Below are 55,404 nucleotides of genomic sequence, written 5' to 3'. Positions count from 1 at the left end.
CGGCTTCAACTACTTCTTTGAAGCCGTTGTCCCCGGCGGCATTGCCGACGAGGTCCGGGCCGTCTGGGACGATGCCGTTGCGGCCCCCGAGTGTGAGGGCCCGCCGGTATGGGTGCACGGTGACCTTCATCCCGCGAACGTCGTCGTCTCGGACGGAACGCTCTCGGGCATCGTCGACTTCGGTGCCATGTGCGCCGGCGACCCGGCCTGGGACCTCGCCGCCGCATGGGTGCTGCTACCCGCGGGCACGGCCTCACGGTTCTTCGACATGTACGCGCATGCGGACGAGGCGGCGATCCGGCGTGCCCGCGGGCTGGCCGCGATGAAGAGCCTCTTCCTGATGCTCATGGGGGAGAACGGAGATCGGGGTCTTCCCGGTGGCAAGCCGAACTGGGGACCTGCAGGCCGGGCGGCACTTGATCGTGTTCTGAAGGGCGTTTGATACGCGCTTCTTTGAACTTGTTCTCGATCTTGGTTGAGGGCCGTGCTGCAGTCCACCTTCGCGGGTTCATCGATCACCACGCGTAGTGGGGACGCCCAGGTCCACGGCCGTATGCTGCCCGTGGCCCCGATCGAGCTGGCGGAGCTTCTCCTCGGCGCCAGCCAGGCTGACCTGGAGACCTTCGACCTCGCCGAGCCAGCCTTCTGTCTCGGCTTCGGCGATTCGGGCGATCAAGTTGTCGCGGATCTCGGCAAGCCGCGCCCGTTGGGTCGGGTCAGGCCGAAGGGGCGAGCATCTGACGCAAGCGTGCTCGTGGATTCAGGCGGTGCCGTAGGCGCGGGCGCAGGTGCCGACGGAAGGTTTGCGGCGTTCGAAGTGGCCGAGGAAGTCCCCCCACTCGGTTTCGGTGGGGGTGCGGTACTCCTCGGCGGGGCGCAGGGTGCGGCGGCGGGTGATGAAGGCGCGGTGGGCTTCGATGGTCTCGGTGGGGTAGACCGCGTTGTAGCCCATGGCGGTGTTGATTTTGGTGTGGCCGATGACCTGGGCGATGTGGGGTGGCAGTCGGAGCGGATGGCGTCGGTGATGAACATGCGCCGGAAGTCGCCGGGCCCGATGGCGTCCGTGACGAGGGGCCGACCAACCCGGGCGCTGCGCCACCGCCGGTTCTCCCGCTTCCGCCCGAGGTCAAGGCCAAGCGCATGGCGGCCGCGGAAGCCCACCGCTGACGACGGGCGCGGCAGGCGGCTTCGAGTGCGCGGGGCACGACGAGGAACGTAGTCAGCAGACAGAGCCCTCGGGCTCCTCCTCGGGTGCGGGACGGATGAGCCGAGCGTACGGGGAGGGGCCGACAGGCCGGGTGTATCCGGCCGTTCCGCCGTTCTGTATCGAGTGGCTTGTTGTTGCTTGTGCCGTTGAGTAGGAGGTGAGTGCGTCCGTTCCGCCATCACAGCGTCGGCAGGTTCCGCAGTTGCCCAATCGCCTCTGGACTCTGGCTGTCCCACCGCAAGTAGATGTCGGTGCTGAGCGTTAGGTTCTGCTCGCAAGGGCTGTCATCGTGGCGGCCACCGTGCGGGGAGGGCGGCTTGATGAACCAGGGACCCACAGAGAACGGGCTGCGCTGGATAGCCGATGCCTACAACATCAGCTTCACGCTCACACTCAGCGAGGGCCTCTCGCCGTACGAGCTGCTGCGCCGCGTCGGAGCCGAGGAGCGCCACATTGTCCCGCTCACCCGCTCCGCAGCGCGCGAGCTGTTGCTGCGGGATGAGGAGGACCACATCAGTGACCTCGACTTCCTGGACTGGGAAGACGAAGCGACGGTTGCCCAGCTGGCAAGCGCCGGCTTTCTGCCCGCCCCGCCGGACACCATCGTCCGAGCGGGCTCGGTGGCGGGCTGGGCGTATGCGCTGGAGGAATCCCACTGCCACACGGGCACGTACATCGCGGCGCTGTCCGAGCGGGGACGGGCGTTCTGCGTGCATCGCAACGCGAAGGGCTTCAGCCGCGTCGACTATGGCTGCCGCGGTGATGCGGTGACGTCCTTCGAGCCTGGCCTGCCGCACCTTACGAACGGCGCCCCAGCCGAGGTGGCGCTCGGCTTCGCGCACAACGGTAACGAGCTGGGCGATGTCGCGTTCCTGGGGTTCCTGGAGGGCGAGCTCGGCGTCTACCTCCCCTGGGAGGAGACAGAGGCAGAGCTACCGGCAGCCGCTTTCGCCTGACGATGCCTCGGATGGCCAGGTCCTGTTTTCCGCTGGTGGGACACGACCACAGAAGTTCGTGGATTCAGACCACGACGAACTGCGCTTGTCCCTCTGTTGTCCGCTCCTGCCGGGTCAACATCCGAGCTGACCTGTTGCTTTCCAACCATCCGGCTCCCCACATGCAACAGAAAGGAGTGGAGACAGAATCTCGGGATCGGGCGCGGCTGCGGTCAACAGCCGTACGGAGCGGGGCGATTGCCGAGCGAACAACCGGGGTGCGCAGCTGCGACGAGGGCGGTCGGGGAGCAGCGCTCCGATCGAGACGGCGCCGGCCCTTGGCCGGTGATGGGACATGCCCCGGTCGGGGGCCTTGTCATGGCAGAGGGCCGGGTCCCTTTTGGGACCCTCGTCGGTCGGATGCGGGACCGAGGCCGCTGGCTCCGGTGCGGGGGACGTCCGGAAACCCCGTCGTCCGTGCTCGTCGCGAGCGTCTCTTCGGTGATCACATGCGTGCTGATGGTCTCGGTGGCCCAGGCCGCGCCCCAGCGGGTAGACCCGCCCTTCCCGCCCAGCGACTCTGCTCCACGTTCCTGACTCAAAACGGGTCTGGGCGGAATTTCGTGACCGTCACGTTCGTGTAGTCGACGTCCCGTGTTTGACGGTGGGAATGCCCTGGTCATGGGGGATCTGTCGGCGTTGAAGGACGTACTGTTCCCGAACGCCGTGGGGATGGTGCTGGACCGGTTGACCGAGGTGGACGGGGTCGTTGTGGCCGAAGCCCACAGCGCCGTACCGGAGTTGAGATGCCCGAGTTGCGCGACTTGCTCGCGTCGGGTGCACAGCCGTTACGGGCGACGGCTTGCCGAGTATCCCGCCGGCGGGCGCCGGGTGGTGGTGAAGCTGGAGGTCCGGCGGTTCTTCTGCAACGCACCCGCTTGCGGGCGACGCACGTTCGTGGAGCAGGTCGAGGGTCTGACCACGCGTTATGCCCGTGCCGGGTGGTTCGCGACCGCCGCGGCCACCTCCTGGCCGCCTGGATCCGCGAAGCCGAGACCAACGGGCCCGGTCCGGTACGGGGCTTCGCTGGATTCCTGCGCCAGGACTGGGATGCCGTCCTCGCCGGCATGACACTCGTCTACAGTTCCGGCGTCGTCGAAGGCCACGTCAACCGTTCAAGACGATCAAGCGGCAGATGTACGGCCGGGGATCATTCCGGCTCCTCCGCACCCGCGTCCTGCTGCGATCGTGACCGTTGTGGGCACGTCAGCCATGCTCCAGCCGAGCGATCAATTCTGAGAGGGCGTTTTGATCAGGCAGACGGTGGCAGAGTGGCGACACATCGAAGCCCCGGACAGTGCAGGCGACTTGAGAGGTCACCCGCTCCAACCGGAGCTTCGCTGCGTTCGGGACGGGACAGTCTACAGACGTCGCACCACCGTGACCTGCGCCTCCGCACCGTCATCAGGACTTTGAAACAGCACTACCGGGGCGCGTCGCTTCTTCGGCTGGCCGGACCAGCCGAAGGGCGGGTCAAGGGATGTACACCGAGGACATGCTCGACGTCTTGGAGCACTTCACGAACTGCCCCGTGCTCTCCCGGTAGACCGGCCACTTGATGTGGTCGCGAGTGTTGGGACCGTACTCGCCGTCGACCCTCGCACCCGAGGCGCTCTGCGCCCTCCTAAGGGCGGCTTCCGTCAGGTCGCCGAAATCCCCGTCGAGCGTGAGACCGGCGGAGTAGCACTTCTTCAACGCTCGCTGCAGAGCCGTGACGGCGGAATCGGTTCTGCTGCCGACATCACCGTTGGCCAGGTAGCAGGTGGAGGTCTGGGTGGACTCGTTCCAACCCCAGGGGAGCGGCGCCCTCAGGTCCCGGTTGTTGTCGACGAACATGCTGACGCTGTAGGTGCAGTGCCGGTAGGTGCCGTGCGCCGATGCCGCGGGGGCCGCCGCGAACGCCACGGCGAGTGTGCCGGTGAGCAGGGCGCCTGTGAGGGTGAGGCTGGCGAGACTGCGGCTTCTACGAGTGCTCATGTCCATCCTTTGTCAGTGAACCGACTGGGGGTGTGCGGTGAGTTGCACGGCCTTCGGGGCCGCGTGGGTCCACTCCGGGCCCGTTCCCCCCTGCAGGGAGGGAACGGGCCGCGGTGGGTTCGTGGAACGGCCGGTCCGTCAGACCGTGAGGCGGTTGGCCCAGGCCTTGAACGCGGCCTTGGACGGCACGCAAGTGTGGGCCTCGACGTCGTTGGCCCACAGCCACCTTAGGGTCGTCGTGGGCTTCGGACTTTGTCGTCCGTGCAGGGGACTTTGTCAGTCGTGCACCGCCTCAAGTTGACGCGCATCAGGCGAGGGTCACCCTGCGGGTGAGGTCATGCGCGACCGCCATGGCCGGTGTCAGCCCCGCACGACGGGCACAGTAGCCCGGCCCGGTCGCTGAGTGTGCCGGTCGTTTGCCCCACACGAAGCGGCCGCCGCGCACACCGAAGGACGCGCACGACGGCGGATGACACCGTCTCTGGTTCACGGTCGTGACCCTGTTGAGCTCACCTGCCGCTGGGGCCACGAGCATGCTGTCCTGCGGCACCGTCAGATCCATGGCTCGCAGCGAAGCCGCGGGGCGGTGGATTAGGACTCGAACTGTCCGCAGCGATCCAGTAGCGTCTCTACCAGGTGCTTCCCTGACCGGACGCGGTCCTCAACCTCAGCCGCCTGATGGTCGTTCAGCACGGTATGCGGCCCATCGACTGGGCCCCGGCAGCGCTGGACGGCCTCGGGCCGGACGCCGGCACCCGTGTACACGCCGCCGTCACCCTCTTCGGATATGTCCGAGTGAACGACACGCCATCCTTGCGGTGCCCCTCGGGCCACCGGTTGGCGGTGTAACGCCAGTCCTCCACCGTCCTGCGCTCGACGCCGATGTCATCCGCGAACATCTGCAATGACTCCGTCACGCTGAACAGGTCCTCGGTGCCATTCGGCATCGACCCGCCCACCGACCTCGTCGGCTCGACTCCAACGCCATGTCACCCAAAGCGAACTGCGCCCTCGCGACCTGCGCGATCAGTTCCTTCGCCCGGGTGACGAGCTGTTCGTAACGCTGCCGGGTGACGTTCCCGATCCGGTCGGCCACATCGGTCATGAAGACCACCGCCTCGCCCGGGTCCGGTCCGGCCGCCACGACGTGACCGGTCAAGGGGGCGCCCGCCCCAGTCACCATCCACCGTGACGCGTGCGCGGCACGCCGGGGCAGGGCGCGAGCCAGGGGCGCTCGAAGCGCTCGACAATCGCTCCCAACTACCCTGCAAAACCTGGGCCGTTCGAGGTGTCAGCGAGGCGTTCGGCTACGGCCTTTCCGTAACGCCGTTCCGCGACGCCCGCCGCTGACGGCATGCCCGCACCCGGCAACGGTCCGAGTAGTACACCGCCTCCGCCGCCCGCGGTAGCGGATCACCACACTCCCGGCAGTACCGCCGAACTGTCCCGCTAGCCCACGAACCAGATCATCCAGCCGTACCCACCTCACGGCCAGGGATCAAAAACACCTACTCAGATCCGCTTGGACCTTGAGTTCTCGCCGCCCTGGCGGAAGCGGAATCGCGCAGGCGACCCGTTCACGGTCGCGTGCCGGATCACGCCCGAGGCCCTGCTGACAGCCTCGACTGAGTGGACCGCCGACATCACCCCTTACCCACCATGGACCCCGGGGGAATAGAGCCGGCCTCCGTAACCATCACGAAATTCCGCCCAGACCCCTGAAAACGGCTCTGACCGCAGTTCCGTGAAAGCGCCGGTAAGATCGTTTGCTCATGGATGCGAGTGCAGGGCCCGAGATGACCGCAGTTCCGGCCGGGCAGGTCACACTGTCGGACCGGCGGACACAGCGGAGTTGGGCGGTCGAGCTGGACCCCTACCAGCTTGCGACGTACCCCACCACCCAGGTGCTGTACGCGCACGTAACCGGCGAGCGTCCAAGTACCGTCCGTGGACACCATCTGCCCGTCGAGGGCGTCTCCTGGTGGGATGCGGTCCAATTCTGCAACGCCCTGTCGCAGCGCAAGGGATTCACGCCCGCCTACCGGCAGATCGGCGGCGAAGACATCGAATGGGACGTATCGGCCGACGGGTACCGGCTGCCGACCGAAGCGGAGTGGGAGCACGCGTGCCGGGCCGGTACGGCGGGACCGCGTTATGGCTCCCTCGACGAGATCGCCTGGCATCGCGGCAACTCGGTAGAGACCATCCACGAGGTAGGAGGCAAGCACCCCAATCTCTGGGGCTTTCATGACATGCTCGGCAACGTGTGGGAGTGGTGCTGGGACATCTACGACGCCGAGGTATACGGCACCTACCGAGTTCTGCGAGGCGGCGGCTGGTTCGACGAGCACTGGAGCTGCCGGGCCTCCGTAAGGCGCCGCAGTCACCCCACGTTTCGGGTCGACGACGTCGGATTCCGCATCGCACGTTCCGTGGCTGGGTGAGGATGCGCGTCCGTAGGAGTTCGAACGAGGCCCGGCCATACATTGCTCTCTTGAGTGTTTTCACCCGGTTCACGTGGCCTTCGACCACCCCGGAACTCCACAGCAGGGTGAGTCCGGCGGTGACGGCGTCGAGGTCCTGGCGGAGGAAGCCGCCGAAGCCCTTCATGGGCTTCGGCGCGTCCTGCTCGGCCTGCCGGATCCACTCTAGCAACAGGTATCCGCGCTGGTGGCGGACCAGGTCGGCGAACGCCCGAGCGAGATCGCAGGCCCGGGTGATGTCCGGACAGGCGAGCCGGACTTGCAGGCGTCGCTCGTCCTGGCTTGAGGTAAGCGTCTCCCGGGGCCGCATGATCCAGGAGGTGACCTTGCCGGGGCTGGGGATGTCGGCCCGGACCGGTTCGGCGGTGCCCGCGCGGAGGGCGGCGAGGTGTTTGCGGACGACCTGGCGACTGCCGCGGTAGCCGCGGTCCTGGATCTCCAGGAACAGTCGGGTGCCGCTGACCTGGCCTTGTGCTTCGGTGAAGCGGGCGTTGAGGTATGCCTTGAACGGCTCCAGCGCTCGCGGGCGGAGGCCAGCAACTCGTCGAGGTCGGTGTCGCGGAAGCGGCGGACGGTCTTGCGGTCGAGGTTCAGCCGACGGGCGATGGCGCTGATCGTCCAGCGTTTCTCCAGCAGGCGGTGGATGTCCTCGTAGCGGTGGCGGGTGCGTTCGATGATCTGGGTGCGGGGCAGTTCCGCGGGCGGTAACAGCATCGGGGGCGGTTCCGGCATCTCGGTCACTGTCTCCTCCTCGGCGCGTTTGCGCAGGCAGTCGCGGTGCTGGTGGCAGGTCTTCTCCACCGCGGCGGACAGGTTCTGCAACAGGTGCCAGCGATCAGCGACTTCCAGGGCGTCCGGGGCGGCTTCCCTGACCGCCTTGGTGTAGGCGGTGGCCCGGTCCCGGCAAATGATCTCGGCACCGGGATGCCCGGTGAGCCAGGCCGCGAACTTCTCCGAGGTGCGGTCGGGCAGTACGTCCACAACCCGGCCGGCCTCGACATCGACCAGCACGGTCCCATAGGTGCAGCCCTTGCGGAAGGCGAACTCGTCGACCCCCAGCACCCGCGGGGCACGGTCCGGCACCGTCGGCGCCGTCAGCAACCTGAGCAGCCGGGTCCGGCCCGCGACCAGCCGCAGGCGGCGACACAACCGCGCCGCCGGACGGCCGCCCAGTTCCACCGCGATCGACCGCAGCCACCCCGTCAGCCCGGTGCTGGAGCGGCGGTGCCGCTCGGACAGACCCGGCACCTGCTCGACGAACGTCGTGCGGGAACAGTTCTTCCGGTCGCAGAAGTACCGGCGGACCCGCAGCCGGACTATGCCCCGGCGAGGTCCCAACGGCCTTTCATTCAGGCCTCGTTGATAAGTGCTGTGTATGCGCCTCGCCTGTTTCCGGCAGTCCGGGCACAGGCCCGGGAGAGCGGTGGACACAGCCTCCACCACGAGGACATCGGACGAGTCGCTGACGCTCTCCACTCGCACATCGATCCCGGGAAACAGCACAGCCTCGACCGTCTTGCTTGCCATGCCGGAACATACTCTGCCGAAACGATCCCTCGCTCACCTCCATGACCTGGGGATTCACGGAACTGCGGACAGAGCCCTGAAAACGGGCACCCCTGCTCGTTCTCCTCACTTGGTTGCGGGCACAACCAGGGGCAGCTCAGCCTGATGGCCGACGGGTACCGAGATCCGCGCGGCCTGCCCGAGGGCGACAGTCACTCGCCGACCAGCACCGCTCGTACGATCGCCGCGGCCGCTCTGCCCGCCGCGAGCACCGGAGCGGTGCTGCGCCCGGCACGGCCGAGCATGAAGGCACCCTCGAGCAATGCGATCACTGAGCTAGCCGTCTCACGCGCGGCCGGCTCTGGGATGCCGCCTGCCGCGTAGTAGGCAGCGAGGCCGTCGATCCAGCTGTCGAAGACCTCCGAAGTGGCAAGACGCAGCTGCTCGTTGGTGCTGGCCACCTCCAGCGCGACGGTGGCGATCGGGCAGGGGTCGGCGAAGTCGAGCTCACTCAGGGTGTCCGCTGCGGCGGTGAAGAAGTCGCCGGTGGCGACGGCTCTGTCCTCGTGCGGATCCAGGAGCTCGGCGACAAGACCGAGATAGACGGCTCCCGAAGTGCGAATGACCTCCTCACCCAGCTGCGCCTTGCCTCCTGGGAAGAAGTGATAGATCGACCCGAACGGCGCGCCGGCGGCCTCGGCGATCTGCTTCATACCCGTCCCGGTGTAGCCCTTGCGCCGGAAAAGCTCGGTGCCAGCGGTGACGATGCGCTGCTTGGTGTCTCGTGCGCTGGTGCCCTTGCTGTCGCTCACGGTGAGCCTCCGGGTGGCGGCCATTGTCGGTATCAGAGAGGACGCTATTCTCTCATTAGAACGATCTATCAAGAAATGTGCGACCGAGCCGGAGGCAATGCCATGCCCGAGATCGAGCTGAGCGCAGGGACGATCGACTACGAGGACACGGGCGGTGACGGCCCCGTCGTGGTCCTGGCCCACGGTCTCGGCTTCGACGAGTCGGTGTGGAGCGAGGTTGTCTCCGACCTCCGACCCGACTTCCGTGTGCTGGTCCCCGTACTGCCGATCGGCAGCCACCGGCGGCCGATGCGGCCGGACGCCGACCTGTCCGCGCACGGCATCGCGGCGCTTCTGGCCGAGTTCATGGACTGCCTGGACCTCCGTGATGTCACCCTCGTCCAGAACGACACCGGAACGGCTCAACTCCTCGTCGGCGTACGAGACGATCGCATCGCGCGGCTCGTCCTCACCTCCTGCGAGGCGCTTGACAACTACCCACCGGGCATTCAGGGCCGAACACTCCACCGCGCCAGCAGGATTCCCGGCGGTCTCTTCCTCCTCCTCCAGTCCTTCCGCTTCCCGGCCCTGTCTCGCATGCAGACGTCACTCGGTGGGATGGCGAAGAAGCGGCTCCCGAAGGAGCTGATCGCCCGCTGGTACGGCCCGCTGCTGAGCAGCCGCGACATCCGGCGTGACTTCGCCAAGTTCTGCCGCAGCGCGGACCCGGACTGCTACCTGAAGGCCGCCGCGAACCTGCCTTCCTTCACTCGCCCCGTACTGGTCGCCTGGGGCGCCGAGGACCGTATGATGCCGCCCGCCACGGGGCGCCGTCTCGCGGAGTTGCTGCCGAACGCCCGCTACGTGGAGATACCCGACGCCCGCACTCTCGTCCAGTTCGACAACCCGGTCGGCCTCACTGCGGAGCTCCGCCGCTTCGTCAAGGAACACCCGCTGCCCCGGGAGAGCTGAGCCGAAGCCACATGCCTTCCGGGGTGGGTACCTGAGGTGAGCAGGTCTGGGGAACAAGCCGAGCGCGGGTGGGGATTTTCAATTCAAAGAGCCCCAACACTGGTTTGAAGCGAGAACGCCATGACGGCTACACCAGCACCCTGCCGAACGAGCCCCCTGTGCCACTGGACCAGCGAGGGCGGTAGCGGGGCCCGGTTCACTGAGGCATCCAAGGGGCCAACGTCCTGCCGGCTTCCCTGGTTGCCTCGGTGGGTGCGTCCCTGGACCGCAACCCGACCCTGATGTGGATGAGCTCCCGGGTGCCTGCCGCAAGAACAGGTCGGCGTGGCCGCCGGCATCGTCAGACCACCTACCAGGTGGACTCCGCGCTGAAGGCGATCCGAAAGCCCGCGTGTCGGAGATCGGTCACCCGGCGATGGGCTTGGAAGCCGTCGACGCGACACAGCCGTCGCCGCGCACCACACTGCCAACTAGGGACGCGTCCCAGGAGATGCCATGAACACCGCAACGAAGATCACCACGCTCGCCGCTTCCTTCGCCGTCGTAGTCGGCGCCGCTTACGCCCTGGGCGCCGTCGTCGGGCCGGTCGCGGCTGAGGTCGACCCTGCGGGCCACCTCCCTCACAAGCCGTCCGAAGGACATGCGCACGGTCACCAGGCAGGCGCCCATGAAGGCCCTCCAACCGGTGGTCTGCAGACGTCCGACGGCGGCTACACCCTCGATCTGAAGACCCCGCGCCTGGATGTGGACCGACGCGCTGAGCTGCGCTTCGCCATCCGAGACAGCGACGGCCAGCCGCTCAATGAATACCGCACAGTGCACGACAAGGAGCTGCACCTCATCCTCGCCTCCCGTGACCTGTCCACCTACCTGCACTTGCACCCCACCCGCGCTGCGGACGGCACGTGGAGTACGCCGGTCACGCTGCCCGAGGCAGGCGACTACCGGGCCATTGCCGACTTCACCCCGGCTGCCGAGGGCAGCAAGAACTTCACCCTCGGCGCCGACCTTGCAGCCTCAGGCACACACCGGCCCAAGGCCCTGCCCGCACCGTCGCGGACCGCCGAAGTCGACGGCTACACCGTCACCCTCGACGGCCGGCTGCGCCCCGGCTCTGCCCAGGAGCTGACGCTGACGGTCTCCAAGCATGGCCGTGCCGTCACCGACCTTCAGCCCTATCGCGGCGCCTACGGCCACCTCGTGGCGCTGCGCTCCGGTGACCTGGCCTACCTGCACGTCCACCCCCACGGCGCGCCCGGCGACGGCACCACCAGGCCCGGCCCGGACATCTCCTTCACCGCGACCGCCCCCAGCGCCGGTGCATACCGACTCTTCCTGGACTTCCAACACAAGGGCACCGTGCGCACCGCGGCCTTCACCGTCCACGCTGCAGAGAGCGGCGAAGGACCGACTGAGGCCGCCGGCGAGACGGAAAGCGGCGATCACCAGCATTGACCCAGGGTCACCGTGATCATGTCACGTGGCGGCGGGCCGGAGTCGGCTGCTGGGGCTGTCGGAGGCGCCGCCGGAGCGGGCTCCGCGGGTGCTCGGGGTGGACGAGTTCACCTTCCGCAAGGGCTGCACCTATGGCACCGTGCTGGTTGATGTCGAGGCCTGCCGGGTCGTGGACGTGCTGCCCGACCGCACATCGGAGACGTTCGCGGCCTGGCTCAAGGTCCATCCCGGCGCGGAGATCACCTGCGACCGGGCCACCGCCTGCACCGAGGCGATCAAGGAAGCCGCACCCGATGCCCTGGAAGTCGCTGACGGGTGGCAACTGCTGCATCCGATGCAGGGCTTCGCGGGCTTCCTCCGCCAGGACCTCGACGCCGTCACCGCCGGCCTCACCCTCCCGTGGAGTTCAGGGGTTGTAGAGGGCCACGTGAAACGGGTGAAAACGCTCAAGCGGGCCATGTACCGCCGAGCCTCGTTCGAACTCCTCCGGACCCGGATCCTCATCCAGCCATGACCTTCACGAAACTGCGGCCATAACCGAAAATCGCACCGGTGCGCACGATGCGGCGCATCGTCCGTCGCGGTAGGCACCATTTTGCGTTTCAGGGGCACTCCCACGGGTGGGCGCTCAGCGCTTCGCAATCGGCCCCCGGCGTGTGTGGGCTGTGCCAGGTCGCCGGCATGGCACGTGCCGTGGCCTGGCGCCGCGTCAGGTGATCAGGTCGTCGGTGAGCAGTGCGCCGCTTGCATGGACGACGTCCAGATGGTGCACCTCGGGCTCGCCGTCCGGGCGGGAGTCGCCGAAGGCCGCGTCCACCGCGGGGTGGATCCGCTCATCGAACTCGCGGCCGCACTGTTCCTTGGATGCCCACGCGTCGATGTAGCGCAGCCCGCCGTCCGGGCGGCGTACGCACAGGTGGAGCAGCGAGCCGTCCAACGGCTCGGGCCCCAGCGCGTCGATGATCCGCTGGTAGAGCTCCTCGCCGATCGGAACGTCCTGGATGTAGGCGTAGACCATGGCAGCGTCCCGCATAATTTGACCCGAATACACTTCGGGCGAATATTGGTAACGTACGGTCCATGAGCGATCAGGTCAAGGGCGGCAAACGCGGCTACCACGCCCCACGCCGAGCCGAACAGGCCGCCGCCACCCGCCGCGCCGTGCTGGACGCCGCCCGCGAACTGTTCGTGCGGCAGGGCTATGCCGCGACCACGGTCGCCCAGATCGCCCGGCGGGCCGCCGTCGCGGTGGACACGGTCTACGCCGCTGTCGGACGCAAACCGGCCTTGCTGCGCGAGTTGGTGGAGACCTCACTGTCCGGCACCGACCACCCGGTCGCGGCCGCCCAACGCGACTACGTCCTGCGCATCCGGGCCGCGCGCACCGCTGCCGAAAAGATCGCGATCTATGCCGCGGCGGTCACAGAGCTCCAGCAGCGGCTCGCACCAGTGTTCCTGGCCCTTCGTGACGCCGCGGTGACCGATGCCGACTGTGCCACCCTGTGGCTGCAGATCGCCGAGCGCCGAGCGCGCAACATGCGCGAGTTCGCCGCAGACCTGCGCGCCACCGGGGAACTGCGCCTGGATCTGACCGACGACGAGGTCGCCGACACGGTGTGGAGCATGAACGCCGCGGAGTACTGGGTGCTGCTGGTCCACGAGCGAGGGTGGAGTCCCGAGCACTTCGGCGCCAGGCTCCGCGACGCCTGGATCCGGCTCTTCCTGCCGCCCGACCGCTGGCCCGGTCAAGCATCGGAGTCGCCCACCGAGCGGTAGCCAGCCTCCGAGGCGCCCGGTCTCGACTGCGCAGGAGCCCCAGCATCGCTGCGATCACGTGCTGGATCAGGTCAGACGAACACCGAACGAGTCGGGTTCGAGGTGTCGACGGCTCAACAGGGACAGGCATTCCATCTTCACGGAACTGCGGCCAGAGCCACTTTCAAAGAGCCCCAACAGGGAGACATCGCTTTTCCGTCCGCCATTGACAATCGATCACCGGGCGGCGAGAGACGGTGTGCTGCCGGCATCAGCGCGGTGCCGCCCTGGCTTCGGGGGAACGGCCGCGGGCGGGGGGCGGGGCTACCGCATGCGAACACAGCGACGGCCTGCCCCGGTGCCGACCTCACGCGACGGCAGTGTCAGTTCTTACGACCCACGCCGCAGAGCACCGCTACGTCGCTGGTCGGCCACGGGCTTGGTCCGGGCCGCCATTGGGAGGTGGGCACCACACCGGGCTCGACGAGGTCCAGCCCGCGGAAGTATGCGGTGATCTGCTCTGGGCTTCGGTTGGTATAGGGATGAGGGCTGCCGCTGCTCTCGTTGTACTGGCGGACAGCCTCGTTCCGTTTCTGGTCGGTAGTGGTGCCGTCGTTGACCACGAGATAGCTGCCGGAGGGCAGAGCGTTCAGCAGGTGCTTCAGGGCCGCCCGCGCCTCTTGGTAGTCAGGGACGTTGCCCAGAATCCCGAGCATCATCAACCCGATGGGGCGGCTGAAATCCAGGGTCCTGGCGGCTTCGGCCAGGATCAGGTCCGGGTTTTGTACGTCGGCATCGATGTAGTCGCAGGCGCCTTCGGGAGTGCTGGTCAGCAGCGCCTGGGCGTGCCTTAGTACCAGGGGGTCATTATCGACGTAGACGATCCGCGACTGAGGCGCCACCCGCTGGGCGATCTCGTGCGTGTTGTCGGCGGTCGGCAGGCCCGTGCCGATGTCGAGGAACTGCCGGATGCCCGCCTCGCCCGCCAGGTAGCGAACAGCACGCGCCAGAAATGCCCGGGTATGACGGGCGTCGTCGACGATGCCCGGGAACACCTCTTTCACCCTGTCTCCCGCCTCGCGGTCGACCTCGTAGTTGTCCTTGCCCCCTACCCAGTAATTCCAGATCCGCGCCGAGTGCGGCACCGAGGTATCAATCCTGGCCCGTAGCTGCCGTGCTGAGTCGTCGTCCCCCATGGAGAGCATCCTCCTGCTGCGCGTCCAGTGGCTCTCGCACAACCTAGTCGCAACGGCCCTTGCTTCTCAGCGAGTTCATGTCCCGCACAGCGACTGGCATCGGATCAACCACACCGGTCACCGGGGCAGGAACTGAAGCTCGCCTCCCTGATGATGGCCCAGTTGCCCGGCGTCGACCTCACCGCGCTGCACGACGACTACGCCGCAGCACTTCAGCAGCTGGTCGCGGCGAAGGAATCCGGAAGCCAACTCATGCGTCAGACGTCGCAGGCGGTCAGTGCACGCAGGACCGGCTGTCCGGTGCGGTCGGTGTGCCAGATCGCGGCGGTCAGCGCGAGAATCCGCTGTAGGAGGCGGACGGCCACGCCGCCGGGTGCCAGCAGCGCCTCGCACGCCGCAAGCGCGGCCGTGGCAGGGAAATGTGTCGCCCTCCAGTGCAGCGGACCGTACCGTCGCCCCCATGAAGCTGCTCTCAATCAATGTCGGCAAGCCCCAGCCCAATCCGTGGAAGGGCCTCAGCGCGACAGGCATCGACAAGCGGCCCCTCGACGGCCCGGTCACCGTCATCGCCCCCGGCCCCAAGGGCACCGGCGCGGTCGGTCTCGTCGGTGACCGTGTCTACGACGTGAAGCACCACGGCGGCTCCGACCAGGCCGTCTACGCCTATGCCCGCGAGGACCTCGACGGATGGGAGACCGAGTTGGGCAGGCCGCTTGCGAACGGCGTCTTCGGCGAGAACCTCACGACCGCCGGCCTCGACGTCAACGGCGCCCTGATCGGCGAGCGCTGGCGCATCGGGCCGGACGTCGTCCTGGAGGTGTCGTGCGCGCGGATCCCGTGCGCGACGTTCCAGGGCTGGCTGGAGCGTGACGGTTGGATCAGGCGGTTCACGCAGGCCGCACGGCCGGGCGCGTATCTTCGCGTGATCGAGCCGGGGGACATCCGGGCTGCCGATCCGGTCGAGATCGTGCACCGCCCTGACCACGACGTGACCGTCGCGCTCGTCTTCCGCGCGATGACACGTGAACCGGAGCTGCTGCCGCGGCTGCTGGTCGCCGACGCGCTGCCGGAGGAGGGCAAGGATCTGGCCCGCAGGCGCACGACCGCATAGGTGATCGAATTCAGTGGGATCGTCTGCGCGCATGAGACGACGGAGTCCACAGTTCGGCTGTGACGCCAGACTTGGGCTCCCTCGCCACCGCGCTGTAAGTGACGACTGATGACCCTGCTGAAGGAATCGCCGCATCTCGCTCCGTGGCGGCCTGCCGCGGGGATCGCGCCGCAGCTCACCGACGCCGGGCTGACCGCGCTCGCGATGATGCAGGCCATGCTGCGGGATCCAGGGCAGTGGGAGGCCGTCGCCCGCGCTGCGCACCGAGGGCTGCCCCCGAAGTGCGACGCACACGTTGGCGCTTCGCCGCTGCCTCGGACACCGCGGGGCCGCCGGCGGCCAGTCGTGTCGAGACCTTGGCGAGGTGCTCGACCCCGGCGGCGCGGGCCGCGTCGGTCTCGGGGTAGAACAGGTCGAGCATGTCGTCCGCGTCGGCGTCGGGCTGGCCATGAGGCCCTGCACCTTCTCGGACAACGGCGCGCCCCGCCCCTGTCCCAGCTCCTGGACTCCCTCCAGGCGTGGACCGAACGCGGCAAGGCCTCGCAGTCCTTCGACCAGAAGGACACTGCCGCGGGCGTCGAGCGGACCATCTGCGCCTACCCCGACACGGCCACCACGGCGGGCCCCGACGCGTCCTGTCAGACGCGGACCACGGTCCCCGCCGACCTCGTCGACACCTCCCTCACCGCCAAGGACCGCCGCTGATCCACGCGAACGGGGTCACGCCCATACCGGGCGTGACCCCGTCTCCGTGCTTTCTGCCGCCGTTCAGGACGCCGCAGTCGATCGGTCCTCAGCTCACCGGGGTTGCCCGCCCGACGCGAGGTCGAGGGCGATGTCCACGATCATGTCCTCCTGGCCGCCGACCAGGCCCCGGCGGCCGACCTCCAGCAGGAGTGCGCGGGCGTCGACGCCGTAGCGTTCGGCGGCGAGCTCCGCGTGGCGCAGGAAGGAGGAGTAGACGCCCGCGTAGCCGAGGGTGAGGGTCTCGCGGTCGACCTGGACGGGGCGGTCGCGCAGCGGTCGTACCAGATCGTCGGCGGCGTCCTGGAGGGCGAGCAGATCGCAACCGTGCTTCCACTCCTGCAGGTTGGCCACGGCGATGAAGGCCTCGATGGGGCAGTTGCCCGCGCCCGCACCCTGCCCGGCGAGTGACGCGTCGACGCGAGTAACGCCTTCCTCCACCGCGACGACGCTGTTGGCGACCGACAGTGACAGGTTCTCGTGCGCGTGCACGCCGATCTCGGTGGCCGGGTCGAGGACGTCGCGGTAGGCGCGGACGCGCTCGCGCATGCCGTCCATGGTGAGCCGGCCGCCGGAGTCGGTCACGTACACGCAGTGGGCGCCGTAGGACTCCATGAGCCCCGCCTGGGCGGCGAGTTCGGTGGCCGGGGTCATGTGGCTCATCATCAGGAAGCCGGAGACGTCCATGCCGAGGTCGCGGGCCTTGGCGATGTGCTGGGCGGCGATGTCGGCCTCGGTGCAGTGGGTGGCGATGCGGACCGAGCGGACGCCCAGGGCGTGGGCGCGTTCGAGTTCGGCGATGGTGCCGATACCGGGCAGGAGGAGGGTCGTGAGCACCGCGTTGTTGATGCTGCTCGCGGCGGCCTCGATCCACTCCCAGTCGGTGTGGCTGCCAGGGCCGTAGTTCAACGAACCGCCCGCCAGGCCGTCACCGTGCGCGACCTCGATCGCGTCGACGCCCGCCGCGTCCAGGGCGGCGGCGATGCGGCCCGCGTCGACGGGGTCGATGCGGTGCCGGATGGCGTGCATGCCGTCCCGCAGGGTGACGTCCTGGATGTACAGGCTGCGGCTCATCGGTGGGCCTCCACGGGAACGGCGCTGCGCCGGGCGATCGACTCGGCGACCCGCAGCGCGGCCGACGTCATGATGTCGAGGTTTCCGGCGTAGGCCGGCAGGTAGTGTGCGGCGCCCTCGACCTCGAGGAACACCGAGATCCGGGTGGTCACCGGACCGGCACCGTCGGGCACCAGGGTGTGCACCGGTTCGTCCTCGGCGACGGGGGCGAACTGCACCTCCTGCTTGAGGCGGTAGCCGGGCACGTACTGGGCCACCCGATCGGCCATCTCCTTGACGGACGCGCGCACGGCGTCCTGGTCGACGTCGCCGGTGAGGCAGAGCACGGTGTCCCGCATGATCAGCGGCGGCTCGGCGGGGTTGAGGATGATGATCGCCTTGCCGCGCGCGGCACCGCCGACGGTCTCGATGGCGTGCGAGGTGGTCTCGGTGAACTCGTCGATGTTGGCGCGGGTGCCGGGCCCGGCCGACTTGGACGCGATGGAGGCCACGATCTCCGCGTAGTGGACGTCGGCCACCGCGGAGACGGCGGCGACCATGGGGATGGTGGCCTGGCCGCCGCAGGTGACCATGTTGAGGTTGTCGGCGCCCGCATCGAGGTGCTCCTCCAGGTTGACCGGCGGCACGACGAACGGTCCGATGGCCGCGGGCGTGAGATCGATGAGCTTCTTGCCGTACGGCGCCAGCTTGTGGGCGTTGGCGATGTGGGCCTTGGCCGAGGTGGCGTCGAAGACGATCTCGATGTCATCGAAGTGCGGCATCGAGATCAGGCCGTCGACTCCCCCGTGGGTCGTGGGGACCCTGAGGCGGGCCGCGCGCGCGAGGCCGTCGGACTCCGGGTCGATGCCGACCATGGCACGGACCTCCAGGGTGTCCGACAGACGCAGGATCTTGATCATCAGGTCGGTGCCGATGTTGCCGGACCCGATGATGGCGACCTTGGTCTTCGTCATGCGTCTCTCTTTTCGGAGGGTGCGGCCTTCTCGGAGAAGGCGGCTGTTACCTCGCCGAGCGAGCTGATCTCGGCACGGATCCGGGTTCCGGGCGGAGTGGGGACCATGGGGCCGAGCGCGCCGGACAGGACGACTTGGCCCGCACGCAGCGGCTCGCCGAACTCCCGTGCCTTACAGGCCAGCCAGGCCAGTGCGTTCAGCGGGTCGCCGAGGCAGGCGGCGCCGGAGCCCTCGGAGACGAGCACGCCATCGGCGTACAGCCGCATGGAGGTTTCGCGGGGCTCGAACTCGTCGAGGGTGAGCCGGTGTTCGGCGAGGACGAACAGTCCGCTGGAGGCGTTGTCCGCGACCGTGTCGGTGAGGGTGATGTCCCAGTCGGCGATGCGGCTGTCGACGATCTCCAGCGCGGCGACCGCGTAGTCCACTGCCGCCCGTACCCGCGCCGGGGTCAGGTCGCCGTCGGCCAGGTCCTCCTTGAGCACGAAGGCGATCTCCGCCTCGGCCTTGGGCTGGAGCAGCCTCCCGGACGGCACCTCGGGCAGACCCGAGACGTCCATGTCGGCGAAGAGCACACCGAAGTCCGGCTGGTCGACGCCGAGTTGCTGCTGCACGGCGGGTGAGGTCAGGCCGATCTTGCGGCCGACGACGACCGCGCCGTCCGCGAGCCTGCGACGGTTGAGCTCCTGTTGTACGGCGTAGGCGGCGGCGATGTCGTGCTCGCCGAGGAGGTCCCGTACGGGCGGAACGGGCCGGCCCTCGTCCAGGGCGGTGGCGAGCCGTGCGGCGGCCCGGACCACGGCCTGTGCGTCAACTGGCGTGTGCGTCATGCCGGTCACCGCACCTCTGCCGTGGCCACGGCGAACCCGGCGATCCACGCGGGGATGGCCTCGTAGAAGCGGGAGGTCATCTCGTACGGCCCGGTGGCGGCGAGGGAGGCGAAGGCGGCGATCCAGGTGCGGACTTCGTGGGCGGAGCCGCCGGCCTCCTTGGCCGTCGCGTCCACGGTCCAGGAGTCGAACTCCGCCAACTCGCCTTGTTCCAGGTGGTCGAGGAGGCGGTTGTCCCAGGCGGGGTTGATCGGGATCATCGTGCTCGACCCGGCGGCGTAATCGCGACCCGCCTGGACGACCCGGTGCTCGCCCTTCGCGCGCTGCTCGGGCGTTGGCGGGTGGCCCTCGATGAGCGCGTCGGCGACTCGGGGCGGTGCCCCGTCCAGCACCGGTACGGGCGGATCGTGCGAGAGACCGCCGGAGGCGAGGAACAGCACCCGGCAGTCGAGGTCGGCGGCCGCCTGCCCGATCGCGGTCCCAAGGGCCCTGATGCGGCTCACCGGACCCAGCGGTGTGGCCACGCCATTGACGAAGACGGGCACGACCGCAACCTGGTCGATGCCGCCGAAGAGGACCTCGAGCGGCTGCGCGAAGCCGTGGTCGACGGTCATCCGGGCGGAGACGGTGAGGTCGATGCCACGGTCGAGCGCGCCCTGGGCCAGCGCCTTCGCGGCGGCGGTGTCGACCGACAGCGGTCCGGCGGCCGTACCGAAGTCACCCACCGCGTGGGCCTCGGTGGCCAGGCAGAACGGCGGCATCTCCTTGTAGAAGAAGCCGTTGTAGTGGTCGGGAGCGTAGAGCACGACGAGGTCGGGCGCGAAGGCACGGATGAAGGTCCGCGCCGTGTCAACGGCCTCGTCGACACGGGCCAGGACCTCCGGGTCGGGGTCGTTCTTGCCGATGAGGGGCGAGTGGGACAGCCCGACGGCTGCTGCGGGCATGGGCGTTCCTATCGGTGAGAGGGGGAATCCGACGGGTGGATGACGAGCTTTCCGGTCAGCCCGCCGTCGATCATGAGCTGGAATCCCTTGTGGATGTCCGTGAGGGGCAGGGTCCGGTCGATCACCGGGCGGACCCCGGTCGCGTCGAGCATGCGGAGCATCGCCACCAGCTCGGCGCGGGTGCAGCCGGTGGAGCCGAGGATGCGCTGCTGGAGGTAGAACACGCGGCCCAGGTCGGCGGGCGGGTTGGTGCCACTGGTGGCTCCGGCGATCACGACCGTGCCACCGGGCCGCAGGGACTTCAGCGAGTGCGACCAGGTCGCCTCACCGACCGTCTCGATGACGACGTCGACCTTCTCGGGCAGCCGCTCACCGGTGGGTACGGCGGCCCGGGCGCCCCAGGCGAGGGCCTCAGCCCGCTTGTCCTCGCTGCGGCTGGTGGCGTAGACGACGGCACCAGCGGCCACCGCAAGCTTGATCGCGGCGGAGGCGACACCACCGCCGGCGCCCTGCACCAGGACCCGGTCGCCCGCGGTGATCCGGGCCTGGGTGAACAGCATGCGGTAGGCCGTGGTCCAGGCGACCGGCAGACAGGCGGCCTCGTCGAACGACAGCCACGCGGGCTTGGGGACCAGGTTGCGGGTCGGGACCGTGACGTACTCCGCGAAGGCGCCGTCGTGCTGCTCGGAGAGCAGCGCCCGGTTCGGGTCCAGCGTCTCGTCGCCGCGGCCGGCGTCCGGGTCGCCGAGCACCGGGTGGACGATCACCTCGTTGCCGTCCTCGTCGTATCCGGCCGCATCGCAGCCGAGGACGATCGGGAGCCGCTCGGGCGGGTGGCCGACGCCCCGCAGGGTCCACAGGTCGTGCATGTTGAGCGAGGAGGCCACGACACGGACCCGGGACCAGCCGGGCTTCGGTGCGGGCTCCGGTACGTCGTCGCGCAACGCGAGCCCGGAGAGGGGGTCGGTGGCGCTCTGGGAGATGGCGATAGCGGCAAGCACGAGATCAAGGTGACGGGGGCATGGTGCTGGGCTCCAGCTTGTGTGCCGCTGTGCAGCACGGAAGCCGTCGTAGTCGTATCTGGGGCTGCGCCCCTTTCGGGGCGAACGCCGATGGCCGACGGCCAGGTCTCCTACCTGTGCCGTCGGCCATCGTGGAGGGAAGTGGGCTCAGTGAGGCATGTCGTCCAAGGCCGTGGGGAGATCGGCCAGCCAGGACGGTTCCGCTGTGAACAGGACGACGCTGCCGTTCGGCAGGTCCGCTTCCGCGACCCGGCGGAAGCCGCCCGCCTCGAAAGCAGCCTGGGTGGCGGTGTCGTCCTCGGCCGGTGCGGCGACCACACGGCGGCAGTGCGGGTCGGCGGCGAACAGCGCGGGGACGAGGTCGTTCAGCAGCCGACCGGCCATGTTCTGCGCGTCCTGGACCAGGACCAGCCCAATGGCGATGTCGTACGCGCCGTACGGGTAGCAGGCACGCAGCGGATGGCGCTGGACGCGGTACAGCCGCAGCTCAACCGGCGTGCCGCCGCCGCGCGGGGCAACGGCGTACGCGTGGACGCCGTGACCGGCGTCGACGAGTGCGCGCAGCGTCCAGCCGTCGCCGAGGGCGGGCGCGGGCGGCGGCTGCACGTCGAGGAACGCGATCGTCATGACGGGCTCACACCGCGTCGGCGTCCGGCTTGGCATCCGCCTCGACCAGTCGGCGCAGTTCGCCCTTGGCCAGCTTGCCGCTGGCGTTGCGGGGCAGCTGGTCGACGAGCAGGAGCCGGGTGGGGAGCTTGTATCGGGCGAGGTGCCGGCCGGCGAACTCCCGTACCTCTTCCAGCGTGAGCGAGGTTCCGGGCGCACAGGTGAGAACGGCCTGGACGGTCTCGCCCCATGTCGGGTCGGGGACGCCGATGACGGCCGCCTCCAGGACGCCGGGGCAGGCGGCGAGGACGCGCTCCACCTCGGCCGGGTAGATGTTCTCGCCACCGCTGATGATCATGTCCTTCAGCCGGTCGACGATGTAGTAGAAGCCTTCCTTGTCACGGTGGGCGATGTCGCCGGTGTGGAACCAGCCGGCGTCGTCGAAGGCGGCGCGGGTCGCCTCCGGGTTGTTCCAGTAGCCGGGGGTGACGTTGGGGCCGCGGACGCAGATCTCGCCGCGGGTGTCGGCCTCGGCGATCCTGGCGCCGGTGACGGGATCGGCGAGACAGATCTCGGTGTACGGCATGGGGGCGCCGGCCGAGCCCGCCTTCTCCAGCGTCAGCCCGGCGGGCAGGTATGTGGCGAAGGGGGCCGTCTCGGTGAGCCCCCAGGCCTGCTGGAGCAGGGTGCCCCGTTCGGCGTAGTCCTTGATCAGCTGCGGCGGGACGGGTGCGCCCGCGACCACCGCGGAGCGCAGGGCTCCCAGATCGGCCTCGGCGAAGCCGGGTGTGCGGGCGAGGGCGGCGTACATGGCGGGGACCGCGAAGAAGGCGGTCACCCGGTGCTGGACGAGGTCCTCCAGGCAAGTTGCGGGGTCGAAGCCGCGGCGCAGGACGACCGTGCCGCCGCGCAGCAGGGTGCGAAGGGTGAGGGCGTTGAGGCCGCCGATGTGGAAGAGGGGGGCGGCGGCCAAGTTCACGTCGTCGGAGCGGGTGTCCACCATGCTGTCGACGTTGACGGCGTTCCACCACAGGTTGCCGTGGGTGAGCATGACGCCCTTGGGGCGGCCGGTGGTGCCGGAGGTGTACATCAGGGCGCCGAGGTCGTCGTCGTGCAGCGGCACCGGCTCCCGTTCGGGCCGGCCGGGGCCGAGCAGCTCCGACAGCGGCGTCCACGCGGCGGCGGGTGCCTCGGCGGCCGGGCAGGCGGGGTCGGTGTCGACCAGGATGTGGCGGCGGGCGGGGATGTCGCCGAGGACCGACTCCACCAGTTCGCGGTGTCCCTCCTCGACGACCACGGTGTGGGCTCCGCTGTCGGTGAGGATGTGGCGTACCTCGTCGGCGGCGAGGCGGAAGTTGACGGGGACGAAGACGGCCCCGAGGTGGGCGGCGGCGAACAGCGTGTGGAAGAAGGTGGCGCTGTTGAAGCCGAGGTAGGCGATCCGGTCGCCGCGGCGCAGCCCCCGCTCGGCGAGCCCGGCGGCCAGTTCGATGGCGGTGCGGCTGAGCTGGGCGGCGGAGAACTCCTGGCCCTCGTAGGCGAGGGCGGTGGGCGTGGGGTACTTGGCTCTGCGGTGCAGCGCGGCTGCGGGGCTGATGTCGACGGCGGCCATACGGCGGCTCCTTCGATGGCTGTCGTACGAAAGCGGAGGGTGTCGTACTGGAGGCGGGGGTTTCTACAGGCTGGCGCCGCCGGCGGCGGTGCGGAAGCCGCGCACGGCGATGCCGCCGTCGGCGGGGATGACGGCTCCGGTGACGGTGCCGCTGTTGGTGCGGGAGGCGAGCAGGACGTACGGGCCGGTGAAATCCTCGGGCTCGACGCCGCAGTCGTGCAAGGGGATGAGCGGCGGCTGCTTGTCGCCGGACGCCTCGTTCTTGGCGAAGGAGGCCTCCAGCGTGCGGTCCTGCAGACCCAGGCTCTCGGGGCCTCGCAGCTTGGTGCGCATGCCGCCGACGGCGACGCCGTTGACGCGGACCTGCGGTGCCAGTTCGTAGGCGAACTGGCGGAGCAGGCCGAGGCAGGCGTGCTTGCTGGCGGTGTAGAGGGGACCGCCGCCGTCGGTGTGGAAGGAGGCGTTGGAGAGGGTCATGACGATGCTCCCGCGACTGCGGACCAGTTCCCGCCAGGCGGCCTCCACGGCCAGGACGTAGCCCTTGACGTTGATGCCGAAGATCTCGTCGAACGCCTCGGAGAGTTCCTTGCCGGACAGCCGGGTGACGCTGCGGTGATAGTCCCAGATTCCGGCATTCGGAACGAGGATGTCCAGCTTGCCGAAGCGCTCGACGGTGGCCTCGACGGCGCGGTGCAGGTCGTCCGGGGAGCGCACGTCACCGGCGACGGTCAGCACACCGTCCGGGAGGTCGCCCGGCTGCCCCGCGTCCCGGTCCAGTACGACGACCCGCGCCCCCTCGGCCAGATACCGCAGGGCGACAGCCCGCCCGATACCCGAGCCGCCGCCGGTGATCAGGGCGACCTCGCCCTCCAGCCAGCCGCCCATCACCGGGCACCGAGGAAGTCGGTGACCAGGCTCTCGAACTCGGCCTGCCGTTCCAACTGCACCCAGTGCCCGCAGCCGCCGAATACGTGCAGCTGGACGTCGCGGATCTGCTTGAGCATGAGCTGGGCGCCGTCGAGGGTGATCGTACGGTCGTCGCGGCCCCACAGCAGCAGGGTCGGCGCCTTGATCCTGTGGACGCGCTGCCAGAGCGGGTCCATGCCGTGCCGCTTGGCGAAGGCCGCGTTGTAGGCGTGGTAGAAGGCGATGTGGGACTCGTCGAGGGAGGCCTCGTAGCGGGCCTGGACGGTATCCTCCCAGCGCTTCGGTTCGGCGGTCATGACGCGGATGAAGTCCCGCATCTTCTTCACCGTCGGGCCTTCGCCGTTGTAGTAGCGGAACATCGCCTTCTGGCCCTCGGTCGGGGTCGGTCCGAACGGCAGCCAGCCGCCCCCCGGCGCCATCAGGACCAGCTTCTCGACGCGCTCGGGGGCTTCGAGTGCGGTGGCGATGGCGGCGGCGCCGCCGAGGCTGTTGCCCAGCAGGTGGAACCGGTCGATGCCAAGGGCGTCCAGGGTCTGTAGCAGCGCGTCGACCGTGATCTCGGTGATGCCGCGGGCGTCCAGGTCCGCCTCGGTGGGCCGGTAACTGCCGCCGAAGCCGGGCTGGTCGGGCAGCACGACCCGGAAGTGCGGGGTGAGGGCGGCCAGGTTCTGGTGGTAGTTGGCCACCGCGCTCGCGCCGGGACCGCCGCCGTGCAGCATCACCAGCAACGGTCCCGCACCGGCCTCGCTGACCGTGATGGTTCCGAGTGTCGTCCGCACGGTGTGCTCGACGAGCTTCGGCTCTTCAGTCTGTGCAGTGCTCACGTGGGTCTCCGGTCGGTCATCACAGGAAGGTGCTGATGTTCTTGGCGAGCAGGACGTTCTGGTCGAGCAGGATCGTGCGGCGGGCGATCAGCAGGCCGCCGTCCTCGGTGCGGCGCAGGACGTCGGTGCGACCGCCGGCGTAGATGTCGACCTCGCGCTCCAGCCGGTTCCGGTAGCAGAGGAACGCCGACTCGGCGACGAACTCGCCGTCCTCTTCGCCCGGCCGTACCGTCACGTTGGTGATCAGATGCCGGGTCCGTGAGGGCGGGTCCTCGGCCCACGCCATGCCCGAGTCGAAACGGCGGATCCGCCAGGCCAGACTCGCCTTGGTCTCGTCGAAGATCGCCACCTCGCCGGGCGAGCCGTCGGCCAGGGCCTGCTGGCGGCGCAGCCGGTTGGTGCGCACCGGTGCCCAGTAGTGCAGGTCGTCGGCGAACAGCTCCAGCCAGTCCGCGTAGCGGTGCTGGTCGAGGAGTTGCGCCTCGACTGCGTACAGTCGCTGCACCTCGAAGTGGAGCCGGATGTCGTCGTAGGAGACCGTCGAGGCCTCGTCGACCGCCGGCTCCGGGTGAATACTCATCGGTGGGTCCTCCAGCGGGCCGCGCTCGGTGCTGTCATTCCAGCGCGGAGAGGGTGGTTCGGGGAGCGCGTGTGCCGGTGTGTGGCACGGCGGTGTCAGCGCCTGAGCAGCGTCCGCAGGTCGGTGTTCTCGTCGGTCAGGTGCACGGGGTCGACCACGGTGCGGCGGTCGACGAGACGGCGAGCGGCCTTGATGTCCCGGGCGCGGTCGATGGCGGCTGCGGCCACCACCCGATCACCGCGCAGCCCGAAGACGGTGACGGCAGCGCTGTCAGGCGCGCCGCGCCGCACGGTCCGCTCGGCGTCAGCCATCGTGCCGACCGCTTCCAGGCGCGAACCGTGCCGGTCGGACCAGAACCACGGCGCGCCGGGCTCCGGAACAGGGCGGCCGAGGATGCCGCGGGCGGCGGCCTCGCCCCCCTGCTGGGCGGCCTCCCAGTGCTCGTGCCGTACGCGATGCCCGTCCCGACGGGCCACGTCACCGACGGCGAAGACGTTCGGATGGGAGGTGCGCTGACCGGCCTCGACCACGATGCCGTTGTCCACGGCGAGTCCGCCGGCCTCGGCCAGTTCGGTGGCCGGCCGGATGCCGATGCCGACCACCACCGTGTCGGCGGCCAGGGGTCCGGCGTATCCGTTGAGGTGCAGCAGGACACCGAGGTCGCCCTGGCGGCGCTCGACGCTCTCAACGCCGGCGGTGATCACTTCGATGCCCTCGGCGGAGTGCCTGAGGTGCAGGGCGCCCGCGATGTCGTCCCCGACCACCGCGGCCAGCGGTACCGGCACCGGGTCGACCAGGGTGACGCGGCAGCCCAGGGCGTGGGCGACGGCCGCGGTCTCGGCGCCGATCAGCCCGGCCCCGACCACGGCCAGCCGGGCGCCGGGCAGCAGGCGTTCCCGCAGCCGCTCGGCATCCTCCCAGGCACGCAGCAGGTGTACGGCCGGGTCGTCGCCGCCGGGCACGGGCAGCGCGCGGGGCGTGCCACCGGTGGCCAGCACGACCCGGTCGGCGCCCACGACCGACCCGTCGATCAGTTCCAGACCGCCCTCGTGCGGGCGGAGCGCCCGGACCCGGGTACCCTCGCGCAACTCGACGCGCTGCTCCTCGTACCACCGCTCCGGCCGCAGCAGGACGTCCTCGCGCCGGGCCTTGCCGAGCAGTACGTCCTTGCTGAGTGGCGGCCGGTCGTACGGCAGTCCGTGCTCGGCGGAGTACAGCGTGAGCTCCCCGTCGTATCCCTGGGCGCGCAGGGCGTCGCAGGTGGAGACGGCGGCCAGGCCCGCGCCGACGACGGCGATGCGGTGCGGGTGGGTCATGCGGTGGCCTCCTGGCCGGGGTGCAGCCAGATGCCGCCGTCGCGCACCTCGACCCGGTGGGTGCGTGCGGCGACGGTGGCGGGCATGCACTGAGGTTCGCCGGACTTCAGGCAGAAGCGGGCGCTGTGCAGCGGACACTCCACCTCGCCGTCCTCGATCCAGCCCTCGGACAGCGAGGCCTGGCCATGGGAGCAGGTGTCGTCGAGGGCGTAGTAGGCGCCGCCGTCGTGGATGACGGCGATGGCGCCGCCGTGGCCGGTGGTCTCGGCGGGCACCTTCAGCGCCTCGCCCTCCTCGATGTCGCCCACCTCGGCGACGCGCATACCGGTACCGGTGGTGCTCGTGCTCATCAGCTGTCCTTCTCGTGCCAGGCGGGCGTGTTCATCAGGTCGCGCCAGCGGGTGTAGAAGCCGCGGGCGGCGCCGTCGCTGTAGAGGCGGCCGGTGGTGCCGGGATGGATGCCGTCCTCGGTCTGAAGTCCCAGGCCCATCTGGTAGTTGAGGGTCATGGAGCCGGACACGAAACCGTGGGCCGTGGCCTGAACCTCGCTCCAGTTCTCGCCGTCGTCCTGCTCGAAGATGCCGGTCGGCCCGAACGTCCTCAGGTTGTAGATCCGTTGGGCGTCCTTGACCTCGTCCGGCATGGATTTGTCGACGAGTGTCCAGGCCCAGACCTCCATCTTGTCCGGCCCCTTCGGGTGCCAGACACGGATGGACCCGTTGACGGGGAGGTACGAGAAGTTGGGGAAGGCGGTGCCGTGACCAGTGGTCATCGGGCCTTCGACGCGGGCGTCACCGAGGCGTTCGCGCAGCGCGTCGTAGTCGTAGTGGCCGTGCACGACGCGGTCGTCGAAGCGGCTCTTCGGGTGGGTCGGGAAGCCGTGCCCGTGGCCGAGCGAGTCGGTGTACTGCCTTCCCGGCGTCTGCACGATCTCGGCCTTGGGGCCCTTGCCGGTGGGGGACATGACCATCAGCGCCGAGGCGTGCGAGATGTTGACGTGGTACCAGTCGGAGGCGAACTGCTCTGCGGCGAGCTTCCAGTTGCCCTCCAGCACCCACTTGTGAACCCCGCCGACCACCTCGGTGCCCTCCGGGTCCCGGTCGAGCATCGCGTCCAGATACCAGGCGAGGCCGCCGAGCGCCTGGCGCAGCGGCGAGGCCTCGGGATTCCAGGTCGCGAAGACAAGTCCCTTGTACGTGTCGAGCTGGGCGACCTCGATCAGACCCCACTGGTCCCGTTCGAAGTGGGCCGGATAGTCCTCGCCGTTGGGGACGTTGATCAGCTTGCCGGAGGTGTCGTACGCCCAGCCGTGATAGCTGCACGTGAACGCTTTCGTGGCGCCCGCGTCGGCGCGGCAGACCCGCATGCCCCGGTGGCGGCAGGCGTTGAGGAAGGCCCGCAGCTTCCGTTCGCGGCCCATCGTGACGATGACCGGGTCCTCGCCCATGTACGTGGTGAAGAAGTCGCCAGGCTTGCTGAACTGGCTCTCGTGCGCGAGGAACAGCCAGCTCGGCGCGAAGACGCGGCGCAGCTCCTGCCGGTAGAGGCCGGTGTCGCTGAAGATCGTCCGGTCGATGAGGCCCCGCTCCAGGTCGAAGTACGCGCCGACGTCGACGGACGGCTCGTGGACGCGAGCCAGACGGTCCGCCGGACGGACAGGGGTGGATGTCATCGCTGGGCCTCCCCGCACATAGGAATCTGCGGCGCTGAGGCGGTCGGGGCCGCGGTGCCATGTCGCTGCATGGGCACAGGAGACGTCGCCCGGCGATGCCCTGCCCAGCCATCGTGCCGAGATATGGAACAGCACCGACGCGTCGCCCCGTTTACAACCCCGAAATGGTCACCTACATTGGACATGCGTCCATTTTAATGTGCCGCCTGAACGTCATCGGAGCCCGCCATGCCAGTCCACTCCCCTCCTTCGCACCACAGCGAGCCCGCACCCGACTGCGAGCCGGACACCACGCCGGCACAGCAGACAGCCGTCGACAAGGCACTCACCCTTCTGAAGTCCCTCGCCGAGCTGGACGGCGAGATCGGGGTGAGCGAGCTGGCCCGCCGGACCCGCATGAGCAAGTCGACGACCTTCCGGCTGCTGGGCATCCTCCAGCGCAACGACCTTGTCGAGCGGGTCGGCAGCGACTACCGGCTGGGCGCGCAGCTCTTCGACATCGGCAGCCGGGCCTACGGCCCCCACACCCCACTGCTCCAGGAGCGGCTGCTGCCCCACCTGGCGGACCTGTACGAGCTGACCCACGAGACCGTGCACCTCGCCGTGCTCCACGGCACGCACATCGTCTACGTCAACAAGCTCAGCGGCCACCGGGCGGCCCGCTCGCCCTCCCGGATCGGCGCCCGCCTGCCCGCCTACTGCACGGGGGTCGGAAAGGCCCTCCTGGCGTTCGACCACGACGCCGCCGAGGCGGCCATCGAGGCGGGGCTTCCCGCCCGCACCGAGTACACCCTGAGCGACTCCGACCGCTTCCGGGCCGACCTGCGCCGCATCCGCCAGGACGGCATCGCCTACGACCGCCAGGAAGCCGCCCTCGGCCTCACCTGCGTGGCCGTACCGATCATGGGCCCCGCCGGTCGCCCCGTGGCAGCTCTGTCCATCGCCGGCGCGGACCGGCGCTTCGACCCCGCCCGCTTCGCCCCGGCCCTGCGCCGCGTCGCCTTCGAAGCGGGCCGGACGATCACCGCGGCGAAGGCGCGGCAGGCGGCACCGGCCGGGCTCGGTGATCTTCTGGGGGCCTGACTCACGCCGGGGCCGCTGCCCCAGCGGACTGTCCGTCCGTGACCACGCTCCCGGCCCGGGCCGTACACACCAAGCAGATGTGCCGACCGACGGCACACCATCCCGGCGCTCAGTGCCGACCGCCGCCATGGGTGCGCGCGACGGTCGTTCCGCCGGTACCGGGCTGCACCCGCGGCACACTCACCACGATGTGCACCAGGCTCTCGCCGTCCAGCGACTGGTACATATGCGGGCGGTCTCCCGGATAGCGGACGAAGTCGCCGGCCGACAGCTCCACCGGAGCGTCGGCGGGGCCCACGCGCACCCGGCCGCTGATGACGTACAGATGCTCCAGGGTGCCCACCGGGTGCGGCTCGGACGGCTTTCCCGCGCCCTCCGAGTCCCGGCTGATGCGCACCAGATAGTTCTCGATGACACCGGATCCGTAGACGTGGTCCAGCGAGCGGGACTCGTAGCCTGCGTGCGGCTGCCAGACGACGTCGTCGCCCCGCTGCACGGTCATCACCTGTTCGCGCTCCGCCACCAGCCTGGTGACGGGCACGCCGAGCGCGGTCGCGATGGAGAACAAGGTGTCCACCGTTGGGTTGCCCGCCCCTTGCTCCAGGTTCGACAGGGTCTGCTTCGCCAGCCCCGCCTGCCGGGCCAGTTCGGCCAGGGACAGACCCCGCTGCTCTCGGAGAAGGCGCACATTGCGCGCCACCACGGCATTTCCTTCGGACACGCCACCACTTTAAGCACACGTCAGGAACCGGCGACCCCCCGGTCATGGCAAGCACTCCGGCGAAGTGCACATATCGCAGCCGCATTCGGCGTGCCGGAGGACGGCACGACAGCGTGCGCGGCTTTCGGCCAGGCGTCACCTTTCTGCGCATCACGTCCCCGCTGTGGTGTGGATCACCGGCATCCCATGCCACAGTCCAACCGGAATCGAGCCGCTCATGTCCGAAGCCGTCAGCAGTCCGCCCATACTCCACGACACACGCCCGAACGACACGAGGACGGTGTCAAGGGTCGCCGTCGCGAGCCTCATCGGCACCACGGTCGAGTACTACGACTTCGCCGTGTACGGCACCGCGGCCGCGCTCGTCCTGGGCCCGGCCTTCTTCCCGTCCGGCAGCGCCACGGTCCAGACCCTCGCCGCCTTCCTCACCTTCGCGGCCGCGTTCCTGGCCCGCCCCGTGGGCGTGGTGCTGTTCGGCACCATCGGCGACCGGCTGGGCCGCAAGCGGGCACTGGTCATCTCGCTTCTCCTGATGGGCGTGGCGACGGTAGGCGTCGGGCTGCTGCCGACGTACGAGACCGCCGGCCTGCTCGCCCCCGTCCTGCTGGTGACGCTCCGTCTGTTGCAGGGCGTCAGCATGGGCGGCGAGTGGGGCGGCGCGGTGCTGCTGGCCGCCGAGCACGCGCCCCCTGGGCGCCGGGCGATGTTCGCGTCGATCCCGCAGGTCGGCCCCTTGCTGGGCTTCCTGCTGTCCAGCGCGGTGATTCTGCCGACCCTCTCCATCGCCGGGCGCGACGGCTTCGCGGCCGGGGCATGGCGCGTGCCCTTCCTGCTGAGCGCACTGCTGATCGTCATCGGTCTCTGGGTGCGCACGAGGGTCACCGAATCTCCGGTGTTCGCGGAGCGGGGACGCACCGCAGGCGCCGCTCCCCGATTCCCGCTCGCCACTCTGCTCAAGGAACACCCCGGCCGGCTGCTGCTCGGTATCGGCGCCGGAATCGGCGGCTCCTCGGTCTACTACCTGACGGTCGTCTACAGCATCTCGTACGGGCCGAAAGCCCTTGGCATCTCCCAGAGCACGATGCTGACCGCCGCGAGCGTGGGAGCCTTCGCTGCCGCCGCCACGACCATCCCCGCCGCCCGGCTGGCCGACCGGGTCGGCAGACGACCCGTGATCCTCGCAGGCGCGATCGGATGCGTGCTGTGGGCACTGCCCATGTTCGGGGCGCTGAACACCCGCAACGGGCTCGTCATCACAGGGGCGTTCACGGTCGGCCTGGTCCTGTTCACGCTGATGTTCGCGCCGATCGCGGCATTCCTGCCGGAGCTGTTCCCGGCCCGGCTGCGCTACACGGGCGCCTCCGCGACGTTCATCCTCGCCAACACGCTCGGCGGCGGCTTCGCCCCGCTGGTCGCCACCTGGCTGAACAGCCACTGGGCGTCGCCGCTGGCGCTGGGCGCCTACGCGGGCGGGCTGTGTCTCGTCAGTCTGGCGTGTGTCCTGGCTCTTCCGGAGACCCGGGACGGAGAGTTCGAGCTCTGACAGACATGGGCGGCCGCTCACCTGGGCGGCCACCGTCAGCGCCGCCCAGCGTTGCGTGCTCCCCCGGCAGGGCCGCGCAGCCGGGAAGGGTCAGCGATTGATCCACCGCTGCATGTGTTCGAGGAAGCGATCCCCGGGGACATCGACCCGGTCGGCCGCCTCGGTGATCTCGTTTCTTTCCGGTCCTCCGGGGTGATCTCGACGTCGACCGCGGCGCGGATGAGGGCGACACCGTCCTGGTGGTCGAACGCCGGGCCATAGCCGTCGCTGAGCCCTATGCAGCCCAGTCCGATCGCGGACACCTGCAGGCCGCCAGCACCCCCTCAGCAGCACCCCGCGGGGCGCTTGTCCCGGCCCGCGAAGAGGCCACTGTCGTACGGCTCGAACCGCGTCGGCTCCCGATACGGCGGCGCCGCGTCGTCCTCCGCGACCGCCGCCGACAGGCGGTGGTCGAGTAGCCGGACCACCGGGCCATCTCGCGGTATGCCAGACGTGAACCGCTGTGCAGGACCGGCAGATTGTTCAGTGGCCTGGCGGGGTTACTTACAAATCCCCGCCCGCCCAAGACTCTCTCCCAGCCGGTGACGCCCACGTCACCCTCCCCCCACCGCAAGCGGCCCCAGGCACTCCCCCTTGCCCGGGGCCGCTTCGCGCGCCGACGCGCGCCACGACGTGTGCGTCATGAGAGATGGCCTCCAGGCCGGGGGGCGGGTGGTTCCGTGCGGGATGCCGATCCACCCGGCTCGGCCCGTGGACTCCCACAGGCTGAGCCGGTTGGCGACGGTCGGGCCGTCCTCAGAGGCGTTGAGGGCCTCGCGCTCGCGGGCGGTGAGCGAGGGCCGAGGCTCACTCAGAGGCGGATGCACTCTTCTTCGGGCCGGCTGTTGCCCATGGGCCGAGGGCGAACCCATCACTGTTCCGTCGGATTTCCAGAGCGCCGGCACCACCGAAGTGTGCGGGGACGAGCAGTTCCCGTTCATCAGCCGCCCGCCCGAGAATCCGACGGCGACTGGCCGCCGCTTGTTCCGGGGCCAGGCAGGCGTTGCTGTTGCAGCAGGGATCGAGAATCTGCACCGGGCTGTGCAGACCGTGACCGTGCTGGAGCCCGGCGACGTGGTCACCACGGGCACCCCCGCCGGCGTCGTTCCGCCGTGCATGAGGGCGCGGTTGATCCGGCCGGTGAACTCCTGGCGTATCCGGCGGGCGGAGACGCCCTTGAGGCTGTTGACCAGCTTCGAGACAGCGACCTTGGTTGGATGGGGGATCAGGAGGTGGACGTGATCGCGTTCGCCGTTGAACTCCTTCAGCTCCGCTTCGAAGTCTTCGCACACCTTGCGCATGATCTCTTCGCAGCGCGTCAGCATTGCGTCGTTGAACACTCCGCGCCGGTATTTGGTCACAAAGACCAAATGAACGTGCATCGCCGAAACCACGTGCCTGCCCCGCCTGAACCCGTCTTTTCTCTCCATGAGACCAACTCCAGTACGGTCGCTCACATGCAGTTGCGCTACAACTACCGGGTGTACCCGGACGCCACCCAACGCCGTGCGCTGGCGAGTGCGTTCGGGTGCGCCCGCGTGGCCATCACCAAAGACAGCTGTGGCCGGTACTTCCTCACCTTCGTCGTCGACACCGAGCCGGGCAGCCTCCCCGACCTGGCCACCGACGCCGGTATCGACCTCGGTCTGTCCGCCTGCGCCGTCCTGTCCGACGGCAGCAAGATCGACAGCCCCCGCTTTCTGCGCCGGGCCGAGAAGAAACTCAAGCGCCTTCAGCGGGAGCTGTCCCGCAAGGCCAAGGGATCGAAGAACCGGGCCAGGCCCGCATCAAGGTCGCACGCCAGCACGCCCGGGGCTGCGTTGTGGTCGCGGTCGTGCACGGTGCCGCACTCGCCGCACGTCCACTCCCGGACGTGCAGAGGCTTGGGGCCGTCCCGAAAGCCGCAGGCCGAGCAGACCTGCGAGGACGGAAAGGCTCGGTCCGCCTTGGCAAAGGTGCGGCCGTGCAGAGCCGCCTTGTACTCCAGCATGCCGACGAACGCGGACCATCCCGCGTCGTGCACGGACTTGGCGAGAGGGGTGCGTCCGAGACCGGACACCGCGAGGTCTTCCACGTACACCGCTTGGTTGTCGCGAATGATCTGTGTGGATGGAAGTCCCGGCGCCGGTCCGCCCCGCAACGTCCTCTTCGAAGGAGCCGAATCGTCGCCGCCGGACGGGCGGAGACGCTGAACGCCTGTGGAGTGCCGCTAAGACGGGCACACCTGCCCGCACAGCGCGGTGAAGCAGGAAGCCCCCGGAAGGGTCAGACGCCCCAGGCCGGAATCCCTGAACTTTAGGCCAGGGAGCACGTCAAAAACAGACCTGCTGACGTCAGGACGCCCCGAAGACGTTCAACCGAACGAGTCTCCGTGCTGCGGCACCGGGAGCACGTGGCAGAGATTCCGCCATTTGCCGCCGGCCGAACCGCGGGCGCGACGGTGGCACGGTCACGACTCACGCGGCATCCGACAGCTCAGAGCATCCCTCACGACGAGCTCAACGCCCCGGTGAATCCGACACTTCAGCGACATGGCTTGTCGTCGGCGTTTCCGCCGGACTGCCCTTGGCGTAGCGTGGCCGCGTGTCAGAGCCGCCGCTGTCGCCCGCCGTGCCCCGCATTCCTCCGCAGCCCGCGGATGAATGGGCTGAATCCGTGCGGGGGACGTTGTCCGCCGACATCGGTTCACTGGGCCTCGGCGTGTCTTCGCTCGGTGAGGCACATGTGTTTACGACGCTTGCTCGTCATCCGGAGTTGTTCGCCGCCTGGCTTCCCTTCAGCAGCCAGTTGCTGCTTGCGGGCGACCTGCCCTTCGCTGAACGCGAGTTGGTGATCCTTCGAGTGGCGCGCAATTGCGAGTCGCCCTACGAGTGGGGCCAACACGTGAGGATCGCCGCGAAGGCCGGGCTGTCATCGGACGACATGGCGCGGGTCGCTGCGGGTCCCGACGCGCCGGGTTGGACGGAACGGCAGTCCTTGCTGCTGCGGGCCACGGACGAGTTGCACTCCGGCGCCCGGATCGGCCAGTCGACGTGGGAAGGGCTGGCCCAGCACCTGACGGAGCGCCAGTTGATCGAGCTGCCGATGCTGGTGGGCCACTACCATCTACTGGCCTTCACCTTGAACTCCCTGCAGGTGCTGCCGGAACCCGGACTGCCCCCCATGAGCTGACAGGATGTCTCGGGCAGCAGCCAGTGCGATGGCGCCGCCGGAGTCCGAGGTCGATCTGTACGCGGCGATCCGCCGTGATGCCCGGGTGGGGACGTCCTACCTGGCTTTGCTGCCCGAGCACGGTGTGGGATTCCGAACGGCAAGGCGGCGTTGGAGTCGGTGTGGCCGGAGAGGCGCGCTCTTGTAGACGGAAGTCATGCGCTCCTGGACGAAAGACGGATGCGCGACCGCTGGCCGTCTCTCTAACGTCGACCGGACCGATGACGACTCGGGCCGCAAAGGATGCCCATGCCCGTAACATCCGCTCCTGCCGCGCTGCCGAGGTTTCGGCACCGCTGGGCGGCCGTTGCCGGCCTGCTGGTCCCGTCCCCGATCAGCGCGGAGTACCTCATCGGCTACGGCGAAAGCACTGGTCGGCCGCTGGAGCTGCTGGCGGGCCTGCTCATCCTCACGGCGCTCTACGGAACCGTGCTCGGTGGTGTCGCCGCCCTTCCCCTCCTGGCCGCCCACCTACTGCATCGAAAGGAGCCGAGCGCATGCTGACCGTCCGCGGCATCTCCTACCTGGTCGGCGAGGCAGACACCGACGACGTGCGGCGGGACCTGGAGGTCATCGCCCAGGATCTGCACTGCACCACCGTGATGCTCATCGGGGACGGAAAGCGGTTGATAGATGCCGCCCGCACCGCACTCGAGACCGGTCTCGGCGTCTACATCCGGCCCAACGTTCCCGAGCTGCCTCAGCCGAAGCTGCTGGAACACCTGGACGCCGTCGCCGAGGCGGCCGAAGAACTTCGCCGGCAACACCCGGACCAGGTGACGCTCCTGGTCGGCAGCGAGTTCTCACACACCGTGCCCGGCATCGTCCCCGGACCTCGCTCGTTCCTGCGCTTGAAGCTCATCGTGCGTTTTCACCGCGTGCTGCGGCGCAGGATCGACAGGCGGCTCCACAGGCTGCTCACCACCGCCGTGACCACCGCACGGCGCCGCTTCGGCGGGCCGGTCACCTACTCCGCGGCCGGGTGGGAACACGTCGACTGGTCGCTGTTCGACCTGGTCGGCGTCAGCCTCTACCGCTCCGGCCGCAACCACTCCACCTACGCGGACCGCCTGCGCAGCCTGGTTCGCGACCACGACAGGCCCGTCGTCATCACCGAGTTCGGGTGCGGTGCCTTCACCGGAGCCGACCAGCGGGGAGCCGGTTCCTTCTGGATCGTCAACTGGTTCGCCGTACCCCCGCGCATCCGCGGCGAACACCCCCGCGACGAGGCCGTCCAGGCCCGCTACCTCGGAGAACTCATCGACCAGTACGACGCGGAGGGCGTGCACGGCTGTTTCGTGTTCACCTTCGCCATGCCCGACTTCCCGCATCACGACGATCCTCGTCTCGACCTCGACAAGGCCGGTTTCGGGGTCGTGGCGGTGACCGGCGACGGTGCGTGCAGACCCAAAACGGCGTTCCACGAGGTCGCGCGGCGCTACGGCGACATAGCCGTGGAGGAATGACCGAGTGACATGAGCGGCCAGGCATCCAACACCGAACCCCCGAATGAGGTTCTACTCGGTGGTGCCTTCGGCGGGGGCAACAGAAGGCGGCGGGCCCGGACCCGCGGACTTTCACCTGCCATCTGATTGCCCAAGGCAGCTTCTTCCGTGAACAGGCCATGCCGCACTCAGCAGTACGGGTGAACAGCCGACACTTTCGTTCGGTACTGGTGGTGAGTCCATTACGGTCTGCAAATGGATCCGGCGGCTGTAGGGGAGGTCCTGCGGGCGGGCGCCGGTTGAAAGGCGCACCTGGTGTTGGGGTTGGGGAAGTCACCGGACGTACTCAAGGCCCGTTCAGGCCGTTCGAGCGGGGCGGGGGTCTGGCGCGCGGTCGGCGTGGCATGTCTCGCCGCAACAGCGCTGACCGCCGCCGGTTGGTGGGCAGCCGAGAGTCTGGCGGCGCGGATGAAGGCATTCGGGCCATCCGTCGCCTGCTGGGTGTTGACGGCCTCCCTGATGCTCCGTGCTTGGGGGGCGAGAGGGCGTGTGCGGAAGCGTCTGCTGCTGTTCGCGGGTTCTGCCGCGGCCGGGGGCGTGTACCGGGCCGCGGTTACCGTGTTGTCGGCCCACCCTCCGACGTGGGCACTGGATGCGCGACCGTTGCTCGGTCCGGTGGTGGTCACCGGAGTGACGGTGGCGGTAGGCCTGGGAATGGCCGGTCTTGTGGTCGCGGCCGATTCCGGTGCAGGTCGGCACTTGTGGCTGCGGCGCGTGCTTGACGGGGTCGTCACGGCCGGCTCCGTGTTCATGACGGGATGGGTACTGCTGCGGGCGGTTGGTGTCGGTTGGCGGCTGGAGAAGGGGATGGTCGGCGCCCTTTGGGCCGCGGAAGTCGTGTTCCTCGGTTTTCTGTTCGCCCTGTGGTGTCGCGTGCGAGACGATCAGCGGGCCACTGTGGGAGTAGCGGTCGTCGGACTGGCCCTCACGCTGATCGGCGACACCGTGCGACTGTGGTCGGCCGGCCCGCATTCCGCCGAGGTGATGCCTTCTCAGCTGGCCGACGCCTGCGACACCGCGGGACTGCTGGTGATCACTGTCAGCCCTTGGGCGGACGGCGGGGTGAACGTCCTGGGCACTGGTCGGCCCGCCCTGCGGGTGGGGATAGAGGGTGCCGCGGCGTTCGTTCCCCTGACCGTCTGCACGGTAACGGCGCTGGGATATGTGTTGGCTCCTCTTGCCCGCGACCCGGTACCGCTGTTGGTCGGCGTAATGGTGCTGCTGGGTCTTTGGGCACGCCAGACATTCCTGCCGAGCGAGAACACCGGAAACGACGACTGAGAGCTCGTAACACGATCTTGCTGAGGTGTGCTGGTGGAGTGTGCCCAGTAGGGCGATTCCGCCGTTCGGGGTGGTGTGGAACGACGGAGAATCGCACGTCGTGTGGGCGCGCCGACGCCGGCCGTGGTCATCGCCCACATGAACCCCTGCTGGGCGCACCACACGCGCCGGGGCACAGGGCGGCGACGGTGACCACTGAGTCGATCAGCTTCCGCGGAAGGGATGGCCCTCGTCCAGGTCTTCGACGAGGCCCTGGTGTGTCGGCTGCCACCTGAGCAGCTCTTGTGTGCGGGTGCTGGACGCCTGCACGTCCAGGCCGAAGAGGAGGGCGAGCCTCCCGAAGTGCTCCTCGGCCGCGTCAGGGGCGACGGACACGGCCGGCAGGCCGATGCCCCGGCCGATCGCCTCGGCGATGGCCTGGGTGGGGACGCCCTCCTCCGCGACGCCGTACAGCACCGACCCTGCCGGGGCGCCTCCACCGCGAGCCGGAACAGGGGCGCGGCATCGAGCCGGTGGACGGCGGGCCAGTGGTTGGTGCCGTCGCTGATGTAGCCGGAGGCATTGTGTTTGCGGGCCAGGCCGACCAGGCTCGCGACGAAGCCGTGGTCGCCGTCACCGTGCGCCGTCGGCGGGAGTCGCACGCAGGAGGAGCGCACGCCTCGGTCCGCGAGCGCGAGGGCCGCCTGCGCCGCCGAGAGGGTGCGCCCGCCACCGGGCAGGGCGGCGTCCGGCATGTCGTCCTCCGTAGCGAGCTCGCCGGGCTGGAGTCCGGCCAGTCCGGAGACGATGACCAGGGGCTGGTCGGAGCCCGCCAGGACCTTCCCGAACGCCTCGATCGCGCGACGGTCCGCGTCCATCGCGGTCGCGAAGTCGCCGGAGAACCACTCCTGGTGACTGCGGTTGATGGTGTGTCGATGTCATTCCCCGACATTCGGGTCACCAGGGCACCTCCCCCGCGTCGTCGAAGAAGCTGCCGGTCGGGCCGTCGCCGGGCAGGGTCGCGAGTCGGATCGCGATCGCCGCGCCTTGTTCCGGAGAGCGGACGCCGCGAAAACCGTTGAGGTCGGTCGCGCAGAAGCCGGGGCAGGCGGCGTTGATCAGGATGTTCGTGTCGCGCAGCTCCTTGGCGTACTGGACGGTGACGGCGTTGAGGAACGTCTTCGACGGCGCGTAAGCGACGGCGATCGGGCCCGTTTCGGCGCCGGGAGTGGTCTGCAGGGTGAGTGAGCCGACGCTGCTGGACATGTTCACGATCCGTGGCGACGGCGAGCGGCGCAGCAACGGCAGCATCACGTTGGTGACGCGAATGACGCCGATCACGTTGGTCTCCACGGCCGCCCGGACCGTCTCGATGCCGACCGTCGTAGGCATCTGCGGCGCGCTGCCGGTTATCCCGGCGTTGTTGACGAGCACGTCGAGGCGCCCGGCGCGGTCCCCGATCAACCCGGCGGCATCGGCCACGCTCGCGTCGTCGGTCACGTCGAGCGGTACGCCGAACGCGTCGACGCCAGCCGCCCGCAGCTTTGCCACGGCGGTTGCGCGATGCTCCTGGTTCCGGGCGCCGACCCCGACACTCCAGCCGAGGGTGCCCAGACCGGCCGCGATTTCGTATCCGATGCCCTTGTTCGCGCCGGTCACCAGCGCGGTTGTCTGTTCGCTCATACGGCTGATCCTTTCCGGGCCGAGCGGGAGTCGGCCAACACCGATTGGGTAGGCAGCGATACCGCACAGGTATCGCTCCAGGTCGGGGCCGGTACCATGGCGTCGTGGAGACACGGGAGTTGCGGTACTTCGTCGCCGTCGCTGAGGAGCTGCACTTCGGGAGGGCCGCGCAGCGTCTCGGGATCGCGCAGCCCCCGCTGTCGCGGGCGATCCGCCAGCTCGAACGGCGCCTCGAGGCGGCGCTGCTGGAACGCACCAGCCGCGCGGTCACCCTGACCGAGGCCGGGTCGGTGCTCCTGCGGGAGGCCCGGGCGGCGCTGGATGCGGTCGAGGCCGCCGAGCGTCGCACCCGCCGCGCTGCCCTCGCCGCGACTGGCCACGTCGGCGTGGTCCTTGCCACGAAAGCCGGCGCGTCCAGCGAACTGCTGGCAAAACTGCTCGACGCTTACGCCGCCGAACCCGATGCGGTCACCGTTGATCTGCTCCTGTGCGGGATCGGCGAGCAGGAAGCAGCGCTGCGCGACGGCCGGGCCGACGTGGCTCTGCTGCACCTGCCGTTCGACACCACGGCCGGCTTCGACACCGAGGAACTCCGCACGGAGGGACAGGTGGTGGTTTTGCCGGCAGGGCATCCCCTCACCGGCCGGACCCATGTACGGATGGCCGAAGTCACCGAGGTGCCCGGCCTGCCGATGCCGCGCTGGCCCGGCCGCGACGGTACATACCCGGACGGCCCCGGTCCGCAAGCTCGCGACCATACGCAACTGCTCCAGCTGATCGCGCTCGGCCGCGCTTGCTGGATCGCGCCGGAGTCGTGCCGAGCCCAACTACGCGACGATCTCGCGGCCGTGCCGGTGCTGGACGCGCCGACGGTCACGACGGTGATCGCGTGGCCGCCCCACAGCCGGTCCCGAGCCGTCGCCGGGCTCGTCCGGGCCGCGACACGTCTCTGAAAGCTCGTAAAAGGATCATGAGCAGGGCTTCTTGAGGCGTCTCCAGCAGATGAGGCCGCAGGCGAGGGAGACGAGGGCGGCATGCAGGTCAAGGCGTCTTTCCCAGCGGACGGCCAGGCCCTTTGAAGTGGTGCAGCAGGGAGAAGGTCTGCTCGACGACGTAGCGGAGCTTGCCCAGTCCTTGATGTTCGGGGCGCCTTGCGCGAGATCACCGGCAGGATCCGGCGCTGGCGCAGTTCATGTCGGTTGGGGTTGCTGTCGTATCCCCTGTCGCCGAGCAACGCTTCGGGGCGCTTGCGCGGCCGCCCGGGTTTGCCGGCGGCGGGCGGGATGCTGTCGACCCAGGGGCAGCGTCTGCACGACGTCGTTGACATTGGCCGCGCTCGTGCGACGGCTGCCTCACCGGAACCGGCCTCACCTTGACGACATCACGCCAACAAAGTCAGTAGTGCCTGGGTGGGGCTTTTGGATGCATCAGGGGATGTCGTTTCGCGATGTTTTGGGAATTCAATGTGCCCATCTCGGCATGATCAATCGCGATGGCTTTTGATGTCACTCGCCGCTTCTCCCTTCAACTAAGGCAGGCAGAAAGACACCGTTGTCGGAGCTCAGCTGCACGTCTTACATACGTGCCCTTCCGCTGTGACTGCTATGACCGTGCACGGGCTCGGTGCCAGGCCGGTCGCGAAGCCGCAGGCTGATCAGCGCGGTGATCGTGAAGGCGGCGACCTGGTAGAGCATGGCGTGCCGGAACGCGGTGTCCGCATCGGCGGCGGGGGCATGGTAGGCGAGTCCGGCCGCGGTCACTCCGACGGATCCGCCGAGCTGCTGTGCTGTGGGCAGCAGTCCGGAGACCGAACCGGCGGCGGGGCCGTGCACCTCGGCCAGGACCAGCGTGAACACCGACGCGGTGAAGGCACCGAACGCGGCTCCGCCGACGGCCAGCACGGGCAGTGCCGCCTGGCGTCCCGCTGCCGAGCCGACGAGCGGGGCCAGCGCCAGGCACATCCCGGCCAGCACCAGGGACGCGACGGTGAGCACCATCGGCCCGTGCCGGCGGGTGAGAGCGGGCGCGGCTCTGCTGCCGACAACGGCGGCGGCGGCGAACGGTGCTGACGTCAGCGCGGCCGCCAGGGCCGAGTACCCGATGGCGGACTGAAGGTGGAGGAAGAGCAGGTAGGTGAAGGAGGGCACGCCCGTGTTGAACACGAACACCAGCAACGTGCCCCTGCGCGCCGACCGGTCATGCAGCACCGCGGGATGGATCAGCGGGTCAGGTCGGTGCGGGAGGCTCCGGACGAAGTGGCCGAGGGCGGCAACAGCCACGGCGAATCCGGCCCACGTCCACCGGGGCCAGCCTGCTTCCCGCCCCAGCGCCAGGGGCAGGACCAGCGCGCCGGCTCCCACGGTGACCAGCAACGCACCCAGCTTGTCGACGCGGAGTCCGTCCGCCCCGCGGGTGCGGGGCAACGCGGTCGCTCCGGCCAGCGAGGCGAGCGCCACCGGCACGGTGAGGAGCATCACCGGCCGCCAGCCGAGGCCGAAGAGATCGGCACTGAGTACGAGGCCGCCGATCAGGGGCCCGGCCAGTGACGCGACGGCCATGGTGGCGCCGTACAGGCCGAGGGCGCGCGGCTGGCGTGTCGCGGGGGTGGCGGCCTGGATGAGCGACAGGACCTGGGGGGCGACCAGGCCGCTGCCCGCGCCCTGCACCAGCCGGGCCGTGATCAGTGATGCGGCGTCGGGGGCACACGCGCCGGCCACCGAGCCCGCGGTGAAGACCACGGTGCCCGTCACGAACAGGCGGCGGTAGCCGTACCGGTCGCCGAGCCGTGCAGCGGGGATGAGCAGGCACGCGTACGTCAGGGTGTATCCGGCGAGGACCAGTTGCACGGCGCCCGGACCGGCGCCCAGGCCGGCCTGTATCGCCGGCGCAGCCACCTGGGCGACAGTGACGTTGAGCAGTTGGACGAAAGTGGCGCTGAGCACCACCGGCAGCACGAGGCGTCCGCCGCTCACGGCAGCAGCGCCGCGGCGAGCTCATGGGGCCGGGCGGCGAACGGGCTGTGGCTGCCCGGGAGGGTGCGCACGGTGAACGGGTTGCCGGGCATGGCCCGGTCGGCTTCCGCGATCATCAGATCCTGCACGGCTGTCGGCAGTGCCCGGTCGTCCGCGCAGCGCAGGAAGGCCCGCGGGATGCGCCCCCACCTGCCCGGGGTCACGATGACCGGGGTGGTGGGGATCGCCAGAGGTAGATCGGGGCTCAGTGCCGAGCGCCAGCGGTCGAAGCGGTCCAGGGGGGTGTCGTGGTAGTGAGTCTGCCGCAGTTCCTCGATGTAGGCGGGGTCCTGCGAGAGCGGGTTGATCCGCACGGCGCCCAGTTCCCCGGGGTCGCCGAGGTTCAGACTCTGGCCCCGTGCCGTGGCGTTCTCGGGCGAGCCGAGGTAGTCGAAGAACCGGGGCCGTCCGGCGGGTACGAAGGCCGAGAGGTAGACGATCTCGTCGACGAGTTCGGGTACGCGCTCGGCGGCCAGTGACGCGGGACCGCCGCCCGCGCTGTGCGCGACGAGCACGACACGACGGTGGCGGCGGGCCTGGCGCAGCGCGTCCAGCACGGCCCCGGCGCTGTCGTCCATCGTCACGGTGGCGAGCGCGGACTTCTCGGTCAGCAGGCCCGGCTGGCCCGGCTGGAGGTATCCGCTGGGCAGTGGCGCGTCGAAGCCGTGCCCCGGCAGGTCCGTTGCCATGCTCGCGGCACCGAGTGCGGCGAGTGCGCGCTGCGTCGCCGCCCACTGCCCGGAGCCGTGCCAGGCCCCGTGCACGAAGACGAAGACGGTGTCTGTGGAAGAAAAAGCAGTCATGACCGCATTCCACGCGACCCGGCCCCGATCATCCATCGAAAGATCTGACAAGCAGACCTACGATACCTATGAGATATGGAGGGGGAGGCTGGCATGGAGGCGCGGCACCTGCGATACGCACTGACCCTCGCCGAGCACGCACACTTCGGCCGGGCGGCCGGTGCGCTGGGCATCGCGCAGCCTCCGCTGTCCAAGCAGATCGCCGACCTCGAACGAGAAGTTGGCGCCCGCTTGTTCGACCGCACCCGCCAGGGGGTGTTCCCGACAGCTGCGGGCGCGGCCTTCCTCTCCCGGGCTCGCAGGGCGCTCGACGAGATCACGGCGGCCTCGGTCGACGCGGCCAGGGCAGCACGCGGCGAGACGGGACGGCTGCGCCTGGGGTTCATCGCCTCGGCTCTGCTCGAACCCCTGCCGGACGTCCTCGGCCGGTTCGGCCGCGAACGGCCCGACGTGCGGCTGGAACTGCATGAGATGGCGACCAACCGCAGCACGGCCGCGCTCGTCGCCGGCGAACTTGACGTGGCGATCGGCCTCGGCCGTCCACGAGGCGTCGGGGCCGAGCAGTTGGTATCGGTCCCGATCGGACACGACCACCTGGTCGCGGTCGTAAGCAGCACGCACCCGTACGCGGGGCAGTCGTCGGTGGACGTGGACCAGCTGCGGCGACAGCCGCTGATCGTGGCGCCGGGCGAGGACGAGCCTGCCGTCGTCACCGGCCTGCGGACCCTGCTGGGCAAGGACTCCCCGGCGCTCTCCGGCGCGACCGTCGCGAGGGACATCCACACCATCATCGGCCTCGCCGCCTGCGGGGTGGGCGTCGGTCTGGGGCCCTCCCGCATGCTGACGGCCCCACGACGGGGCACGTGGTTCTGCGAGGTGACCCCGCACGCACCTCTGCCCGATCTGGTCCTGTCCTTCCAAGACCGGGACCGCTCCCCGGCACTGAACGCCTTCCTCGACATCATCCGCAAGAACTGCCCCGAGGTCGGTGCCGCGCTCGACCACCGGCTCGGCCCACTCGGACCACAAGAAGAAGGCGACGGCGCCTCGACTCCCACCTGACTTTGCCTCGCCGGACGAGTGGGAGGAGTTCACCTCCGTTCCTGTGCTTCGGCACCGAGCTCCGCCGCGCTGTCGGCACGACTGAACCAGAACCCCATCGCACGTTCATGCCCAGGCGTCAGCTGCGGTTGGCGATCTCGGCGGCGTAGTTGTTGTCCTGGCCGCCGATGCGTCTCCAGGTGTCGGCGGTGTTTTGGTGAATGCCGAGCAGCCGGCTCACTATGACGGCGGGCAGCTCGGAGGCCAGCTCGACGAGGGCAGTGTTGCGGGCCATGCGCGGCCGAACACCGAGCGGGTGGAGACGGCGGACCAGCCGGCTGCGGCCGAGGTGCTGACTCGGAAAGCGGCCCGGAAGCAACCAGCGCTTCCCCGGCTGCGTCTGTGGCCATTGCCCGGGCGTGGACCGTTCGGATGTAGCCGTCCAGAGGCGGGGGCATCTGGGCCGGGACCTCTCCGAGCCGGAGCAGCACCGTGCTCGGGCTGACCTCCACGTGTTCGGCGGCGAAGGCAACGATCCGGGACAGGTCCTGGGCGAAGAGGAGAAGGACGGCGATCAGTGGCCTGAGCCGCACGAGCGGGCGACAGGGCTTGGAGCCACACGGGGCCTGGAGGAACAGGTGGCGCTACGGCTGGAGCGTCCATCCCCCTTCGGCAGTCGGTTCGTGGTTGCCCCTTGCGTGATCAGCGACGAGTGTCCATCATCAGGAATCCTGTTACTTTAAGTTTGTATCGATGGGACCAGTCATGTCATTCAGGCCCAGAATCCAGGCCAGAGGGGTCCAGCTGTTTCTCGGCCGAATGATGAGCCGCGTGCACAAGGATCTGCGCTTCACCGACATCCCGACGCACACGGAATCCATCCAGGTGGAAACCGGCGCCGGACCGGTGCCCTGCACCGTCTACCGCCCGTCGGCCGCCGCCGCAACCCCTGCCCCGGTGTACGTCAACTTCCACGGCGGCGGGTTCGTGATCGCCCGCCCCCAGCAGGACGACCACATCTGCCGCTACATAGCCGCCACGGCCGGCTGCGTGGTGATCAACGTGGACTACGCCGTCGCCCCGCAGCGGCCATACCCCGTACCCGTCACCCAGGCATACGACGTCACCGCCTGGGCGGCCGAGAACGGCCCCGCCAACAACTGGGACGGCTCGCGACTCGCCGTGGGCGGACACAGCGCCGGGGCCAACCTGACCGCCGCAGTCTGCCGCACCGCTCGGGACCGCGGCACCATCACGCCCCGCCTCCAGATCATCGACTCCGCGCCACTCGACCAGCTCGCCGACCCGGCCACCAAGCAGTCACCCATCGCCAAGCCCCTGCTCACCCCTCAGCTCATGCGGGTCTTCACCGCCGCCTACGTCCCGGATCCCGCCGACCTCCCCCATCCGCTGGTGTCGCCCGGACTGGCCGACGACCTCGCCGGACTGCCACCCGCCCTGGTCATCACCGCGGAGAACGACCGCCTGCGCGACGAGGGCGATGCCTACGCCAAGGCCCTGGAAGCTGCCGGCGTTCCGGTCACCCACCGTTGCTTCCAGGGTGTCGACCACTACTTCACCCACACCGGCCCGGTACCGGCCGGGAAGGAAGCCATCGATCTGATGGCCACCACCCTGCGCACGGCACTCACCGCCTGACCGCTGACAGGGCCGACAGTCCTTTGTGACAACACGCTGTCTTGGTGACACCCATCGCGCTTCGGCTCACCCGACCAGCCCTCAACAAGATCGTGTCACGAGCCCTATGGACTTCCACATAGTCCTGGCCCTGGATACGGGTGGGTGGACGTTCCTGTTGCAGAGGCCGCTGGGCGTCGTATCCAGTTACGGCTTGATCGGCTTCGCACTCGCGCTATCTGCAAACGCGTGGCCATACTTCGCTGTCGCACGAGCCGTCCTGGCCATGCGCGGTTATCTCCCGTGGCGACTCCAGGGCTTCTTGGCCGATGTCCTCACACAACAGGGGCGGCGTCGATCACCGCCATCGGGCTTCTGCGGCGGGGCATGGGTGGGGCGCCGAGGGGACCGTATCGGCGCTGCCGCAGTAGGTCCGGCATTTACTGCGGTGACTCTGCTGGGCGGGCGACTGTCGGATCAGGTGCGTGCGACGTTGCTGAGCGCGGTGCGCAGATCGCCCTCTCCAGGTCGCAGCGGGGGCAGAGGGGTCGCGTTGGCGGGGTTGAGCGAGTCGAAGAGCAGGGCGATGAAGCGGGCGCGCAGGGAGGGTGGCGTGCCCGGCAGCGCGAGGCCGGCGACGGCCATCACGAGGAAACGCGGAATGTCTTCTGCGGTGAGGTCAGGGCGGATCTCGCCTTCCTGCTGCGCGCGCAGCAGGAGGGGGTGGAGGGAGTCGCTGAGCCGTTGGAGGGCGTCCATGGCGACGTCGGTGAAGTTGCTGGCGAAGGTGACCAGCCCCTGTTCCTGAGCGATCAGGCTGAGCAGGTGTGTGGCGATGTCCTGGAGGGACTGGCGCGGGTGGGGTGCATCCGCGGCACCGTCGATGAGGGGGAGCAGGTCGGTTTCGAGGATGTCGTCGAGGACGGCCCGGACGATGGCTTCCCGGTTGGGGAAGTGGCGATAGAGGGTGGCGATGCCCACGCCGGCCTCGGCTGCGATCTGTTCCAGGGAGGCTTCGCCCGTGCTGAGGACGGTTCGTCCGGCGGCGGTGATGCGCTCCACGCTGGAGCGTGCGTCGACCCTGCGCCGGGGGGCGCGGTCTTTCGTGGTCGCCATGTGCGGCTCCTCTCTGCTCCGGCCGGCTCCGGAGAAGGCTAACCGTACCTCGATTGATAGTGCCCTATCGTTTTGATAGTACCCTCTCACTTCGTGTGTCGTGCGGCCCCGTCATGGGCGCGTGGAGAGGGGAGAGAACTGTGTCCGTCCTGTTCTACCGGCTGGGAAGGTTTGCCTACGGCAAGCCCTGGTACGTCATCGCGGGCTGGCTGGCCGTGGTGGCGACCGTCGTGGCGCTTCTCGCGACCAGCCCCGTCAAGCTCAGCAACGAGGTGCGCATCGACGGCACCCCGTCCCAGAAGGTCATCGACGATCTGGCCACGTCCTTGCCGGAAGCGTCCGGGGGCCAGGGCATGTTGGTCTTCAAGGCCCCGGACGGTGCCCGGATCGACGACGTGGGCGTTCGGACCGCCCTGTTGGCGGCAGTGGACGCCGTCTACAGCCACGACCACGTCATCGATGCCAGGAAGGTCCTGGCCCGGGAAGCCGCCAAGGGGAAGAACAGCCCGCTGTTGCGGGCCCAGGCGGCGGTGGCTCAGGCTGCCGGACAGTCACCCTCCGGCAAGACCCCCGTACCTTTCCAGCCAGACGGTCAGCCGGTGGCGGGAGTCACTGTCTCGGCCGACGGTTCGACGGCGCTGATGCAGTTCCAGTTCGACGAGCAGACCTACGAGCTTCCCTCCGGGACGATCGACAGCGTCGTCGAGGCCGCCGAAGGCGAGTCCGCACCCGGCGGCCTCGAGGTCCTGCCGTCGGCGAGCATGATGGAGATCCCCGAGGTCGTCGGCGTCGGGGAGATCGTCGGCGTTGTCGTCGCGGCCGTCGTGCTGCTGATCACTTTGGGATCGGTCGTGGCAGCGGGGCTGCCCCTGGTCATCGCCCTGGTCGGCGTCACGGTGGGAGTGGGCGGCGCCTTCACCCTCTCCACCGTCTTCGAGATCCACTCGCTCACCGCGGTACTGGCCCTGATGCTGGGACTGGCCGTGGGCATCGACTACGCCCTGTTCATCGTCAACCGGCAGCGTCGGCTGATCCTGGACGACGGCCTGGACGCGCACGAAGCGGCCGGCCGCGCCATCGGCACCGCCGGAAGCGCGGTCTTCTTCGCCGGCAGCACCGTCGTCATCGCCCTGATGGGGCTTCTGGTCGTCGGGATCACTCTGCTCAGCACCATGGCCGTCGTCGCCGCCGCCACGATCGCGATTTCCGTCCTGCTCGCCCTAACCCTGCTCCCGGCGCTGTTGGGTCTGGTCAAGGAACGCATCTGCTCGAGCCGGACCCGGAACACGGCGCGACAGCAGAAAGCCGTCGCCGCGCCCGCGCGGGCAACACGCTGGGGAGCGCGCCTGGTCCGCCACAGGTACCCCGCTCTCGCGGCCGCGCTCCTGGTTCCCGCGATCCTGGCAGTGCCTGCCGCCGACATGAAGTTGGGCCTGCCCTCCGGGGCCAGCTACAACCCCGGCACCGCGCAGCGCCATAGCTACGAGCTGGTCAGCGACGCCTACGGGCCCGGCTACAACGGCCCGCTCCTGGTCGCCGTCAGCCCCACCACAGGCGAACAACCCCTCACTCCCGCAACGCTTGCCGCGGTCACCTCCGACCTGAAGGACATCAAGGGCGCGACCTCGGTCTCACTGGCCGGGATGAACAGCACCGGCACCACGGCCATCCTCAGCCTCGTTCCCAGCAGTGGCCCGAATGACGACGAGACCAAGGACGTCGTCACCGCCGTACGGAACAAGAGCCCGCAGATCAGCGACACCCACGGTGCCGCCATCGGCATCACCGGCTTCACCGCCCTCGCGATCGACATCTCCGACCGGCTCGCCGACGTCCTGCCCCTCTACGTGGCAACCGTGCTCGTACTCTCCCTGATCGTCCTTCTTCTGGTCTTCCGCTCCTTCATGGTCCCGGTGATGGCCACCCTCGGCTTCCTGCTGAGCATCGCCGCCACCTTCGGCCTCACCACGGCCGTTTTCCAGTGGGGCTGGCTACAGGACCTGATCGGACTCGACGCCACCGCTCCCGTCGTGAGCCTGCTGCCCATCATCATCACCGGCATCCTCTACGGGCTCGCCATGGACTACCAGATGTTCCTGGTCACCTCCATGCGCGAAGCGCACGTCCACGGCGCCACCCCGCGGGGCGCCACCATCACCGGTTTCGCTCGTGCCAGCTCCGTCGTCGTCGCGGCGGCCACCATCATGGTCTCCGTCTTCGCCGGATTCATCTTCAACGCCCAGCCCATGATCAAGCAGGCCGGTTTCGCGCTGGCCGCGGGCATCCTCATCGACGCCTTCGTCATCCGCATGACACTCATCCCGGCCACCATGGCACTCGCGCAGGAGAAAGCCTGGTGGATCCCCGCCTGGCTGGACCGCCTGCTTCCCGACCTCGATGTCGAGGGCGACAAGCTCGCGCAGAAGATCCCGTTGCCCCACCCCGCGACTCCCCGGTCGCACGGCATAGCCGAGAAGGCGGAATCCATCAGCTGACCCTTGTCGCAGTCTCTTCTCGCACCGCCTTCAGGCCACCTGCGCGGGAAGAGACTGTGACAGGCAGAGCCGCTTGTCGACCTCCAGGCGGAACCGCCATACGGGTTGGTGTTCGGCCAGTACAGCGCGGTCGATTCGCGCGGCTCCGCGGACGGCCGCTGCGACCGGCTGTTCGGCGTTGTGGCCTCGTACTTCGACCGCACGGCCGCGGCCGGGGGACTCCCGTCGGCGGCCCAGGGACTTCGACGCCGCGTTCATGCGCCATCAGGTAGTCGGCGGGGTGATGACCATCCTGCGCCGCCAACTCGACCAACTGGGCTTCAGCGACCGCTTCGACGCGGTGATCACGGCAGGGAGCCGACACGTCATCACGGACTGCCTCGGCCTGCTGCTCACCTCCGCCGATGGGCTGCCTGCCGCCGGTGGACGATCTGGAGAGCCGGCGTCGTGGTGACGTGATGCGCGCCGTGACGCGGAGCCCCGACGTCGAGCCGGGCGCCGTTCCGCGGCGCAGCATCAAGGCCGTTTCACCTTCTTGGCCTGACAGGTTGGGAACCCGGGATTGCGGACCTACTCTCTGAACCATGCACACGGCATCCGCAGCAGCGCCCCGTCCGGCGCAGGTGTTCTCGACGGCACACCTTGCGTCGGCGGAGCGGCTGCGGGCCTGGGAGGAGCACAACGCCGACGCCCTGATCGCCCTGACGTGTCGCGCACCCGGCGGCGAGGACTTCCGCGCGCGCGAGGACAACCTCGACCTCGGGCGGGTGCATCTGGCGCGTGTCCGCACCACGGCTCACGTGGTCGAGCGTCCTGCCGACCTCATCGAACGGCGGCCCACGCATTCCGTCGCGATCTACGCCTCTCTGCGCGGGGAGGCACTGTTCCAGCAGGCCGGTCGGCGGCAGGTCATCCGCCCCGGCGACGTCCTGGTCTGCGACGCTGACGGCAGCTTCGTCCGCGGGTTCGGCCAGGGTCTGGACGAACTGGCGGTGCGCGTGGACCGCGGTGCGCTGCCGGACGGTGTGCACGTCGAAGAACCGCTCATCGTTCGGCGTGATGAGAGCAACCCGTACGGCCGCGCGCTCGCCCGCCTGGCCGGACGCGCCGTCGGTGTCGAGGGCGCGACCCGGCCCGACGAGCAGGCCATCGTCGACCTCGCGTCCGTGCTCGTGAGCGACGGGGCCACGCGCCCGCCCGTCGTCCACCGCGCGCTCGCCTGCGCCCTCGTCGAGGACCGACTGAAAGATCCGCGCCTGTCGGCACCCGAAGTCGCCGGCGCGGTCGGCATCAGCGTCCGTCAGCTCACCCGCGTCTTCGCCGACGCGGGCACGACGTTCCCGCGCTACGTGCTCGGTCGGCGCCTCGAAGTCGCCTACGGCCTGCTCACCGGACCGGACGCCGCCGAGGTGCGCACGGCGACCGTGGCGACCAGGTGCGGATTCAGCTCGGTCGCCCACTTCTCGCAGACCTTCCACGCCCGGTTCGGCATCACCGCGGGCGAGTTGCGCCGTACGGCCGCGAAGCGGGACTGAACGAAAGCAGGCGACAACGGGCGCCACAGCGACGAAGCGCCCTCGAAACAGCCGCGTCATACGGATTTCGGCCGTCCTCCACCCCGTCTCGGCCGATGCGGTCGAGGCCGGGGGCACGCTGCCTTCAAAGCACTGCGAGAAGAAGGCGAGACACCCCATGCCCGAGTTCAACGACAGTCAGCGAAAGACCGAACTCCCGGCATCGTCGCACGTCGAAACCGATGTCCTGATCGTCGGCTCCGGCCCGGCCGGCGCCTCGGCGGCGCTGTTCCTGTCGACCCTGAGAATCGACAACATCGTGATCACCAAGTACCGGTGGACCGCGAACACGCCCCGGGCGCACATCACCAACCAGCGGGCGATGGAGATCTTCCGCGACATGGGGATCGAGGACCAGGTGCTGGCCGACGCCACCGGCCATGACCTCGTCGGTGACACCGTCTTCTGCACCTCCATCGCGGGCGAGGAGATCGGCCGTATCCACACCTGGGGCACCCGGCCCGATCGGGAGGCGGACTACCGGCTGGCCTCGCCCTGCCTGACCGTCGACATCCCGCAGACCTATCTCGAACCGATCCTCGTCAAGAACGCCACCGTCCGCGGCACCCAGACCCGTTTCTCCACGGAGTACCTCTCGCACACGCAGGACGACACGGGCGTCACGGTCCGGGTCCGTGACCGGCTCACCGGCCAGGAGTACGACATCCGGGCGAAGTACCTCATCGGCGCCGACGGCGCCCGCTCACGGGTCGCCGAGGACATCGGCCTGCCCTACGAGGGCGCGATGGACATCGCGGGTTCGATGAACATCACCTTCAAGGCCGACATCGCGTCCTACGTCGGCCACCGGCCCTCGGTCCTGTACTGGGTGATCCAGCCGGGTGCCAACGTCGGCGGTATCGGCGCCGGCCTGGTCCGGATGGTCCGCCCGTGGAACGAGTGGCTCATAGTGTGGGGCTACGACATCGACTCCGAGCCCCCCGTGGTCGACGACGCCGAGGCGATCCGCATCGTGCGGCAGCTGCTGGGGATCCCGGACCTCGAGGTCGAGATCACCGGCACCAGCCTCTGGGGCAACAACGAGATGTACGCCACCCACCTTCAGAAGGGCCGCGTCTTCTGCGCGGGGGACGCCATCCACCGCCACCCGCCGAGCAACGGCCTGGGTTCCAACACCAGCGTCCAGGACTCCTACAACCTGGCCTGGAAGCTCGCGGCCGTGCTGCGCGGGCAGGCCGACCCGTCACTGCTGGAGACGTACTCGGTGGAGCGGGCGCCCGTCGCCAAGCGGATCGTCACCCGGGCCAACAAGTCCAGCCGCGAGTTCGTCGACATCTTCCAGGCCCTCGGCGTCCTCGACGCCAAGGACGAGGAGGAGATGAGGACCCTGATCGAGGAGCGTAAGGCCAACACCCCCGAAGGCGCGGCCAAGCGGGCCGCTCTGGTGACAGCGATGGAGACCAAGAACTACGAGTTCAACGCGCACGGCGTCGAACTCGGCCAGTTCTACGAGTCCGCCGCCGTCGTCTCCGACGGCACACGCCCCGCCCCGAGCAGGGACGGGGACCTCTACCACGTCATGTCCACCAGCCCCGGCGCGCACCTCCCGCACGCCTGGGTCGGCGACAACGTCACCAAGCTCGCCATGATGGACCTGGCGCCGTACACCCGCTGGACCCTGATCACGGGCATAGCCGGTGAGGACTGGGCCGCCGCCGCCGAGAAGGTCGCGCGAGACGTCGGCATCCCGCTCGAAACCGTGGTCATCGGCCCCGGCCGCGAGGTGACGGACCTCTACTACGACTGGGCCAAGCTGCGCGAGGTCGAGGAGTCCGGTGCGATCCTGGTGCGCCCCGACAAACACATCGCCTGGCGCTCGATGAGCCTCGCCGACGACCCCGAGGCGGCCCTGCGCGGCGCCCTCGCCCAGCTCCTCGGAAGGGTGTGACCGTGCGGTTCATCCACGAGACCCTGCCGCAGCGGGTCGTCTTCGCCCCCGGCGCGGCACCGGCCGCGGTGGCCGCCGAGGTGGCCGCGCTGAAGGCGAGGAAGGTGATGCTCGTCGCCGCACCGGCGGAGGCGGCCCTCGCTGACCGCGTCAGCGCGGACCTGCCGGTGGCGGTGCGCCACGACGAGGTCGTCATGCATGTCCCGGTCGACGTGGCCGAGCGCGCCCGGAAGGCCGCGACGGAGGGTGCCGTGGACGCGCTGGTGTGCGTCGGCGGTGGCTCGACGACCGGCCTGGCCAAGGCGGTGGCGCTGACGACCGGCCTGCCGATCGTGGCCGTCCCCACCACCTACGCCGGCTCCGAGGCGACTAACGTCTGGGGCCTGACCGAGGGCGAGGTGAAGACGACCGGGGTCGACCCACGGGTTCTGCCGCACTCGATCGTCTACGATGCCTCGCTGCTACTGAGCCTGCCGGTGGAGATGTCGGTGGCCAGCGGTCTCAACGCCCTGGCTCACTGCGTCGACTCCATGTGGGGGCCGCGCGCCGACCCCATCGACCGGGCCCTGGCGGTCGAGGGCATCCGCGGTCTGGCCCAGGGCCTGCCCACCGTGGCCGCCGACCCGACCGGGCTGACGGGCCGTGAACAGACGCTGTACGGCGCCTACTTGGCCGCCGTCGCCTTCGCCTCGGCCGGCTCGGGCATGCACCACAAGATCTGCCATGTGCTGGGCGGCATGTTCAACCTCCCGCACGCCCAGACCCACGCGGTGGTGCTGCCGCACGTGCTCGCCTTCAACGCCACCGCCGTACCGGAGACCGAGCGGCGTATCGCCGAGGCCTTCGGCAGCCCCACCGCGGTGGCGGGACTCACCGCACTGCGCGAGACGCTCCAGGCCCCCCGCGCGCTGCGCGACTACGGCATGCCCGAGGACGGCATCGCCCGGGCGGTCGCCCCCGCCCTCGCCGCCGTCCCCGCCGACAACCCCACTGCTGTCACCGAGGAGAACCTCACCGCGCTGCTGCGCGCGGCCTGGGAAGGAAGTGACCCCGCATGACCCTCCCGTCCACCCCTGACGTCTCCCTGGAGCAGACGGCCCGCGAGGAAGACCTGATCGCGCGCGTACAGCGCTCCTTCGACTCCTGCCGGGACCCCCGCCTGAAGGAGCTGATGCAGGCGATCGTCAAGCACCTCCATGCCTTCCTGCGCGACGTCCGCCTCACTGAGGAGGAGTGGAACAAGGGCATCGAGTTCCTCACGGCCGTCGGCCAGCTGACCGACGACAAGCGCCAGGAGTTCATCTTGCTCTCCGACACGCTCGGGGCGTCGATGCAGACGATCGCCATCAACAACGAGGCCTACGGCGACGCCACCGAGTCCACCGTCTTCGGCCCGTTCTTCGTCGAGGGGTCCCCGAGGATCGAGCCGGGCGGGGACATGTCCTTCGGGGCCGCCGGCGAGCCCTGCTGGGTCGAGGGGACCGTCTCCGACGCCGACGGGAACCCGATCGCCGGGGCGAAGATCGAGGTGTGGGAGGCGGACGAGGACGGGTTCTACGACGTCCAGTACGACGACGACCGGGTGGCCGCCCGCGCCCACCTGTTCACGGAGGCCGACGGGAGCTACCGCTTCTGGGGCGTCACACCGACGCCGTACCCGATCCCGCACGACGGCCCCGTGGGCGGGATGCTGGCGGCGACCGGCCGGTCGCCGATGCGGGCCTCGCACCTGCACTTCATGGTCGAGGCGCCCGAGTGCCGAACCCTGGTCACGCACATCTTCGTCCGAGGCGACGAACTGCTCGACTCCGACACGGTCTTCGGCGTCAAGGAGTCGCTGGTCAAGGACTTCGACCAACGTTCGGCGGGCACGCCGACGCCCGACGGGCGGGTCGTTGACGGCACCTGGACACAGGTCCGCTTCGACATCGTCCTTGCCCCCGCCGACGGCCGAGGATGACCCGGGTCCGCGGCAGGGTCCTGCCTGCCGCGGACGACCGCGGACGAGCCCGTGGCGAACACCTGGGCGCTGTGGGTTCGTTGTAGACGCCCTCTTGGAAGGAGAGCTCTCCGCCTATTGGGCTATTGGAATAGTCAGCGCGTCGGGGGGCCGCCCCCCGCCGGGGGGGGGCCCCCCCCCCGCCCCCCCCCCGGGCCCCCCCCCCCCCCGCGGGGTGCCCCTCCGTAACCCCCCCCCCGACCCAGGAAACCGTGGGCCGGAGTT

The 55,404-nt window shown here is 69.4% G+C and carries 52 protein-coding genes and 6 pseudogenes (1 of these 58 only partly in view); 26 read left to right on the top strand and 32 right to left on the bottom strand.

All coding sequences use genetic code 11. From position 1 onward, the window contains the following. Positions 1-442: the 3' portion of an aminoglycoside phosphotransferase family protein gene (locus ACFYO0_RS44755; protein ID WP_388687762.1), read on the top strand. Its footprint begins 455 nt before the window's first position; 442 of the gene's 897 nt are visible here — the last part of the coding sequence; its start codon lies off the left edge, out of view; it ends in the stop codon at positions 440-442. A gap of 318 nt (positions 443-760) precedes the next feature. Here the strand turns inward: ACFYO0_RS44755 and ACFYO0_RS44750 are convergent, their stop codons facing one another. Further along, positions 761-952: a hypothetical protein gene (locus ACFYO0_RS44750; protein ID WP_388687760.1), complete on the bottom strand. Its 192-nt coding sequence runs from the start codon at positions 950-952 to the stop codon at positions 761-763. Positions 953-1,527: 575 nt separating this feature from the next. Here ACFYO0_RS44750 and ACFYO0_RS44745 point away from each other — a divergent pair. Both ACFYO0_RS44745 and ACFYO0_RS44740 read left to right on the top strand, forming a co-directional pair. Beyond that, complete coding sequence (locus tag ACFYO0_RS44745) at positions 1,528-2,163, top strand: DUF6461 domain-containing protein (protein WP_388687758.1); 636 nt, start codon at positions 1,528-1,530, stop codon at positions 2,161-2,163. Between the two features lie 660 nt (positions 2,164-2,823). Continuing rightward, entirely contained in the window at positions 2,824-3,273 is a 450-nt protein-coding gene (locus ACFYO0_RS44740) for a transposase family protein (RefSeq protein WP_388687756.1), read from the top strand. A 402-nt stretch (positions 3,274-3,675) separates the two neighbouring features. Here ACFYO0_RS44740 and ACFYO0_RS44735 read toward each other — a convergent pair whose 3' ends face one another. Next, on the bottom strand, positions 3,676-4,179 hold the full coding sequence (locus tag ACFYO0_RS44735) for a peptidoglycan-binding domain-containing protein (protein ID WP_388687754.1): 504 nt from the start codon (positions 4,177-4,179) through the stop codon (positions 3,676-3,678). A 1,796-nt stretch (positions 4,180-5,975) separates the two neighbouring features. On the opposite strand from ACFYO0_RS44735, the gene ACFYO0_RS44730 reads away from it, so the two are divergent. Further along, a complete protein-coding gene (locus ACFYO0_RS44730; protein WP_388687752.1) occupies positions 5,976-6,623 on the top strand; it encodes a formylglycine-generating enzyme family protein in 648 nt (215 codons plus the stop codon). Positions 6,624-6,684: 61 nt separating this feature from the next. On the opposite strand, the pseudogene ACFYO0_RS44725 reads toward ACFYO0_RS44730, so the two are convergent. The 3 genes and pseudogenes from ACFYO0_RS44725 to ACFYO0_RS44715 form a co-directional block, all read right to left on the bottom strand. Continuing rightward, positions 6,685-7,005 (bottom strand): annotated as a pseudogene (locus ACFYO0_RS44725) (transposase); the annotation flags it as partial. 410 nt (positions 7,006-7,415) lie between these two features. Further along, a pseudogene (locus ACFYO0_RS44720) lies at positions 7,416-8,189 on the bottom strand (ISL3 family transposase); the annotation flags it as partial. A gap of 191 nt (positions 8,190-8,380) precedes the next feature. Continuing rightward, the gene (locus ACFYO0_RS44715) at positions 8,381-8,980 is read right to left on the bottom strand and encodes a TetR/AcrR family transcriptional regulator (protein ID WP_388687750.1); all 600 of its coding nucleotides are present in this window, start codon (positions 8,978-8,980) and stop codon (positions 8,381-8,383) included. A 102-nt stretch (positions 8,981-9,082) separates the two neighbouring features. Between ACFYO0_RS44715 and ACFYO0_RS44710 the strand changes: the two genes are divergently transcribed. From ACFYO0_RS44710 to ACFYO0_RS44700, 3 genes are all read left to right on the top strand, one after another. Further along, the gene (locus tag ACFYO0_RS44710; RefSeq protein ID WP_388687748.1) at positions 9,083-9,931 is read left to right on the top strand and encodes an alpha/beta fold hydrolase; all 849 of its coding nucleotides are present in this window, start codon (positions 9,083-9,085) and stop codon (positions 9,929-9,931) included. A 495-nt stretch (positions 9,932-10,426) separates the two neighbouring features. Next, positions 10,427-11,386: a hypothetical protein gene (locus ACFYO0_RS44705; RefSeq protein WP_388687746.1), complete on the top strand. Its 960-nt coding sequence runs from the start codon at positions 10,427-10,429 to the stop codon at positions 11,384-11,386. A 25-nt stretch (positions 11,387-11,411) separates the two neighbouring features. Then, positions 11,412-11,900, top strand: coding sequence for a transposase (locus ACFYO0_RS44700; RefSeq protein ID WP_388687744.1), 489 nt, complete (start codon positions 11,412-11,414; stop codon positions 11,898-11,900). Between the two features lie 195 nt (positions 11,901-12,095). Here ACFYO0_RS44700 and ACFYO0_RS44695 read toward each other — a convergent pair whose 3' ends face one another. Next, positions 12,096-12,419 carry a hypothetical protein gene (locus ACFYO0_RS44695; protein WP_388687742.1) on the bottom strand — a complete coding sequence of 108 codons (324 nt, stop codon included), beginning with the start codon at positions 12,417-12,419 and terminating at the stop codon, positions 12,096-12,098. 47 nt (positions 12,420-12,466) lie between these two features. Here ACFYO0_RS44695 and ACFYO0_RS44690 point away from each other — a divergent pair, with 47 nt between their 5' ends. Further along, the gene (locus ACFYO0_RS44690) at positions 12,467-13,162 is read left to right on the top strand and encodes a TetR/AcrR family transcriptional regulator (RefSeq protein WP_388687740.1); all 696 of its coding nucleotides are present in this window, start codon (positions 12,467-12,469) and stop codon (positions 13,160-13,162) included. Positions 13,163-13,524: 362 nt separating this feature from the next. Here ACFYO0_RS44690 and ACFYO0_RS44685 read toward each other — a convergent pair whose 3' ends face one another. Both ACFYO0_RS44685 and ACFYO0_RS44680 read right to left on the bottom strand, forming a co-directional pair. Beyond that, positions 13,525-14,337, bottom strand: coding sequence for an SAM-dependent methyltransferase (locus ACFYO0_RS44685; RefSeq protein WP_388687738.1), 813 nt, complete (start codon positions 14,335-14,337; stop codon positions 13,525-13,527). A gap of 257 nt (positions 14,338-14,594) precedes the next feature. Continuing rightward, a pseudogene (locus ACFYO0_RS44680) lies at positions 14,595-14,711 on the bottom strand (IS982 family transposase); the annotation flags it as partial. A gap of 86 nt (positions 14,712-14,797) precedes the next feature. On the opposite strand from ACFYO0_RS44680, the gene ACFYO0_RS44675 reads away from it, so the two are divergent. Further along, positions 14,798-15,448, top strand: coding sequence for an MOSC domain-containing protein (locus tag ACFYO0_RS44675; RefSeq protein ID WP_388687736.1), 651 nt, complete (start codon positions 14,798-14,800; stop codon positions 15,446-15,448). Positions 15,449-16,246: 798 nt separating this feature from the next. On the opposite strand, the gene dmpG is transcribed toward ACFYO0_RS44675, so the two are convergent. From dmpG to ACFYO0_RS44610, 13 genes are all read right to left on the bottom strand, one after another. Further along, positions 16,247-17,266, bottom strand: a complete 1,020-nt coding sequence (gene dmpG, locus ACFYO0_RS44670) for a 4-hydroxy-2-oxovalerate aldolase (RefSeq protein ID WP_388687734.1) — start codon at positions 17,264-17,266, stop codon at positions 16,247-16,249. Then, positions 17,263-18,219, bottom strand: coding sequence for an acetaldehyde dehydrogenase (acetylating) (locus ACFYO0_RS44665; protein WP_388687732.1), 957 nt, complete (start codon positions 18,217-18,219; stop codon positions 17,263-17,265). Before ACFYO0_RS44665 ends, dmpG begins: the two co-directional genes overlap by 4 nt. Continuing rightward, complete coding sequence (locus ACFYO0_RS44660; RefSeq protein ID WP_388687730.1) at positions 18,216-19,046, bottom strand: 2-keto-4-pentenoate hydratase; 831 nt, start codon at positions 19,044-19,046, stop codon at positions 18,216-18,218. Before ACFYO0_RS44660 ends, ACFYO0_RS44665 begins: the two co-directional genes overlap by 4 nt. A 5-nt stretch (positions 19,047-19,051) precedes the next feature. Continuing rightward, positions 19,052-19,990 (bottom strand): 3-carboxyethylcatechol 2,3-dioxygenase, encoded by a 939-nt coding sequence (locus ACFYO0_RS44655; protein WP_388687728.1) that lies wholly within the window; start codon positions 19,988-19,990, stop codon positions 19,052-19,054. A gap of 8 nt (positions 19,991-19,998) precedes the next feature. Next, positions 19,999-20,991, bottom strand: a complete 993-nt coding sequence (locus ACFYO0_RS44650) for a zinc-binding dehydrogenase (protein ID WP_388687726.1) — start codon at positions 20,989-20,991, stop codon at positions 19,999-20,001. Positions 20,992-21,159: 168 nt separating this feature from the next. Next, complete coding sequence (locus tag ACFYO0_RS44645; RefSeq protein ID WP_388687724.1) at positions 21,160-21,639, bottom strand: GNAT family N-acetyltransferase; 480 nt, start codon at positions 21,637-21,639, stop codon at positions 21,160-21,162. A 7-nt stretch (positions 21,640-21,646) separates the two neighbouring features. Then, positions 21,647-23,230 carry a long-chain fatty acid--CoA ligase gene (locus tag ACFYO0_RS44640; RefSeq protein WP_388687722.1) on the bottom strand — a complete coding sequence of 528 codons (1,584 nt, stop codon included), beginning with the start codon at positions 23,228-23,230 and terminating at the stop codon, positions 21,647-21,649. A 63-nt stretch (positions 23,231-23,293) separates the two neighbouring features. After that, a complete protein-coding gene (locus tag ACFYO0_RS44635) occupies positions 23,294-24,115 on the bottom strand; it encodes an SDR family NAD(P)-dependent oxidoreductase (RefSeq protein ID WP_388687720.1) in 822 nt (273 codons plus the stop codon). Then, positions 24,115-24,981, bottom strand: coding sequence for an alpha/beta fold hydrolase (locus tag ACFYO0_RS44630; RefSeq protein ID WP_388687718.1), 867 nt, complete (start codon positions 24,979-24,981; stop codon positions 24,115-24,117). Before ACFYO0_RS44630 ends, ACFYO0_RS44635 begins: the two co-directional genes overlap by 1 nt. A 19-nt stretch (positions 24,982-25,000) precedes the next feature. Beyond that, positions 25,001-25,561, bottom strand: coding sequence for a 3-phenylpropionate/cinnamic acid dioxygenase subunit beta (locus ACFYO0_RS44625; protein ID WP_388687716.1), 561 nt, complete (start codon positions 25,559-25,561; stop codon positions 25,001-25,003). A gap of 95 nt (positions 25,562-25,656) precedes the next feature. After that, entirely contained in the window at positions 25,657-26,877 is a 1,221-nt protein-coding gene (locus ACFYO0_RS44620) for an NAD(P)/FAD-dependent oxidoreductase (protein WP_388687714.1), read from the bottom strand. After that, positions 26,874-27,227, bottom strand: coding sequence for a bifunctional 3-phenylpropionate/cinnamic acid dioxygenase ferredoxin subunit (locus tag ACFYO0_RS44615; RefSeq protein WP_388687712.1), 354 nt, complete (start codon positions 27,225-27,227; stop codon positions 26,874-26,876). The genes ACFYO0_RS44620 and ACFYO0_RS44615 overlap by 4 nt, the downstream gene beginning before the upstream one ends. After that, positions 27,227-28,549: an aromatic ring-hydroxylating dioxygenase subunit alpha gene (locus ACFYO0_RS44610; RefSeq protein WP_388687710.1), complete on the bottom strand. Its 1,323-nt coding sequence runs from the start codon at positions 28,547-28,549 to the stop codon at positions 27,227-27,229. The genes ACFYO0_RS44615 and ACFYO0_RS44610 overlap by 1 nt, the downstream gene beginning before the upstream one ends. A gap of 228 nt (positions 28,550-28,777) precedes the next feature. Here ACFYO0_RS44610 and ACFYO0_RS44605 point away from each other — a divergent pair, with 228 nt between their 5' ends. Continuing rightward, the gene (locus ACFYO0_RS44605) at positions 28,778-29,632 is read left to right on the top strand and encodes an IclR family transcriptional regulator (protein ID WP_388687708.1); all 855 of its coding nucleotides are present in this window, start codon (positions 28,778-28,780) and stop codon (positions 29,630-29,632) included. Between the two features lie 109 nt (positions 29,633-29,741). Here ACFYO0_RS44605 and ACFYO0_RS44600 read toward each other — a convergent pair whose 3' ends face one another. Next, positions 29,742-30,353, bottom strand: coding sequence for a helix-turn-helix domain-containing protein (locus ACFYO0_RS44600; RefSeq protein ID WP_388687706.1), 612 nt, complete (start codon positions 30,351-30,353; stop codon positions 29,742-29,744). A 217-nt stretch (positions 30,354-30,570) separates the two neighbouring features. On the opposite strand from ACFYO0_RS44600, the gene ACFYO0_RS44595 reads away from it, so the two are divergent. Continuing rightward, positions 30,571-31,896, top strand: a complete 1,326-nt coding sequence (locus ACFYO0_RS44595; RefSeq protein WP_388687704.1) for an MFS transporter — start codon at positions 30,571-30,573, stop codon at positions 31,894-31,896. A gap of 323 nt (positions 31,897-32,219) precedes the next feature. On the opposite strand, the gene ACFYO0_RS44590 is transcribed toward ACFYO0_RS44595, so the two are convergent. Beyond that, positions 32,220-32,363, bottom strand: a complete 144-nt coding sequence (locus ACFYO0_RS44590; RefSeq protein ID WP_388687702.1) for a hypothetical protein — start codon at positions 32,361-32,363, stop codon at positions 32,220-32,222. Positions 32,364-33,044: 681 nt separating this feature from the next. Next, positions 33,045-33,365 (bottom strand): annotated as a pseudogene (gene tnpA, locus ACFYO0_RS44585) (IS200/IS605 family transposase); the annotation flags it as partial. Between tnpA and ACFYO0_RS44580 the strand changes: the two are divergent. Continuing rightward, positions 33,306-33,656: pseudogene (locus tag ACFYO0_RS44580) on the top strand (helix-turn-helix domain-containing protein); the annotation flags it as partial. The pseudogenes tnpA and ACFYO0_RS44580 sit on opposite strands and share 60 nt — an antisense overlap. 80 nt (positions 33,657-33,736) lie before the next feature. On the opposite strand, the pseudogene ACFYO0_RS44575 reads toward ACFYO0_RS44580, so the two are convergent. Further along, positions 33,737-34,113 (bottom strand): annotated as a pseudogene (locus ACFYO0_RS44575) (RNA-guided endonuclease TnpB family protein); the annotation flags it as partial. Between the two features lie 405 nt (positions 34,114-34,518). Here ACFYO0_RS44575 and ACFYO0_RS44570 point away from each other — a divergent pair. The 4 genes from ACFYO0_RS44570 to ACFYO0_RS44555 all read left to right on the top strand — a co-directional run bounded on the left by ACFYO0_RS44570 (position 34,519) and on the right by ACFYO0_RS44555 (position 37,931). Then, complete coding sequence (locus ACFYO0_RS44570; RefSeq protein ID WP_388687700.1) at positions 34,519-35,106, top strand: carboxymuconolactone decarboxylase family protein; 588 nt, start codon at positions 34,519-34,521, stop codon at positions 35,104-35,106. A gap of 288 nt (positions 35,107-35,394) precedes the next feature. Then, positions 35,395-35,649 (top strand): hypothetical protein, encoded by a 255-nt coding sequence (locus ACFYO0_RS44565; protein ID WP_388687698.1) that lies wholly within the window; start codon positions 35,395-35,397, stop codon positions 35,647-35,649. After that, positions 35,643-36,611, top strand: a complete 969-nt coding sequence (locus ACFYO0_RS44560; protein ID WP_388687696.1) for a hypothetical protein — start codon at positions 35,643-35,645, stop codon at positions 36,609-36,611. Before ACFYO0_RS44565 ends, ACFYO0_RS44560 begins: the two co-directional genes overlap by 7 nt. A 576-nt stretch (positions 36,612-37,187) precedes the next feature. Further along, on the top strand, positions 37,188-37,931 hold the full coding sequence (locus ACFYO0_RS44555; protein WP_388687694.1) for a hypothetical protein: 744 nt from the start codon (positions 37,188-37,190) through the stop codon (positions 37,929-37,931). A 204-nt stretch (positions 37,932-38,135) separates the two neighbouring features. On the opposite strand, the gene ACFYO0_RS44550 is transcribed toward ACFYO0_RS44555, so the two are convergent. Continuing rightward, on the bottom strand, positions 38,136-38,387 hold the full coding sequence (locus ACFYO0_RS44550; RefSeq protein ID WP_388687692.1) for a hypothetical protein: 252 nt from the start codon (positions 38,385-38,387) through the stop codon (positions 38,136-38,138). A 276-nt stretch (positions 38,388-38,663) separates the two neighbouring features. On the opposite strand from ACFYO0_RS44550, the gene ACFYO0_RS44545 reads away from it, so the two are divergent. After that, positions 38,664-38,825 carry a hypothetical protein gene (locus ACFYO0_RS44545; protein ID WP_388687690.1) on the top strand — a complete coding sequence of 54 codons (162 nt, stop codon included), beginning with the start codon at positions 38,664-38,666 and terminating at the stop codon, positions 38,823-38,825. 42 nt (positions 38,826-38,867) lie between these two features. On the opposite strand, the gene ACFYO0_RS44540 is transcribed toward ACFYO0_RS44545, so the two are convergent. Beyond that, positions 38,868-39,593, bottom strand: a complete 726-nt coding sequence (locus ACFYO0_RS44540; protein ID WP_388687688.1) for an SDR family oxidoreductase — start codon at positions 39,591-39,593, stop codon at positions 38,868-38,870. A gap of 104 nt (positions 39,594-39,697) precedes the next feature. Between ACFYO0_RS44540 and ACFYO0_RS44535 the strand changes: the two genes are divergently transcribed. Beyond that, positions 39,698-40,546: a LysR family transcriptional regulator gene (locus ACFYO0_RS44535; protein ID WP_388687686.1), complete on the top strand. Its 849-nt coding sequence runs from the start codon at positions 39,698-39,700 to the stop codon at positions 40,544-40,546. A 621-nt stretch (positions 40,547-41,167) separates the two neighbouring features. On the opposite strand, the gene ACFYO0_RS44530 is transcribed toward ACFYO0_RS44535, so the two are convergent. Together ACFYO0_RS44530 and ACFYO0_RS44525 are read right to left on the bottom strand one after the other, a co-directional pair. Then, positions 41,168-42,565, bottom strand: a complete 1,398-nt coding sequence (locus tag ACFYO0_RS44530; protein WP_388687684.1) for an MFS transporter — start codon at positions 42,563-42,565, stop codon at positions 41,168-41,170. After that, positions 42,562-43,407: an alpha/beta hydrolase gene (locus ACFYO0_RS44525; protein WP_388687682.1), complete on the bottom strand. Its 846-nt coding sequence runs from the start codon at positions 43,405-43,407 to the stop codon at positions 42,562-42,564. Before ACFYO0_RS44525 ends, ACFYO0_RS44530 begins: the two co-directional genes overlap by 4 nt. A 93-nt stretch (positions 43,408-43,500) precedes the next feature. Between ACFYO0_RS44525 and ACFYO0_RS44520 the strand changes: the two genes are divergently transcribed. Then, positions 43,501-44,469 carry a LysR family transcriptional regulator gene (locus tag ACFYO0_RS44520; RefSeq protein WP_388687680.1) on the top strand — a complete coding sequence of 323 codons (969 nt, stop codon included), beginning with the start codon at positions 43,501-43,503 and terminating at the stop codon, positions 44,467-44,469. A 118-nt stretch (positions 44,470-44,587) separates the two neighbouring features. On the opposite strand, the gene ACFYO0_RS44515 is transcribed toward ACFYO0_RS44520, so the two are convergent. Then, on the bottom strand, positions 44,588-44,743 hold the full coding sequence (locus ACFYO0_RS44515; protein ID WP_388687678.1) for a hypothetical protein: 156 nt from the start codon (positions 44,741-44,743) through the stop codon (positions 44,588-44,590). A gap of 527 nt (positions 44,744-45,270) precedes the next feature. Between ACFYO0_RS44515 and ACFYO0_RS44510 the strand changes: the two genes are divergently transcribed. Next, a complete protein-coding gene (locus ACFYO0_RS44510) occupies positions 45,271-46,107 on the top strand; it encodes an alpha/beta hydrolase (protein WP_388687800.1) in 837 nt (278 codons plus the stop codon). A gap of 456 nt (positions 46,108-46,563) precedes the next feature. Here ACFYO0_RS44510 and ACFYO0_RS44505 read toward each other — a convergent pair whose 3' ends face one another. Beyond that, entirely contained in the window at positions 46,564-47,202 is a 639-nt protein-coding gene (locus ACFYO0_RS44505; RefSeq protein WP_388687676.1) for a TetR/AcrR family transcriptional regulator, read from the bottom strand. Positions 47,203-47,342: 140 nt separating this feature from the next. Here ACFYO0_RS44505 and ACFYO0_RS44500 point away from each other — a divergent pair, with 140 nt between their 5' ends. Beyond that, the gene (locus tag ACFYO0_RS44500) at positions 47,343-49,697 is read left to right on the top strand and encodes an MMPL family transporter (protein WP_388687674.1); all 2,355 of its coding nucleotides are present in this window, start codon (positions 47,343-47,345) and stop codon (positions 49,695-49,697) included. Between the two features lie 30 nt (positions 49,698-49,727). Here ACFYO0_RS44500 and ACFYO0_RS44495 read toward each other — a convergent pair whose 3' ends face one another. After that, entirely contained in the window at positions 49,728-49,955 is a 228-nt protein-coding gene (locus ACFYO0_RS44495; RefSeq protein WP_388687672.1) for a hypothetical protein, read from the bottom strand. Between ACFYO0_RS44495 and ACFYO0_RS44490 the strand changes: the two genes are divergently transcribed. The 5 genes from ACFYO0_RS44490 (at position 49,954) to ACFYO0_RS44470 (ending at position 55,140) form a co-directional block, all read left to right on the top strand. Further along, on the top strand, positions 49,954-50,151 hold the full coding sequence (locus ACFYO0_RS44490; protein WP_388687670.1) for a hypothetical protein: 198 nt from the start codon (positions 49,954-49,956) through the stop codon (positions 50,149-50,151). The genes ACFYO0_RS44495 and ACFYO0_RS44490 overlap by 2 nt on opposite strands. A gap of 130 nt (positions 50,152-50,281) precedes the next feature. Then, complete coding sequence (locus tag ACFYO0_RS44485) at positions 50,282-51,232, top strand: helix-turn-helix domain-containing protein (protein WP_388687668.1); 951 nt, start codon at positions 50,282-50,284, stop codon at positions 51,230-51,232. 157 nt (positions 51,233-51,389) lie between these two features. Next, positions 51,390-53,180, top strand: coding sequence for an FAD-dependent oxidoreductase (locus ACFYO0_RS44480; RefSeq protein WP_388687666.1), 1,791 nt, complete (start codon positions 51,390-51,392; stop codon positions 53,178-53,180). Positions 53,181-53,182: 2 nt separating this feature from the next. Further along, positions 53,183-54,238, top strand: coding sequence for a maleylacetate reductase (locus ACFYO0_RS44475; protein ID WP_388687664.1), 1,056 nt, complete (start codon positions 53,183-53,185; stop codon positions 54,236-54,238). Beyond that, positions 54,235-55,140, top strand: a complete 906-nt coding sequence (locus tag ACFYO0_RS44470; protein WP_388687662.1) for an intradiol ring-cleavage dioxygenase — start codon at positions 54,235-54,237, stop codon at positions 55,138-55,140. Before ACFYO0_RS44475 ends, ACFYO0_RS44470 begins: the two co-directional genes overlap by 4 nt. Positions 55,141-55,404: the final 264 nt, after the last annotated feature.

This window comes from Streptomyces sp. NPDC006365, from assembly GCF_042870755.1.
GTDB lineage: Bacteria > Actinomycetota > Actinomycetes > Streptomycetales > Streptomycetaceae > Streptomyces > Streptomyces xiangluensis.
This window is presented reverse-complemented; position numbering and strand designations above follow the sequence as displayed.

Bases quoted from the DNA above. Each gene is read 5' to 3' on its own strand.
- ACFYO0_RS44510 (WP_388687800.1), top strand. From the start codon at position 45,271: ATGAGCCGCGTGCACAAGGATCTGCGCTTCACCGACATCCCGACGCAC.
- ACFYO0_RS44595 (WP_388687704.1), top strand. From the start codon at position 30,571: ATGTCCGAAGCCGTCAGCAGTCCGCCCATACTCCACGACACACGCCCG.
- ACFYO0_RS44740 (WP_388687756.1), top strand. From the start codon at position 2,824: ATGGGGGATCTGTCGGCGTTGAAGGACGTACTGTTCCCGAACGCCGTG.
- ACFYO0_RS44495 (WP_388687672.1), bottom strand. From the start codon at position 49,955: ATGAACGCGGCGTCGAAGTCCCTGGGCCGCCGACGGGAGTCCCCCGGC.
- ACFYO0_RS44695 (WP_388687742.1), bottom strand. From the start codon at position 12,419: ATGCGGGACGCTGCCATGGTCTACGCCTACATCCAGGACGTTCCGATC.
- ACFYO0_RS44540 (WP_388687688.1), bottom strand. From the start codon at position 39,593: ATGAGCGAACAGACAACCGCGCTGGTGACCGGCGCGAACAAGGGCATC.
- ACFYO0_RS44665 (WP_388687732.1), bottom strand. From the start codon at position 18,219: ATGACGAAGACCAAGGTCGCCATCATCGGGTCCGGCAACATCGGCACC.
- ACFYO0_RS44675 (WP_388687736.1), top strand. From the start codon at position 14,798: ATGAAGCTGCTCTCAATCAATGTCGGCAAGCCCCAGCCCAATCCGTGG.
- ACFYO0_RS44615 (WP_388687712.1), bottom strand. From the start codon at position 27,227: ATGAGCACGAGCACCACCGGTACCGGTATGCGCGTCGCCGAGGTGGGC.
- ACFYO0_RS44685 (WP_388687738.1), bottom strand. From the start codon at position 14,337: ATGGGGGACGACGACTCAGCACGGCAGCTACGGGCCAGGATTGATACC.
- ACFYO0_RS44735 (WP_388687754.1), bottom strand. From the start codon at position 4,179: ATGAGCACTCGTAGAAGCCGCAGTCTCGCCAGCCTCACCCTCACAGGC.
- dmpG (WP_388687734.1), bottom strand. From the start codon at position 17,266: ATGAGCCGCAGCCTGTACATCCAGGACGTCACCCTGCGGGACGGCATG.
- ACFYO0_RS44705 (WP_388687746.1), top strand. From the start codon at position 10,427: ATGAACACCGCAACGAAGATCACCACGCTCGCCGCTTCCTTCGCCGTC.
- ACFYO0_RS44710 (WP_388687748.1), top strand. From the start codon at position 9,083: ATGCCCGAGATCGAGCTGAGCGCAGGGACGATCGACTACGAGGACACG.
- ACFYO0_RS44750 (WP_388687760.1), bottom strand. From the start codon at position 952: ATGGGCTACAACGCGGTCTACCCCACCGAGACCATCGAAGCCCACCGC.
- ACFYO0_RS44470 (WP_388687662.1), top strand. From the start codon at position 54,235: ATGACCCTCCCGTCCACCCCTGACGTCTCCCTGGAGCAGACGGCCCGC.
- ACFYO0_RS44645 (WP_388687724.1), bottom strand. From the start codon at position 21,639: ATGACGATCGCGTTCCTCGACGTGCAGCCGCCGCCCGCGCCCGCCCTC.
- ACFYO0_RS44505 (WP_388687676.1), bottom strand. From the start codon at position 47,202: ATGGCGACCACGAAAGACCGCGCCCCCCGGCGCAGGGTCGACGCACGC.
- ACFYO0_RS44635 (WP_388687720.1), bottom strand. From the start codon at position 24,115: ATGGGCGGCTGGCTGGAGGGCGAGGTCGCCCTGATCACCGGCGGCGGC.
- ACFYO0_RS44745 (WP_388687758.1), top strand. From the start codon at position 1,528: ATGAACCAGGGACCCACAGAGAACGGGCTGCGCTGGATAGCCGATGCC.
- ACFYO0_RS44545 (WP_388687690.1), top strand. From the start codon at position 38,664: ATGTCGTCCTCCGTAGCGAGCTCGCCGGGCTGGAGTCCGGCCAGTCCG.
- ACFYO0_RS44525 (WP_388687682.1), bottom strand. From the start codon at position 43,407: ATGACTGCTTTTTCTTCCACAGACACCGTCTTCGTCTTCGTGCACGGG.
- ACFYO0_RS44660 (WP_388687730.1), bottom strand. From the start codon at position 19,046: ATGACGCACACGCCAGTTGACGCACAGGCCGTGGTCCGGGCCGCCGCA.
- ACFYO0_RS44565 (WP_388687698.1), top strand. From the start codon at position 35,395: ATGCCCGTAACATCCGCTCCTGCCGCGCTGCCGAGGTTTCGGCACCGC.
- ACFYO0_RS44485 (WP_388687668.1), top strand. From the start codon at position 50,282: ATGCACACGGCATCCGCAGCAGCGCCCCGTCCGGCGCAGGTGTTCTCG.
- ACFYO0_RS44620 (WP_388687714.1), bottom strand. From the start codon at position 26,877: ATGACCCACCCGCACCGCATCGCCGTCGTCGGCGCGGGCCTGGCCGCC.
- ACFYO0_RS44605 (WP_388687708.1), top strand. From the start codon at position 28,778: ATGCCAGTCCACTCCCCTCCTTCGCACCACAGCGAGCCCGCACCCGAC.
- ACFYO0_RS44610 (WP_388687710.1), bottom strand. From the start codon at position 28,549: ATGACATCCACCCCTGTCCGTCCGGCGGACCGTCTGGCTCGCGTCCAC.
- ACFYO0_RS44690 (WP_388687740.1), top strand. From the start codon at position 12,467: ATGAGCGATCAGGTCAAGGGCGGCAAACGCGGCTACCACGCCCCACGC.
- ACFYO0_RS44625 (WP_388687716.1), bottom strand. From the start codon at position 25,561: ATGAGTATTCACCCGGAGCCGGCGGTCGACGAGGCCTCGACGGTCTCC.
- ACFYO0_RS44640 (WP_388687722.1), bottom strand. From the start codon at position 23,230: ATGGCCGCCGTCGACATCAGCCCCGCAGCCGCGCTGCACCGCAGAGCC.
- ACFYO0_RS44655 (WP_388687728.1), bottom strand. From the start codon at position 19,990: ATGCCCGCAGCAGCCGTCGGGCTGTCCCACTCGCCCCTCATCGGCAAG.
- ACFYO0_RS44520 (WP_388687680.1), top strand. From the start codon at position 43,501: ATGGAGGCGCGGCACCTGCGATACGCACTGACCCTCGCCGAGCACGCA.
- ACFYO0_RS44490 (WP_388687670.1), top strand. From the start codon at position 49,954: ATGCGCCATCAGGTAGTCGGCGGGGTGATGACCATCCTGCGCCGCCAA.
- ACFYO0_RS44480 (WP_388687666.1), top strand. From the start codon at position 51,390: ATGCCCGAGTTCAACGACAGTCAGCGAAAGACCGAACTCCCGGCATCG.
- ACFYO0_RS44560 (WP_388687696.1), top strand. From the start codon at position 35,643: ATGCTGACCGTCCGCGGCATCTCCTACCTGGTCGGCGAGGCAGACACC.
- ACFYO0_RS44730 (WP_388687752.1), top strand. From the start codon at position 5,976: ATGACCGCAGTTCCGGCCGGGCAGGTCACACTGTCGGACCGGCGGACA.
- ACFYO0_RS44515 (WP_388687678.1), bottom strand. From the start codon at position 44,743: ATGGCCCGCAACACTGCCCTCGTCGAGCTGGCCTCCGAGCTGCCCGCC.